The sequence below is a fragment of the Deltaproteobacteria bacterium genome (assembly GCA_028818775.1).
Taxonomy (GTDB): Bacteria; Desulfobacterota; Binatia; order UBA9968; family JAJDTQ01; genus JAJDTQ01.
This window is the reverse complement of record JAPPNE010000156.1, coordinates 1-46,402: the sequence shown is the minus strand read 5'-3', so window position 1 is coordinate 46,402 and position 46,402 is coordinate 1. Positions and strand designations below refer to the sequence as shown.

Genomic DNA, 46,402 nt, shown 5'->3' with positions numbered 1-46,402 from the left:
GGTGGTGGCCTGCATGAAGTACGGGTTGGACACTTGGCGTCCGATCCAGGTGAAGCTCCGCAGGTCGGGCTTCATCCCCCGTGCCACCTGGTTGACGGCCTGTCCGGGCAGGTTGATGGCAGCCATGGTGTGGCCGTCGGGCTTGGCCCGGTTCAGTATGGTCACGGAGTTCCTGCCCCCGGCGCCCGGCACGTTGCGGATGAGCACGGGGACCCCCAGCAGCTTGGATATGACCTCGCCCTGGAGCCGCGCGGCGGTGTCCATGGCGCCCCCCACTGAGAATCCCACCAGGATGGTGATGGGCTTGCTGGGCTTCCAGTCCGCGGCCGATGCCGGCGTGGCCGCCAGCGCCAGCGACATGGCGACGACCGCCACGAGAAAGGCTTTGAACAACGATTTCCGAATTCGCATCACGGGCTCCTTTCGGTTTGAAGAGAACCTCTTCACGACATGTTCAACGAGGCGAGGCAAATTCTTGCACTCCTTGGATTTCCGGTCAAGGCGTTGCCGGGCTGAGGCACTACCGCAGCAGCGACGGGTCGAACGCCCGCAGCAGGCCCTCCAGCCGCACCTCCCGCACCTTGTCCTGGGGCGGCCGGGCGCGCTGCGGGTACTGCACCGGCGGCGCCGGCTTGGTGGCGTCCAGGATCATGACCGCGCCCATGACCGGCTCGTGGGTTCCGTCCACCGTATAGGTCCAGTTGGACGGCAGCAGGTCGCCGGGCCCGTTCCAGTCGGGGATCGTCAGCACGTCCTTGTCCGGGCGCATGCGTGTCCCCACCGCCCAGGTCACCTCGGGTTCGTTGAACACGTTGATGTCGTCGTCCACCACCACCACGCAGCGGAGGTTTTCGGGCTCCGTCGAGATGGCGGCCATGGCCGCGCGCTTGACCTCCGAATCCTTGGTCTTGCGGATGGAGATGTAGCAGTGGGTGCGCGCGTGGGCCGGCACGTTGACGTTGACCACGCCGGGGACGGCCTCCCGGACCCGCCGGTAGATGGTGCCCATGCGCGGCAGGCTGCCCAGCACCAGGTGTTCCTGGCCCGCCGGGAAGACGTCGTAGTAGATGGGGTTCCGGCGCATGGTCATGGCCGACACATGCATCACAGGCTGCGCGCCCACGCTCACGTAGTAGCCGGTCCATTCGCCGAAGGGGCCTTCGAGACGGGTCTCGTCCGGCAGGAGCCGTCCCTCGACGACGATCTCCGCGTGCGCCGGCACCATGAGGTCCACGGTCTCCGCCTTGACCAGCTCGATGGGCTCCTGTAGCAGCGCTCCGGCCTCGGCGAATTCGCCGCCGATGCCCGGCAGCCGCGACACCGCCCCGAGCATGAACGTGGGATAGTGTCCGATGACCAGCGCGAACTCCGTGGCCTCGCCGCGCTCCGAGTTGCGCCGGTAGATGTAGCCGCCATGGTGGCTGCCCTGGATGTAGACTCCGAGGGTGCGGGGGTCGTGGACCTGGTGGCGGTAGAGCCCGGCGTTCTGGGCGCCGGTGTCCGGGTCTTTCAGGATCATGACCCCGCCGGTGATGTAGGGACCGGCGTCGAGCTCGTTGTGGAACGGGATTGGCAGGGACGACAGATCCACCGCATCCCCCTTGAGCACCACCTCCTTCACCGGCCCGTCAATGACGGTCTTTGCCTGGATCGGCCGGGCCTGCCGCTCGCCGTAGACCCGCACCATGTCGTGGACGTCGGTGCCCAGCGCGAGCGCGAGCCGTTCGTAGGTGGCCGTGAGGTTGATGACCAGCGGCATGGAGGCGCCTTCCACGTCGGTGAACACCAGCGCGGGAAACCGCCCGTCCTCCCCCAGACGCTCGGCGATGGCGGTGATGTCGAACCTGCGGTCCACCCGCCGGGTGACCATGCGGATCTGGCCCGGTGAGGCGGCGGCGAGCTGTTCGATGAATGTGCGCAGGTCCTTTGCCATGGATGCCGTCCTCCGGTCTCGGTTGGACACGATACCGTATCCCATGCATGGCCCGCCCACAACTTCACCTTGGCCGGTCACGCGGAGGGTAGGACCCGACTTTCGAATATGCCTGCGTGACCCCCGCCAGTCCTTGAAATCCCCCCGTCTATGTCATAGACCGTAGGTTTTTCGAGAGAGCGTCCCATGGGAACCTATCTGCTCCGCCGCCTGGTCGGGACCATCCCGGTCATGGTGCTCATCAGCCTGCTCGTCTTCCTGCTGATCCAGGCCGCTCCCGGCGATCCGACGCTGATGCTGCTGGGGGAGGACACCACCCAGGAGGACATCGACCAGGCCCGGGAAAGGTGGGGCCTCGACCAGCCCGTCTACGTCCAGTACTTCAAGTTCTTCATGTCGGCGGCCCAAGGGGACTTCGGCCGCTCCTTCAAGTACGACGAGCCCGTGCTGGACGTGATCCTGAGCCGCGTCCCGGCCACCCTGGAGCTGGCTACGGCCTCGGTCATCATCGCCATCATCTTCGCCATCCCGTTAGGGGTGTGGGCCGCGGCCAAGCCCAACTCCTGGGTGGACAACACCGGCACCACGTTCGGCCTGTTCGGCATCAGCATGCCCAGCTTCTGGTTCGGGATCATGCTGATCCTGCTGTTCGCCGGGATATTGAACATCCTCCCATCCGCGGGGCGGGACACCTACGGCATCGCCGGTCCGCAGATCACCGGCTTCTACATCCTCGACAGCGCCATCCAGGGCAACTGGGCCGGGGTGCGCGACGGTCTGGAGCACGTCTTCCTCCCGGCCGTGGCCCTGGGCTCCAACATGCTCGGCATCCTCATGCGCGTAACGCGGTCGTCGGTGCTGGAGGTCATGCACGAGGAGTACGTGACCACGGCCCGCGCCAAGGGGCTGGTGGAGCGCAAGGTGCTGTGGCGCCACGTGGTGCGCAACGCCCTGATCCCGGTGATCACGGTGGTGGGGCTGGAGCTCGGCACGCTGCTGAGCGGCTCGATCATCGTGGAGACGGTTTTCTCGTGGCCCGGCAGCGGCAGCCTGCTGGTCATCGCGCTCAACGCGCGCGACCACCCGCTGGTGACCGGGCTGGTGTTGGTGTACACGGTGGCGTTCGTCGCCATCAACTTCCTGATCGACGTGCTCTATGCAGTCATCGACCCAAGAATACGGTATTGACACGGGCACGCCGGATTCCGGCCGGGCGAAGCCCCGCACCCAGTGGTGGCGTCCGTGGATGCGCACCAAGGTCTACGTGGGCGGCTCCGTCGTGCTGCTCTTCATCATCTCGGGCGCCCTCGGCCCGCTGGTGGCGCCGTTCGATCCTAACCAGCAGAGCCTGGAGACAATGCTGCACGCGCCCCAGTGGTTCTGGGGCCCTCACTTTCTCGGCACCGACAACCTCGGCCGCGACATCCTGAGCCGCATCGTCTTCGGCGCCCGGGTGTCGCTGCTGATCGCCTTTGCCGTGGTGGCCATCTCCGGCCTGGTCGGCGTGGTTCTCGGGGCCACCTCGGGGTACTTCGGCGGCAACGTGGACTTCACCATCCAGAAGCTCGTGGAAGTGGTGTGGGCCTTCCCGCCGCTGCTGCTGGCCCTGACCATCATGGCGTTCCTGGGGCAGGGCCTGTTCAACCTGATCCTCGCCCTGGTGGCGCAGCGCTGGATCCAGTACTGCCGAGTGACCCGAGGCCAGAGCCTGTCCCTCAAGGCGCGCGAGTTCGTCATCTCGGCCAAGTCGCTGGGCGCCAGCGACGCCCAGATCATCGCGCGCCACATCATTCCCAACCTGATCCAGGTGTCGCTGGTCATCGGCACCTTCGCCATGGCCTCGTCCATCATCTCCGAGGCCAGCCTGAGCTTCCTGGGCCTGGGCGTGCCCCCCGAGATCCCCACCTGGGGCACCATGCTCGCGGACGGCCGCATCTACATCAGCACCGCGTGGTGGCTGGCGCTCTTCCCCGGGCTGTCCATCTTCATCACGGTGCTGGGCATCAACCTCCTGGGCGACGCCCTGCGGGACGTCCTGGACCCGAGGCTCAAGCGGGCGGGAACCTACATTTGACATCGTCGACGCCACGGCTGGGCATGGTGCTGTACCATGGCATCGACAGCGGCAATGAGCTGCGGAACTACGCCCGGGTTGCCGAAGAGGCCGGCTTCGACTCCCTGTGGGTCACCGAGCGCTACTTTCACGAGGAGACGTTCTCCCTCCTGGGCTTTCTCGCCGCCGCCACCCGGCGCATACGGCTCGGCCTCGGCGTCACCAATCCCTACACCCGCAACCCGGCGCTGTTGGCCATGTCCGCGGCGACGCTGGACCGGATTGCCGGGGGCCGCTTTCTCCTGGGGCTTGGCCGGAGCGACAAGTGGATGATCGAGGGCCGCATGGGCATGCCCTACGAGCGGCCGCTGACCCACATGAAGAAGACAGTGGCCGAGCTCCGGCAACTCCTGGCGGGTGAGCGCGTGAGCGGCGCCGGCGTTTACTGGGACCTCAAGGCCGTGCGGCTCGCGGTGACACCGGCGCAGGCAAGCCTGCCCATCTACCTGGCCGCCATCGGCCCCAAGGCGCTGCGGCTTGCCGGCGCGGTGGCCGACGGGGTGCTCCTCAACGCCTACGTCCCCACCGCGTACGTGCGCTACGCGGTCCGGGAGATCGCGTCCGCGGCCCGGGAGGCGGGACGCGACCCGGCGGCCATCGACATCGCCTGCATGCTAATCGTGCGCCTGACCGGCGATCCCGAGCGCATGATGCCGGCCCTCAAGGAACGCATGGTGCGGCTCCTGGCCGAGCCGTTCGTGGGAGAAGTCCTGCTGGAGCGCGGTGGCTTCGACCCCGGCATCCTGCCCGAGCTTCGCGCCACCGCGGAGGGCCGCGGCGAGAAGGCCGCCGTGGGGCTCATCACCGAGGAGATGGTGGAGGCGTTCTACCTGCTGGGCAACGCCGCGACGTGCCGCCGGCGCATCGCCGAATACCGCGAGGCCGGCGTGGAGCACGCGCTGCTGCTGCCGCGGCTCGAAGACTACGAGAGCGCCGTCGAGGCCCTGGGGCCGCGCGCGTAAGGCTTGTATCACGGAGAGAAGCGGCGCGCCCAATCGATGAGCACCCCACCCGACATGTCGAACCCGCGGCCCCGCAGACCGCTCAACGTCCGGTTCTTCTACGGTTGGGTGGTGGTGGCGACGACCTTCACGGCGTCGCTCCTGGCCGCGGGTATCCGCGCCGCGCCGCAGACCTTCGTGCGACCGCTGGAAGCGGACTTCGGCTGGAGCCGCGGAGCGATCAACGCCGCCGTATCCATCAACCTGGTGCTCTACGGCGCCATCGGCCCCTTCGCCGGCCGTTTCCAGGACCGCCGGGGGCCGCGGGTGGTGATGCTCGTGGCGCTGGCGCTGCTGGCGGTGGGGGCTGGGCTGACCTCGTCGATCAACCGCCTGTGGGAGTTCCTGGTGGTGTGGGGCCTGATCGTCGGCACCGGCGCGGGCGGCATCTCGTCGGTACTGGCGGCCAGCGTCGCCCACCGCTGGTTCGTGCGCCACCGCGGCGTGGTGCTGGGCCTGCTGAACAGCGCCGGCTCCACCGGACAGCTCATCTTCATCCCGGTGGTGCTGAGCATGATCGTGGCCTGGGGCTGGCGCACGGCGGCCATGACGCTTTCGGGCGTGGCGGTGGTGGCCTTCCTGCTGGTGTGGTGGCTCATGCGCAACGATCCCGCCGAGGTGGGGGAGGAGGCGCTGGGTGAGTCGGAGGCCAACGCGGCCGCGGCCGCGAGACCCGGCGGCGCACCGCCGGTGACCAGCACCACGGTGCGGGACGCGGTCCGCACACGCACCTTCTGGCTCCTGGCCGGCGCCTACGCCATTTGCGGCGGCACCTCCAACGGCCTCATCGGCGCCAACATGATCCCGCACGCCCTGGACATCGGCATCAGCCACCAGGTGGCCAGCATCACCGTGGGGATCATGGCCGGCCTGAACTTCGTCGGCACCATGGGGGCCGGGTGGCTCTGCGACCGCATGGACCCGCGCAAGGTGCTGGCGTGGATCTACGCTTTGCGGGCGGTTTCGCTGCTCATCCTGCCGGCGGTCACAGGTCCCGCCGGCATGTTCGTCTTCGCGGTGATCTACGGCCTGGACTGGTTCGCGACGGTGCCGCCGGTGGTGGCCATCGCCGGCAACACCTTCGGCAAGAACTCGGTGGGCAGCATCTATGGCCTGATCTTTCTGGCGCACCAACTGGGCGGCGCCGCCATGGCCCAGGGCAGCGGCATCGCCTACGATGTGTTCGGCGACTACGTCCCGTCCTTCCTCACCGGCGCGGTGCTGGCCGTGCTGGCCGCGGGCATGTCGCTGGCCATCGCCAAGGACCCGCCGGTCCGTCTGGCGCCGCCCCAGCCCGGACTGGCGGCCACGTAGGAAACGGTGATGGCGTCCTTCGACTTCGCGCCGCTGGTGCTCCGCTACGCTCAGGACGAACGGAATGAAAGCATTTCCGTTCGTCCTGAGCCCTTCGACAAGCTCAGGACAGGCATAGCAAAGCCAAGCCGAAGGACGCCGTGCCGGACCGGTTGTGACCTGACGGAGACACCCAATGCCTTGTGATCCCGACTACCTCAGCTTTTCCGACGCGGAGTACGAGCGCCGCCATGCGGCGGTGCGGGCGCGCATGGACCGCATGGGCCTGGAGGCCGTGGTGTTCTACGGCAGCCGTACGGCGCCGGACATCCACTACCTGAGCAACTGGCTTGCCACCTCCGAGGCATACTTCGTCTACCTGCGCCAGGGGGAGGCCACCCTGTTCGTGCAACTGTCCAACCACCTGCCCAATGCCAGGCGCATGGCCGTCGTGGATGACGTCCGTTTCGGGGGATCGAGCCCCACGGGCTCGGTGGATTCGGTGCCGCGGGTGCTGGAGAACCTGAAGGACCGGGGGCTTGAGAAGGCTACGGTGGGGCTTTGCGGCAACGTTCCCTACCGGCACTATCTGCGCCTGGTGGAGGCCCTGCCCGAAGTCGAGTGGAAGGACTTCAGCGCTGAGATGCGCGACCAGCGCCAAGTGAAGAGCGCCGAGGAGATCGAGCGGCTGCGCCAGGCCGCGGCCATGAGCGACGACTCGGTGGCGGCGCTCACCGAGCACGCGCGACCCGGCATCCCCGAGCACGAGCTGGCGCGGATCGTCGAGGACGTCTACCTGGGCAAGGGCGGCATCAACGGCATCCACTTCATGATCACCACATCCATGCACGACCCCAGGGGCGGCGTGCCCCAGCAGCATCTCTCCAACCGCATCCTGCGGAAGGGCGACGTGCTGGTCACCGAGATCAGCACCAACTACGCCGGCTACACCGGCCAGGTCCTGCGCACCTTCACCATCGGCGAGGAACCCACCCCCGAGTACAGGCGCCTCCACGACGTGGCCATGGAGGCCTTCGACCGCATCGCCGGCGTCATCAAGGCCGGTGCCGGAACCGAAGAGGTGCTAAAGGCGGCGGACGTGGTCCACGAACGCGGCTTCACGGTCTACGACGACGTGGTCCACGGCGCCAGCCAGTTGCCGCCGATCCTGCGGACGTCGACGACCAGCCGCGGGGCGCCGCCCGACTTCCGTTTCGAGACGGACATGTGCCTGGTGATCCAGCCCAACGTGGTGACCGAGGACGGCTTGCGCGGGGTGCAGTTCGGCGAGATGATGCGGGTGACCGATACCGGGCTGGAAAAGATGCACGACTGCCCGCGGGAGCTGATCGTGTGCCGCAACGGATGACCGCGGCCGGTTCGTTGACCGGCCACGGGCGAGTCTGAAGCTCGCCACCGCGGTCGTCGCGTCTTACCGACGACTGTAGTCCCGCGCATCTTGGGGGGATCTGCTCGTGAGACGCAAGACTCGGCGCGACAAGAGATACGAGGCCGTCTGGTTGGCGCTGGCGCTCTGGACGGTGGTGCACCTGTCCCCGGCGGGTGCGGCTGAGGACCCCGTGGCGCGGGGGAAATACCTCGTCCGGGCCGGTCTGTGCATCGCCTGCCACACCGACTACAAGAACAAGGGCGCGGAGCTTGCCGGCGGCTACGCCATCGAGGTCCCCTTCGGCAAGATCTACAGCACCAACATCACGCCGGACCCCGAGACCGGCATCGGCGGGTGGAGCGACGAAGAGTTCCTCCGGGCCATGCGCCAGGGCATTGGCCGCGGGGGCGAGCACCTGTTCCCGGCCTTCCCCTACACCTCCTTCACCAACATGACCGACGAGGACATCCTCGCCCTCAAGGCCTATCTGTCCACGGTCAAGCCCGTGCGCAGGGAGAACCGGGAGCCCGAGCTGACGGTGCCCTTCGGCTGGCGCTTCCTGCTGGCGGGGTGGAAGTGGCGCTACTTCGACGAGGGCCCGTGGACCCCCGATCCGGGCAAGCCGGCCCAGTGGAACCGCGGCGCCTATCTGGTCCGGGCGGTGACGCACTGCGCGGAGTGTCACACGCCCCGGGACTGGGCCGGCGGACTCGACCGGGACCTTCTGATGGCCGGGGCGGCCGACGGCCCCGAGGGTGAAACCGCACCCAACATCACGCCGCACAAGGAGACCGGGGCGGGCGACTGGTCGGTGGAGGACATGGTGGAGTTGCTCAAGAGCAGCTACAAGCCCGACGGCGACAACGTCCAGGGCCTCATGGAGCGGGTCATCATCCATGGCTACGAGCACATGACCGACGAAGACCTCAGCGCCATCGCCGTCTACCTGCGCTCGCTGCCGGCCATCGACAACCGCATCGAGTGAAAGAAACCTTCCTGGTTTTCGAGAATTTACGAATCGTCATTCCCGCTTTCGCGGGGATGACGATTCGTAGGACGTGCTCCGGATCGCTCTTCACGAACACTTTCTTTGCAACATCGGGATCAATGCTCCTTCATGTCCCCGACGGGACGCTAACCTCCTGCTTCGTTACGCAGCCCCAGTAGCCGGGCCGCGTTCCCCCCGCGAACCGCGTCGGAGTCGCCCAGCCCGGCGCGTTCCAGCAGCCCCAGCGGATCGCGCTCTCCCATGTCGTAGGGGTAGTCGGTGCCCAGCAGCAACCGTTCCTCGCCTGCAAGCTGATGCAGGAACGTGAGCATGCGCGGGTCGTGCAGGATGGTGTCGAAGTAGAAGCGGCGGAAGTACGTTTCCGGGTTGCCCGGCACCGCGCGCGCCGCGTCCACCGCGCCGTGGCCGTGGATCACGCGGCCGAGGAGGTAGGGGAGGGCGCCGCCGCCGTGCACCAGGCAGATGTTGAGGGACGGGTAACGCTCCATCACGCCGCCGAGGATAAGGGACGCCGCCGCGATGGCGGTGTCCACGGGATTGCCCACCAGGTTGTTCATGTAGTACCGGCTCAGCCGCTCCGCCGCGGCCACGCGGTGCGGATGCAGTTGCACCAGCACGCCCAGGTCGGCGGCGCACTCGAAGAACGGCCGGAACGCCTCGTCGTCGAGGTTCACCCCGTTGATGTGGGTGCCGATCTCCACCATGGGGATGCCCAGCACTTCCACCGCGTACCGGAGCTCCTCCACCGCCTCCCGTCCCGCCTGCATGGGCACCGTGGCCACCGGGATCAGCCCGGGCGTCCCGCGCGCCGCCTCGGCGTTGGTCTCGTTGAAGAGGCGTGACACCGCCTGCCCGTGAACGCCTTCCAGTTGATACGTCACGATGGTCATGGGCGGCGACAGCACCTGCCGGTCCAGCCCCCGCTCCCGCATGGCGCTCACCCGCGCCGGCAGGTCCGAAAGGAACGGCTGCAGCGATGAGGGACGGCCGTCCCCGACCCGCAGCGACAGCCGACCCGAGGCGTCCTCCTCGATGTGGCACCCGTGCCGGGCGCCGTCCCGGCGCATACCCTCGATCCACTCGAGCGGGGTGAAGTGGGCGTGGATGTCGATGACTTCTTTAGGCATTTTACTCTTCCCGAGGGCCACCTACTCCTTTTTCGCCATCACGTCGGCGGCGGCCAGATCCTCGCCGACCCGGTGGAACGGACGGCCCGAGTCGCTGATGGCCAGGACCACCACGATCTCGTCGGCGCGCGGGGCGTCGGGCACCGAGACCTGCATCGAGTCGAAGTGGCTGAACTTCCAGACGTCGTCCTTGTGGTGCAGCGGGCAATCGATGGCGGTCCCGGGACCGCCGATCTTCGTGGTCGAGGGCATGACCGAGCGCGCCGGCCCGACAATCTCGCGCACCGGCTTGCCAAGCCGCGGGTGCATCACCGCGGCGGCATGCTCGCGCTCGCCGTTCTCGCCCACGACCGCCGCCTTGCCGTAGCTGTGAACGGCGGCGCCGTCGATGCCCAGCGCGTCGATGGCGCGTTGGGCCAGCAGGCCGCCGAGCTCCGCGCCCGCTTTCTGCAACTCTTCGAGCCCCTCGTCATAGACCCCGGCATAGGGGTTGGCGATCACGGCGATGGCCGCGCACTGACGGGAGGCGGGCTCCACCGGGCGGTCCATCTCTCGCCGGGTTTCCTCGACGATGGTCACGAGCTTGCGGATCTCCATACGGCTTCCTCCTGGTCTCGATAGGCATAACTGGTTAGGGTACTACGCCACCAGCGACGTTCGTTGCAACGCCCGCGGCCGGGGTTCCCACGTCCGGCGCCGATCCCCATCCTGTCCCAGGAAGCTCGATTGACAAGCACTCCCCGATGTTGTTTCCTAGGGAACCCCGAAAAATCGGGCAGATACGGCGTTTACGCACAGGAGGACCGTCATGAGAAAGTGGGTTGTTATCGCGCTGTTGCTGACTCTGGTGGCCTTTACGCAAGCGACCACCGTTGCGGCGGCGGACTTTCCGAAGAAGAACATCACCATCATCGTCGCGGGATCTCCTGGCGGTGGGTTCGACCGGCTGGCCCGGGGCATCGGCAGGACCATGCGGAAGTACCTGCCCAAGGGCGTCCATCTCGTGGTCAAGAACATCACCGGCGGAGGACTGGTCATCGGTACGGTGGCCATGTACAAAGCCAAGCCCGACGGCTACACGCTGGGCCACCTGTTCACCGACGGCATGCTTGGCAAGCAGTTGATCAGCGGCGTCGCCAAGACCGGCTACGACGTCACCAAGTTCACCTATATCGCACGGGTCGGGGCCGAGCCCTACAGCCTTATCGTGGGCAAGAACTCCAAGTTTCATACGCTTGAGGACCTCCAGAAGGCCAAACGCGTGAAATGGGGCGTGGAGGGCATCGGCGTCTCGCGCTGGATCCCGACGTTCGTGACGGCCAAGGAGCTGGGCATCCAGATGGACGTCGTGTCGGGCTACCGCGGCACCAGCGAGGGCATACCGGCCATGATCCGGAATGACTTCGACGTCTACCTGCAGCCCATCGACCACCCCACCACCGCCACCTACATCGCGTCGGGCGACGTGAGGCCGATCCTTCACCTGCACAGCGAACGGCCGGTGAATGCTCCCAACACCCCGACGGCCGTGGAGAAGGGTGTCGATCTCCGCCTCTACGTGGGCCGCAGCATCGTGGCGCCGCCGGGTCTGCCCGACGACAGGAAGAAGATCCTGGAAGATCTGTTCATGAAGGCCATGACCGATCCGGAATACAAGGAGTTCCTGGCCAAGTCCAAGAGCCCCATCGTCGCCGGTGACTCCAAGGTGGCGCAGGCGGACCTGGACAACTACGTGAAGACCTACAGCAAGTACACCCAAGCCATGCGCGACGCGCTGCCGAAGTAGCCGCCGTCATTCAACGGGGATCGCCTTCGGAGCGATCCCCGTATTCCAATGCGACCTGGTGTGACGCACATGCCAGGCTTCCTTGGAGAAGGGAACCGGATGAACCAACCCGCGACCCCGGATGCCAAGCCGCGTCCGCCCATACCGCTGCCGTTCCACTACGGCTGGCTCATCGTGGCGGTGACCTTCTTCGCCAGCTTCAACGGCGCCGGCATCCGCGTGGTTCCCACGGTGCTGATCCATCCGCTGGAGGCCGACTTCGGCTGGGCGCGCTCGGCCATCACCTTCGGCATCTCCATCAACCTTTTGCTCTACGGTGTGGCCGCTCCGATCGTGGGCTGGGTGCTGGACAAGTACGGGCCGCGCAAGGTCATGCTGACCTCGCTGACCCTGCTCTCCGCGGGTTTGCTGTGCACCACGTTCGTCTCCCAGTTGTGGCAGTTCTGGTTGACTTGGGGGGTCATGGTGGGACTGGGGGCCGGCGGCATGTCCGGCGTGCTCTCGGCTTCGGTGGCGCACCGGTGGTTCAACGCCCGGCGCGGGCAAGCGGTGGGCATTCTCAGCAGCGGCAGCTCCACGGGTCAGATCGTCTTCATACCGTTCATGCTTTGGATTATCGCCTACACCGGCTGGCGCACGGGTTCCTACATCCTGGTTGCCTGCACCGGTGCAGCCGTGCTGCTGGTCTGGATGCTCATGCGCGACAATCCGCAGGACATCGGCCTTGAGCCCTACAACCAGGGGCCTGGCGCGCAGGCCGTGCCGCCGGTCGACAAGACGGCGGTCAAGACCGAGGAGGCCAAGACGGCTGCGCCGGTCATGGGCATCCGGGACGCCATCAAGACTCCCACATTCTGGCTCCTGTGCGGCGTGTTCTCCATCTGTGGCGGCACGGCCAACGGCCTCGTCGGCACCCACCTGCTTCCCCATGCCCTGGAGAACGGGTTCGACAAGCTCACGGTAGCCAGCGCCATCGGCCTCATGGGGACCATGAACGTCATCGGGACGCTGTTCTCCGGCTGGCTGGCGGACCGCGTCGACCCCCGGAAGCTGATCGCCGGTGTGTTCACGTTGCGGGGGTTGTCGCTATTCTACCTGACGCTCGTGGACAACACCGCCGGGCTCCTTTTCTTCACCGTCGTGTACGGCCTCGACTGGTTCGCCACGGTGCCGCCCGTGGTCATGCTCGCGGGCCAGACCTTCGGCAAACAGTCCATCGGCCGGATCTATGGCTGGATCTTCCTGGCGCACCAAGTGGGCGGATCAGCCATGGCCTGGGGCGGCGGCCTGCTCTACGACTACGTCGGCAACTACGAGATGGCGTTCTTCGCCGGCGGCTGGATGGGACTCATGGCCGCGGCCTTCGGGCTCAGCATCCGGAAGAAGCCGACGCTCCCGCCGCTGGCCCCCACGCCCGCGGGTGCTCCCGCCTGAGGTTCAGGGGCGTTGGTGTCGATTCAAGCATGGTGGAGATCGTAGAGCAGGGTCCGTTACGAGGACTTGTCCTTGCCGGCGGCGGCACCGCCGGTGTCGTAGACATACTGCCAGGGCACCGAGCAGTGGGCCCAGACGAGGGGTTCGAACTTCTCCCACCATTCCAGGTCACGTCCCTCCATGCTGAGGAACCGCACCATGCGCACCATGTCCTGGATCTGGTACTTCTCCAGGGCGGGCTCGAAGGCGGGCATGATGCCCTTGCCTTTCTTGATGACGCGACGGATGTCGAAGATGTCCAGGTTGGCGACGGTGTCGCGGAAGTCGGGAATCTCGGCGGACAGCGCCTTGGCGATGGGGCCGTCACCCCCGCCGGTGGCGCCGTGGCAGCTCGCGCAGCGCTGGGCGTAGACGAGTTGCATCTCCTCCTCCCGGATGCAGCCCGAAAGGAGCGTCAGGCCCAGCAGCACCAGACCGAGGTAGAGGCCGGAACGCCGGTAGAAGCTCGTCACCATCACCTTTCCTCCTAACATCTTCGATCCGCGAAAAAAACAATTCCCAAGGAGCGCCGGGATACTGGCAATGGTTGGCTTCTCTCCCCGAACCCGATACGCTTGTCGCCATCATCCGTGCGGGACGAGAGACCTCAAGTGGCCATCCGAATCACGCGCGTGTACACGCGAACGGGCGACGACGGCACCACCGGCCTCGTGGGCGGGAAACGCGTTCCCAAGGACTCCAGGCGGGTGGAGGCCTACGGCGCCGTCGACGAGCTGAACGCGGTGGTGGGCCTCGCGCGCGCCTGGAACGAGCAGGGAAGGGGAGAACGCGAGTTGCACCTCAAGCTCGACGGCTGGCTCCAGCAGATCCAGCAGGAGTTGTTCGACCTCGGCAGCGAGCTGGCGACCCCGGAAGACTTCACCTACGAGGGCATGCACCGGGTGGGCGCGGAGGAGGTCACCCGGCTGGAGCAGCTCATCAACGAGTGCCAGAAGGATCTCAAGCCGCTCAAGTCGTTCACCCTGCCGGGCGGCGGACCCGTCAGCGCGCAGCTTCACCAGTGCCGCACGGTGTGCCGGCGGGCCGAGCGGGAGATCCTCCGGCTGTCGCGCGTGGAGCACGTCGGCGAGTGGCCTCTGAAGTACGTCAACCGCTTGAGCGACTTCTTCTACGTCGCCGGGCGCTGGGTGGGCAAGAACCTCGGCGAGACGGAGTACCTCTGGCAGAGGGGGTTGACCAAGGGGCCGGAGTAGGGCGGGCGGCGAGCCTTCGAGGGTGCGCCGCCGCGAATGCACGGAGACTGACATGGCCGGAATTCTGGCAGGCAGGAAGGCGTTGATCTTCGGCGTGGCCAATGAGCGGAGCATCGCCTGGGCGGTGGCTCAGGAGCTGCACGCCCAGGGAGCGGAACTGGCCTTCACCTACGCCGGCGAGGTCCTGGAGAAGCGCGTCCGCCCCTTGGCCGAGGGCATCGGATCGAGCCTGATCCTGCCGTGCGACGTCACCCGCGATGAAGAGATCGAAACCGTCTTCGGGGAGGTCGGGCGCGAGTGGGGCGGTCTCGACATCCTCATCCACGCCATCGCCTTCGCCAACAAGGAGGATCTGGCGCAGCCCTACGTCGAGACCGGGCGGGCCGGGTTCCACACGGCGCTGGACATCAGCGCCTACTCCCTGGTCGTCCTCACGCGCCACGCCGCCCGGCTCATGAAGGGGCGCGACGGGGCGGTGGTGACGCTGACCTACATGGGGTCGGAGAAGGTCGTGCCCAACTACAACGTCATGGGCGTGGCCAAGGCGGCGCTGGAGGCCAGCGTGCGCTACCTGGCCTACGACCTCGGGCCGGACGGCATCCGGGTGAACGCCATTTCGGCCGGGCCGGTGAAGACGCTGGCGGCGGCCGGCATCGCCGGGTTCCGGGACATGCTGCGCCTCGCCGGCGAGCGGGCGCCCCTCAAGCGCAACGTGGACGCCGCCGAGATCGGCCGCACCGCCGTCTATCTCGTGAGCGAGCTGGGGAGCGGCGTCACCGGCGAGACGCTTCACGTCGACGCCGGCTACAACGTGATGGGGATGTAGGGGCGGCGGCCGCACCGGCGCGGAGCCGCGACTCGACAGGACACGACCAGGAGAGACCGTGAAGGAGATTTCGCCGCAGGAAGCCTACGACACGTTACGGCAGGACGCCGGCGCCGTGTACATCGACGTGCGCACGGTGGAGGAGTTCGCCGAGGGGCACCCGGAGGGAGCGGTGAACATTCCCATCGCCTTCCACGATCCGGCGCAGGGCATGGTCTACAACCATGAGTTCGTCGAGGTAGTAGAGCGCCACTACGCCAAGGACCGGAAGTTGCTGCTGGGCTGCAAGGCGGGGCCGCGGTCCAACAGCGCGGCCAACCTGCTGGAGCAGACGGGGTACCAAGACGTCGCCAGCGTCGTGGGCGGCTTCGGCGGCATGCGCGACCCTTACGGACAAGTGCTGGTGGAAGGGTGGGCCGGCCTGGGCCTTCCGGTAAGCCAGGAGAACGGCGAGGGGACCAGCTACGAGTCCCTGGCGGCCAAGCGATAACCCGCCGCGGAGCAGGCGCCGCGCATCCTTTACCCCGACCGAAAGGCTCACCAAAAGTCCGGCCTTTTGTGAGCCTTGCCGCAACCGTCCGGTGCTTGACATGCCTTGTCAATTCAGTGATAAAGGCACGTTTGATTACGTACTTTCTCCCAACACAACCCCAGCGTCTGCCATCTGCCGCAAACGGCCCTTAAACCGTTACGAACGGTGAGGGCTTGTCCTGTCGCGGATCGGGCTTCCACCGTTCAGAGACTATCGTATGGACACCTTTAATTCATTCTTCATCGGCTTGGCCAACATTCTGCCGTTCAGCGAGGCGGGGCAGGATCCGTTCCTGTTCATGCTCATCGGCATCGCCATCGGGTTCGTGGTGGGCATCCTGCCCGGTCTGGGGGGCGCCACGACGCTGGCGCTCATGCTCCCGTTCATCTACAACATGGACCCCACCACCGCGTTCGCGTTTCTGCTGGGTTCCAACGCGGTCACCGCCACCACAGGGGACATCACCTCGATCCTCTTCGGCGTGCCGGGCGAGGGCATTACCGCGGCGACCATCGTCGACGGCCACCCCATGGCCAAGAAGGGAGAAGCGGGCCGCGCCCTGGGCGCGGCGCTCATGAGCTCGCTGGTGGGCGCCGTCTTCGGCGCCTTCGCCCTGGCCCTGGCCATCCCCATCGTGCAGCCGCTGGTGCTCTCCATCGGCTCCTCGGAATTCTTCATGCTGGCCCTTCTGGGCATCACGTTCGTGGCCTCCCTTAGCGGCGGCAACATGCTCAAGGGACTGTGCACCGGCGCCTTCGGGCTGATCCTCGCCACCGTCGGCCTGGACCCCATCGAGAGCGTGCCGCGCTTCACCCTCGACCCGCTCATCGGCGAGGATGCCGCGCTGTTCCTGTGGGACGGTCTCTCGCTGGTCTCGGTCACCGTGGGACTGTTCGCCATCCCCGAGATCATCGAGCTGTCGGTGCAGGGGTCGAGCATCGCGCGCCAGTCCACCGGCAAGCTTGGCGGCGTCATGCAGGGGATCATCGACACCTTCCGGTATTGGAAGCTGGTGCTGAGTTGCAGCGCCATCGGCTCCTACATCGGCCTCATCCCCGGCTTGGGAGGCGGCCCGGCCCAGTGGGTGGCCTACGCCCACGCCGTGCAGAGTTCGGGGGGAGACAAGGACCGCTTCGGCAAGGGCGCCATCGAGGGCGTGCTGGGACCCGGCGCGGCCAACAACTCCAAGGAGGGTGGCGCGCTGGTGCCGACCATCGCCTTCGGCGTGCCCGGCAGCGTCTCCATGGCGATCCTGCTGGGCGCGTTCATCATTCAGGGGATCGTGCCCGGACCGGACCTGCTCGACCCGGCAAAGCACCTGGACCTCACGTTTTCCTTCGTCTGGATCATCGTCGTCTCGAACATCATCACCGTGGCGGTCTGCCTGCTGTTCCTGAACCAGCTCGCCAGGATCACGTTCGTCAAGGGCACCTACCTGATTCCGTTCCTCCTCCTGCTCATCTATCTTGGCGGCTTCGCCGTCAACAATGCCTTCGGCGACATGTTCCTGGTGCTTCTGTTCGGCGCCGTGGGATGGCTCATGGTGCGGTTCGACTGGCAGCGCCCGCCGCTGCTGCTGGGGCTCGTCCTGGGCGGCATCGCGGAGAACAACCTGTTCATCGCCACCAAGGTCTACGGCGCCGGTTTCCTCCTGCGGCCGGGTGTGATCCTGATCGCGCTCCTGATCCTGGCCGGAGCGCTGTATCCCCTCTATCAGTCCTGGCGGGAGCGCAAGCGGGCCGAGCGCCACGAGGACAAGTTCGAGGTGCCCGGCATCACCAAGATGATGGAGCCTGTGTCGCGCAATGACCGCATCGCCCAGGGCGTCTTCGCGTTCTGCTTCGTCGCGTTGTTCGCCTACGTGATGCGCGAGGTCTTCTTCGGCTTCGGCGCTTTCGAGGAACGGGCCGCGCTGTTCCCGCTCATCATCGGCCTTCCCGCCCTGGTCATCAGCGCGGTGGTCTTCGTCAAGGAAGTCACCATCACCTCCAGAGTGGTCGTGCACGGAGAGGAGGGCGTCGAGGACGTCGAAGAGATTTCACCCGAAGAGACGCGCCGCCGCACCTTGGCCATCAGCGCCTGGGTCGTGGGCTTCTTCGTCTCCATCTGGCTCATCGGATTCGTGTGGTCATCGATGGTGGCGACCTTCCTCTATCTCAAGGTCGGGGCGCGGGAGAGCTGGCTCATGTCCATCATCCTGACGGCGGTGGCGTACGCGTTCTTCGCCGGCATCTTCGACCTGACCCTGCATCTGCCGTTCCCGCCCGGCGAACTGTTCGTCTGGCTCGGACTCGATTGATCCAGCCGGGAACTTGGTATCCTGCGTCACACGGCGTCACGATGCGACGCGGGACACGACGCTGGTTTGACCCGCCGGGGGGCGTCCGATAGATTTTCCGCATGCGGAGAGCCCTCCACGTCTGGGCCGTGGTGCTGTTGGTTGTGTGCCACGCGACGGCGCCGCTCCGCATGCCGCCCGCCCACGCCCTGTCCCAGGACGAGGAAATCCGCATCAGCCGGCAGTTCCGGCGCGAGGCCCGGCGTCAGCTCAAGTTCATCGAAGACCCCGAGGTCGAACTCTACGCCGACCGCATCGGCCGCCGTGTCCTCGAAGCCGTCGGCAACATCCGGTACCCGTACCGCTTCTTTGTGATCGAGGATTCGTCGCTGAACGCGTTCGCGGTTCCCGGCGGCAGCATCTTCCTTCACTCCGGCCTCATTCAGCGGGTGGAGAGCACGGACGAGCTGGCTTCGGTCATCGCCCATGAGATCGTTCACGTGAACGCGCGGCACTTCCACGTTCTCGCTTCCTCCACGGACGTCGCCATGCTCGTCGGCATGCTGGGGGTGTTCCTGGCGCCGGTCATCGGCCCCGCCGCCCTGGCCGGGCCCGCGGTAGCCATGTCGCGGCAACTGGAGTTCAGCCGGCAGATGGAGGAGCAGGCGGACAACCTCGGCGTCGGCTACCTTGCCCGCGCCGGTTACGATCCTCAGGCGGCGGTCACCTTCATGCAGAGGATGTACCGCGACCGGCTGCTCAATCCCGTCGGGAGGCCGGCTTACCTGCTGACGCATCCGTTGACGGACAAACGGATCGCCAATCTGTCGGCATCGATACGCGCGCAGGGGCTTTCGGCGCCCCGTTTCAGGGACGCCGACGACATCCAGCGCGTCAAGTTGTTGATCGCGCTGCGGGACAAGCCCGATGCGGTGGTGGAACGGCTGCGGAAAGACCACGAAGACCGTCCCGCCGCGGCCATGCCCGCGTACGCGCTCGGGCTCGCCTATGCCGCCACCGGCCGGTGGGTGCAGGCGCGGGACATGCTGGAGCGGGTGGCGCGGTTGAACCTGGCCGTCCCCAACCTGCACCGTGACCTCGGACGCGTGTACCTGCACACGGAGGAAATCTCCAAGGCTCATGCCGCCCTTGAGCGCATGCTGGAACGCCGGCCCGAAGATCCCATCAGCCACCTGTACCAGGGCCGGCTCTTCGAGAAGGAATCGCGTTTTCGGGAAGCCGCGCGTGCCTACCTGAAGGCGCGTCAGTCGGCGCCGTTCTGGCCCGAGGCCGCGCGCCGTCTCGGATACGCCTACCGGAAGCTGAACCAGCCCGGCAAGGCCCACTACTACCTGGCCCAGTCGTACCTGCTGCGGGACGAGACCGGCAAGGCCATCGATGCGTTGGAGCGCGCGGCCCAGCAGTACGAGCCGGACTCGCCCAGGCAGCAGGTGATCCGGGACGAAATCGCCGCCATCCGGGCCGGAGGCTGAGGCCCCACGAATCTCTCCGGGCGCATCCGAGACTAGTCCATGAGCGCCTTGTAAAGGCGCTTGCGCGCCTGCACGTAGATCTGACAGACTCTCGCTTCCGTCACGCCCAGCCCCTCCCCGATCTCGCGGAACTTGAGATCATGGTAGTGGCGTAGCGTGACCACCACGCGTTCTCGCTCCGGAAGCCCGGCCACCGCCTGCTTCAGCTTGTCCACCAAGTCGACGCGTTCGACGTCGTGACACGGGTCTCGATAGAGATCCGGGCCGTCGGCGCTTCGGTCCATGATCAGATCCAGCTCGCTGCACGCAGGGTCGTCGAGGCTCAGGCACCCGTGCTCCCCCACCTGGTAGTTGAGCTTGTGGTACCGTTCCAGAGGCAGTTCCAGCTCCCGAGCCATTTCTTCGGATGTGGCCTCGCGGCAGAGTTGCCCGGTGAGGCGCGCGCGTGCCGTGGCAAAGCGGCGCCCCCAGGCCCGGATCGAACGGCTGACCCAGTCCAGAGATCGCAGGCACTGGATCATTTCGCCGTAGATGCGGTGCCTGGCGAAGACGGGGAAAGTGACGCCGCGTTCAGGATCGTAGCGGTCCAGCGCCTCCAGCAGACCCACCACGCCGGAGTTGATCAATGCGTCGACGTCCACGTTGGGCGGCAGCCGGCGGTGAAGCTGACGGGCGATGGCTTCCACCAGGGGCAGGTGCGCCGCGACGCATTCGTCCCGGCAATCCTCTTCCGCGGCCGCCACCAGGGTTCCCGGCTCCGGCCCGCACGGGGGCTCCTTCATGCCGCAACATGAGAGCAACCGCCGTGCCAGCGGGGTGAGAAAGCCCCAAAGCCAACGGCCACGGGCACTTGGCAGGGGCCGGCGGGAGGGCTGCGCGGGCTTGAGGTGTCAACGGAAGGAGACCGGCGTCACGTCCTTGCCGGCTCAGCGATAGAGTTCCACCAACTCCACCAGTCCCAGGGCGCGCATTTCGCCGAAGAGGTGTCGCTTGATCTGGTCGACCGTGTCCATCCGGAGCGCGGTCTCGGCGATGGCTTGCGCGCGTTCGTAGCTCACCGTGCGTACCAGCTTGCGGACCACGGATATGGACAGGGACTCCATGCTGAACTCTTCGAGGCCCATCCCCATCAACAACACGGTGGAGAGCGGGTCGCCGGCCATCTCGCCGCACATCGCCGCTCCCTTCCCGCGGTCCTTGGCCGCGCGAATGACCTGGCTCAGCGCCGACAGGACCGCGGGATGAAACGGTTCGTACAGGGGCGCCACCTTGCGGTTGCCGCGGTCCACGGCCAGCAGGTACTGGATGAGATCGTTGGTGCCGATGCTCACGAAATCCACTTCCTCCACCAGGCGGTGGACCATCTGCACCGCCGACGGCACCTCGATCATGATTCCCAGTTCCATGCCGGCGTCAAAGGGGACGCCGCGGCGGGTGAGTTCGTTCTTGATCTCGCGCACCATGGCCTTGACCCGGAGGATCTCCTCCAGGCTGGAGACCATGGGGATCAACATGCGCACCGGTCCCAGCGCACTCGCGCGGAGGATGGCGCGGAGCTGCATCCGGAACGTGTCGGACACTTCCAGGGACACCCGGATGGAACGCCATCCGAGAAAGGGATTCGGCTCGGAACGGGCGAGGCCGACATAGGGCGGGTACTTGTCGGCGCCGATGTCGAGGGTGCGGATGGTGACGGGCTTGCCCGCCATCCCCTCCACGACCTTCTGATAGAGGGCGAACTGCTGCGCCTCGGTGGGAAAGTCATGGTAGGCGAGAAACGGAATCTCCGTCCGGTAAAGGCCGATGCCCTCGGCGCCGTGGGCATGCGCGAACCGGATGTCCGTGAGCAGGCCCATGTTGGCCAGCAGACGCACCCGGTGGCCGTCGGTGGTCTCGGCCGGCAAATCGCGCATCTCGTCCAGTTCGCGATTGACCGCGAGATAGTGGCGCTCCAGCCGGTCGTACTCGCCGATGATCTCCCTGTTGGGATTGACGAACACCACTCCCGAGTTGCCGTCGACGATCAACGAGTCCTCCGCTTGCACGCTCTCGAGCAGGCCCTCCGCCGCCACCACGGTAGGGATCTCGAACGACTTGGCAAGCAGGGATGCGTGGGACGTGACGCCGCCCGTGGAAAGAACGATGCCCTGGAAACGATCTCCCTCGATGACCGCGAGGTCCGCCGGCGAAAGGTCTTCGGCCACCAGGATGGCGCCGCTGTCCGGGATCGTCTGCCGGCGGTCTCCGGTCCCGGACAGGTTGTCCAGCAGGCGCTCGGCGACGTCGCGGATGTCGGCCGTGCGTTCCTTGAGGTAGCTGTCGCCCACCTCGCTCACGGTCTGCATGTGCTTCCGGAAGGTGCTGGCCACGGCGTAGTAGGCGGTCAGTCCCCTCTCGCGGATGCGTTTTTCTATCTCGTCCTGAAGGACGGGATCGTTGAGCACCAGCCGGTGCACGTCGAAGATCGCTCCGGCCTCGTCGGAGATGAGGGCGGTCATGCGGGTCTTGATCTCCGCTACTTGTGCCACGGCGCGCCGCACCGCCGAACGAAAGCGTTCGACCTCCCCCCGGGGATCGCCCGTGTGGGACCTCGTGACCGCGCCCAGGTCAAGGCGCCGCTGCATGATGTGCGCCTTGCCGATGGCGAAGCCCGGGCAGGCGGTCAGCCCGGTGAGACGGCTGCGGAACTTGCGCGGCGCTTCGCCGCTGCGCTGCTTGCCCCGTCCCTCGGAAGACCGGAGCCGGCGCATTGCGCCGACCATGCGCCGGCGCGACTGCCTGCGCTCACGCTCCTTGTCCTTGAGCGAGTCCATCAGCCGGGCGTGCACGATGATGGTGGAAACCTGCGCGGAGATGGCCTTGAGCAGACGGACCTCGTCCTGCGTGAACTCGCGCGGGCGGGAGGTCTGCACCACCAGAACGCCGATGGGTTTCTTGCGCGCGTTGACCGGGACGCCGAAAAAGGAGTGGTACCGTTCTTCGCCGGTCTCCGGGAAATAGAGGAACCGGGGATGCGACGGAGCGTCCATCACCATCACGGGCTCGCCGGTCTCCACCACCAGTCCCGCCAGCCCCTCTCCGACGTTCATGGAGACGCGCCCCACGGCCACCGGGTCCAGCCCCTTGGTGGCGCCGAGGGTGAGCCTGCCCAGGTCCGTGTCGAGAAGGTAGACAGAGCACACCTCGGTCTGCATGCGCTTGGCCACGATGCCGGCAATGCTGTTGAGGCATCCTTGCAAGTCCGCGGCTTCGTCCACGAACCGGCCGATTTCCTCCAGGGTCACCAGGTGGGAAGCATCTTCCTCGGGCGCGCTTTCGGTCACGTTGATCATGGGCCCTTTATAGCGCAATTCACCGGACAGGGCACGACGTATGGCCGCCGCCTGGACGGCCGCGCGACGCGAGCCGGCTCGATTTGACCCGGTTTTGGGCAGATGTTACGTTGCCTCGATGTCCGTTCAAAGACTCTCTCACAGCCACGAACAACAGACGGATTCCCTCGCCGGGCATGTCCGCGCCATCCTCGCCGCGCTCGGGGAAGACCCCGACCGGGAGGGCCTCCAGAGGACCCCGGAAAGAGTCGCCGCGGCTCTGTCGTTTTTCACGAGCGGGTACGAACAGGACCCGGAAGCCATCATCAACGGCGCCCTTTTCACCGAAGACTACCAGGAGATGATCCTGGAGAAGGACATCGATTTCTTCTCCCTCTGCGAGCATCATCTGCTGCCGTTTCACGGCAAGGCCCACGTGGCCTACATTCCACGCCGTCAAATCGTCGGGGTGTCCAAGCTGGCGCGGCTGGTGGATGCCTACGCCCGGCGCCTGCAGGTGCAGGAGCGGCTGACCAACCAGATCGCCCAGACCGTCATGGAGCGCATCAAGCCGCTGGGGGTCGCGGTGGTGATGGAAGCCGAGCACATGTGCATGCGCATGCGCGGGGTGCAGAAGCAGAACTCCACCATCGTGACCAGCGCGCTCCTGGGCGCTTTCCGCACACAGGAGAAGACGCGCGCGGAGTTCATGAACCTGATTCGTGGCCGTCCATTCTGATTCATGCCATGGAAATCAAGCTGAGGGAGATCACCCCGGCGCGAGTCCGGAGCGCGCTGCTGGCGGTTCCGGTGACCGACAAGGGGCTCGAGGACAGCTTGGTGCGGACCCTCGACCGCGGACTCCATGGCCGTCTCGGCGCGCTCGTCAAGAAGAGCGGTTTCAAGGCCAAGAGCGGCGGCTCGCTCCTGGTGGCGACGCACGGCGCCATGCCCGCCGGGCACCTGCTGCTGGTGGGCGTCGGAAAGCACGAAGACGAGCGGCTCCATGACTGGCGCGTGGCCGGGGCGGTGACCGCCAGAGAGGCCGCGCGGCTCTGGGCCGACGAGGCGACCTTCATGCTGCCTCGGGACCAGCAGGTGGACGCGGTGGTGAGCGCCGTCGCCGAGGGCGCTCTCCTCAACGGCTACCGCTTCACCAAGTACCGTTCCAACGGCAACTCCGGGGCAGCGCTCCGCACCCTCGTCCTGGGACGCACCGCGGGTACCCGGAGCGCGGCCCTGGCCCGCGCCGTCAAGCGCGCGCGACTGGCGGCGTCGGCCGTGGCGCTGGCGCGGGATCTCGTGAACGAGCCGCCGTCCACGGCAACCGCGGCCTACCTGGCGGAGCAGGCGCTGGCCTCGTGCCAGGGCCAAGGGCTCGAGGTGGAGGTGTGGGGCAAGCGGAAGATCCAGCAGATGAAGCTTGCCGGACTCCTCGCGGTCAACCAGGGAAGCCGCGAGGAGCCGCGCTTCATACACATGCGCTACCGGCCCAAGGGGCCGGCGCGGAAAAAGCTGGCCCTCATCGGCAAGGGCATCACGTTCGATTCCGGAGGACTGTCCCTCAAGCCGGCGCGCTCCATGGAGACCATGAAGCTCGACATGGCCGGGGGCGCGGCGGTCATCGGGGTCATGAGCGTGCTGCCGGAGTTGGCGCCCGAGGCGGAGGTGCTGGGCCTGGTGCCGGCCACGGACAACCTGCCGGACGGCGGCGCTCAGAAGCCGGGAGACATCATCCGCTACCGCAGCGGCAAGACCGTGGAGGTCATGAATACCGACGCCGAGGGCCGGCTCATTCTCGCGGACGCCCTGACCCTGGCGGCGGCGGAGAAGCCCGACTGCATGATCAATCTCGCCACGCTGACCGGGGCCTGCATCGTGGCGCTGGGCAACGAGTTGGCCGGGCTGTTCAGCAACGACGATGAGCTTGCGGACCGTCTGATGGCGTGCGGCCGGGATGCCGGCGAAGGACTCTGGCGGCTGCCCCTGGCCGCCGAGTACCGCGAGGACATCAAGAGCAGCGTCGCCGACATCAAGAACGTGGGCGGCGGCTCCGCCGGCGCCATCACCGCGGCGCTGTTCCTTCAGGAGTTCGTCGGAGAGGTGCCTTGGGCGCATCTGGACATCGCCGGGCCCGCGTTCGCGAGCAAGGAGCACCTTACGCATCCGAAAGGGGGGACGGGGTTCGGGGTCCGCACTCTGTTGAACCTTCTTTCGGAGATATGAGACGCCGTTGAGGACACCACAGCAGGAGGGAGACACGTTTCCATGGAGATATCCCACGTCGCGGACAGCGAGTTCGAAGCGCAGGTGATCGGCGCGTCCTTGCCGGTGCTGGTGGATTTTTGGGCTCCATGGTGCGGTCCGTGCAAGGCCATCGCGCCCGTGCTGGAAGAGCTGGCGCGCGAGTACGACGGGCGTCTCAAGGTGGTCAAGATCAACGTCGACGAGAATCCCGAGACCCCCAGCCGCTACGGCGTCCGGGGAATCCCCAACCTGATGATCTTCCGGGAAGGAGCCCTTTCGGGCCAGATCGTCGGCGCCGCCCCGAAGGCCAGGCTGGTAAGCGAGATCGACAAGGCCCTGGGCTGAAAACCCGTTCCGCCGCGGCCCGGACTGGCCGCTAGCGTGTGTTGCGCCTCATGCTCACGTTGATCAGGAGCCCGAGAGCCAGCATGGTGGTGACCAGCGAGGACCCGCCGTAGCTGATGAGGGGCAAGGGGATGCCTACCACCGGCAGCAGTCCGGTGACCATGCCGATGTTGATGGTGAACTGCCAGAACAGCATCGCCGTGATCCCCGCCGCCAGCAGCACGCCGAAACGGTCCTGAGCCCGCCGCACCACCCGTAGCGCCAGCAGGATCAGCAGCGTATACGCCGCCAACAGCACCACGCACCCGGAAAATCCCCACTCTTCCGCGAACACCGCGAAGATGAAGTCCGTATGCTGCTCGGGCAGGAACTCCAGGCGGTTCTGGCTGCCCTGGAGATACCCCGTGCCCCAGAGGCGTCCGGAGCCGATGGCGATCTTGGACTGCACGACGTGGTAGCCGGCTCCGAGCGGGTCCGACTCGGGGTTCATGAAGGTCCAGATGCGGGTCTTCTGATACGGTTTGAGGAACTGCCATCCGACGGGCAAAGCGGCGATGGCGGCCGCGGTGAAGTACGCCAGCGAGCGCACCCGCAGCCCGGACATCACCGCCACCGCCATGGCGATGAGAAATATCAGCACGGCCGTGCCCAGGTCCGGTTGCAGGAGCACGAGCAACAGGACCGGCGCGCACAGCATGAGCGGTACGCCCAGAGCGGTCAACGAGTAGCCGGGCTCGTAGTAGCAAAGCGTCTTGGCGAGCACGAGCACAAGCACGATCTTGGCCAGCTCGGAGGGTTGAAGGGCGAAGAAGCGCAGGTCCAGCCAACGCTGGGAGCCGCCGCTGGTGATGCCGATGAGCAGCACCAGGCCGAGGAGGATGACGAGGGCGCCGTAGATCGGGTACGCCCAGCGGTTCAGGCGCTGGTAGTCCACCGAGAAGGCCAGCACCATGCAGAACAGGCCGATGACGAGCCAGTAGGATTGCTTGGTGGCGAGGTAGCGTGAGCACTCTTCGTTGACGCTGCAGGTGGCGCTGTAGATGGTGACGATCCCCAGCAGCGCCAGCCCGACGGAGAGGACGAACAACGGCCAGTCGAAGCCGGCCACGAGGCGGCGGTCAATTTGCATGTCGCGGCCGCTCGGCGAACAACGCGTTCAACTGCGCGTCGGTCATTTCCACATCTTCGGACTCGTCGTCACCCGAGAGGAACCAGGCCTCGACCACCTTGCGGGTGATGGGGGCGGCCGTGGCTCCTCCGCCACCGCCGTGCTCCACGAGGGTGGCGACGGCGATCTCGGGTTTGTCCGCCGGGGCGTAGGCCACGAACCACGCGTGGTCCCGGATCTCGTAAGGCAGGTCCTTGCTCTTGACCGCCTCTCCGCGCATCTCCGCCACCTGGGCGGTGCCGGTCTTGCCGGCGATGTCCACCAGGTCCGAACGCGCGCGCCGGGCCGTGCCGTGTCGCCCGTGGACCACGTCGAACAGCGCCCGGCGCACGATTTCCAGACTGCCCTTCTTGAGGTTCACGGTGGCGGTGCGCACCGGGCCGTATTCTTCCATCACTTCGCCGTCCGGGGAAAAAACCCGCTGAACGAACCACGGGCGATAGACGGTTCCGCCGTTGGCGACGGCGGCGACCATGCTGGCCATTTGAAGCGGCGTCGCCCCGACGAACCCCTGACCGATGCCCACCAGCGGGGTCTCGCCCGTGTACCAGGGGGCGCCGAAACGCCGCTTCTTCCATGCGCGGTCGGGGACCAGACCAGCGCTTTCGCCCTCCAGGACGATGCCCGTGCGCGAGCCCAGCCCGAAACGGCGCGCCCACTTGGCCATCCTGTCGACCCCCAGCCGCAGCGCCACTTGGTAGAAGTAGACGTCGCACGACTGCACCAGGGCCTTGTGCATGTCGACATGGCCGTGTCCCTGCTTCTTCCAGTCCCTCAGGACCCGATTGCCCACCTTGTAGGTGCCGCCGCAGAACAGTCGCTGGTTCGGGGAGATGACCCCTTCCTGCAGCGCGGCCAGGGCCGTCACGATCTTGAAGGTAGAACCCGGCGGGAAGTGACCTTGCAACGTCCTGTTGTGCAGCGGGGTTTCGCTGTCGTCGGTCAGCCGGCGCCACTCGCGGGCCGTCAATCCTCGCGCGAACGCGTTGGGATCGAACGCGGGGGTGCTGACCAGGGCCAGCACGGCGCCGCTGTTCACGTCGAGGACGACCACGGCGCCCTCCCGGCCCCTCAACGCGTCATAGGCCGCCTGTTGCACGTCCATGTCCAGCGTCAACACGACGTTGTGGCCGGGCGTCGCCTTGAGCCGGTCGATGACCCGGACCTTCTGGCCGGTGGCGTCCACCTCTACGCGTTCGCCGCCGCTGCGGCCGGCGAGGTGGGGCTCCCAGAGCTTCTCGAGGCCGGCCTGTCCGATCTCGTCTCCGCCGCGGTAGCCTTTTCGGCGCAGTCCCTGCAACTGACCGGTGCTGATTTCCCCAAGGTAGCCGAGGAGGTGGGCGGTCATGTCGTCGGTCAGGTAGCTGCGCCGCGCCTTCACGCTCACGTGGACGCCCGGGAGGTCCAGTCGGTGCGTCTCCACCGCCACCACCGCGGGCCAATCCACGTCGCGGAGGAGGGTCACTCCCTTCGAACCGTTGGTGTGGCGCGCGGCCTCCAGGAGCTCTGCGGCGTCGGTGTCCAGCAGGTGTGCGAGATGTCGCAGCGAAGCGACCCGGTTTTCCGCTTCGCCCGGCGTGTAGCGCAGATCGAAGGACGGGCGGCTGTTGATCAGCAGGCGCTGGTGGCGGTCGAACACCAGGCCGCGCACCGCGGGAATACGCTCCAGCCGGATACGGTTGCTCTCGGACAGCACCGCATACCTGTGGCCTTGCAGGACCTGGAGCATCCAGAGGCGGTAAGTCAGCAACGCGAATGCCAGCAGGACCAGGAGCGCGAAGAAGCGGACGCGTCCGCGGAACTCCGGCAGCGTTCGGGAGCTTGGCCTAAGAGGAAGCATTGGCGAGAGAAGGGGGCTTTTTCACGGTTTCCATGCGGTTGTGGATGGAGCGAAGCATCAGGAAGAGCGGCGGCGCGATGCATGCGGAAAAGAGGGCCTCCCGCAGGACGGCGTCCCCGACTACCATCCAGTTGCCCGCAGACAACTCGAAAAGCGGTGAGATGGCGATCAGTGCGCCCACCTTGAGCCATACGGCGACGAATACGGTGATGGCGCTGATCAGCGGACCCTTGGCCCATACGTATCGAAACGCCAGGTAGACCACGAGAAACACCGCGGAAAAGGCCACGGCGTTGACGCCGGGTTGCGGACTCGACAGCATGTCGATGGCGTATCCCAGGAGGAAGGTCGTCCACACGGCATCCACCCGAGGCCGGTTCAGCGCCAGGTATACACACAGGATCAGGGTCAGGTCGGGAATGATGGGCGTCCAACTCGCCAGATGCAGGACCGTGGCCTGAAGGACGACGAAGGTCAAACCCATGCCGAAGTAGACCAGCGACAGGTTCATGGTGTGGCGGACGGTGCTGCCTGCGAATCCGGCTGCGGCGCGGAGGAGTAGGACGGTCGTGGCTTGTCGGAAATGAAGAGCACCTCTTCCATCACCAACGGGTCCACCGCCAGCGAGACCCGGACACGCCGGAAAAGCCCGGGCCCGTCGTCGGCGATCTCCATGATGGTGCCTACCAGAAGCCCCTTGGGGAAGGTTCCGTCCAACCCCGAGGTGATGAGGCGGTCGCCCGGCCGGATGTCGTCGTTGCGCCCCATGTACTTGACGATGGGCTCTCCATCCACCGAGCCCGAGACGATGCCGCGCACCCGAGTCCGCTGCGTGATGATGTCGATGCCGCTCTTGTGGTCCGTAAGCAGCAGGACCTTGGCGGTATCATCGGCCACCGAGACGACCCGGCCCACGACGCCTCTGGGCGTGATCACCGCCATGCCCCGATGGACTCCTGAGCCGGCGCCCTTGTCCACCGTGATGGTGCGGAACCAACTGCTGGCGCTGTTGCTGATGACCGTGGCGGCCACCGACTCCCGCAGGATCCGCGTGCGAATCTCCAGCAGTTCGGTCAGGCGGTCATTGGCCAGCTTGGCCTCGAAGAGCCTGTTGCGCTCGGCTTCCAGAGCCGCGACCTGTTCCTTCAGGGCTTGGTTCTCGTTCCACAGATCCTTGAAGGCCACGAAGTTGATCTGGATGTTGCGGATCGTCGAACCCAGCGCATGGAGCGACTTCTGAATCGGCTTGACCGATTGCGCCAGGACGCGCGTGACCGGGTCGCCCTTCTCCGGCGCGGCGGATGAGACCGTGACGACGTAGAATGCCAGGGCCAGGGCGCACGTGGCGTGGATCGGCATCCGGTACCGGCGCAGCACGGTCAGGGCCAGAAACCAAGCTTGCCTGACACGGGACGGGCGGGATTGGCCGGGTTGCGGCGATGAGCGGGGCGAGTCCGCAGTTTTCCCTGTCCTGGCTGCGGCCACGTGTGTCCTCGATCCTCTCAGTTAATGGTCACGTCCTTGAGCAGCTCGATCTCGTCCAGCGCTTTGCCCGCGCCCAGGACCACCGATGTCAGGGGATCCTGGGCCAGGCTCACCGGAAGCCCCGTTTCTTCGCTGATCAGCGAGTCCAGATTCCTCAGCAGCGAGCCGCCGCCGGCCAGCACGATGCCCCGGTCGACGATGTCCGACGCCAGTTCCGGCGGCGTGCGTTCCAGCGACACGCGCACGGCGTCCAGGATCTGGTTGATGGGCTCCAGCAGGCAGTCGCGGATCTCTTCGTCCGAGATCAGCACCGTCTTGGGCACGCCCGCCACCAGGTCGCGGCCCTTGATCTCCATGGTGCGGATCTCGTCGCCGGGGTAGGCCGAACCGATGGTGATCTTGATGAGCTCCGCGGTCCGCTCCCCGATCATCAGGTTATGGCGCCGCTTGATGAACTGGACGATGGCCTCGTCCTGCTTGTCGCCCCCCACACGGATCGACTTCGAGTAGACGATGCCGGCCAGGGAGATCACCGCCACCTCGGTGGTGCCGCCGCCGATGTCCACGATCATGTTGCCGGTGGGCTCGGTGATGGGCAGCCCGGAACCGATGGCCGCGGCCATGGGTTGTTCGATCAGGTAGACTTCCCGAGCCCCGGCGGATTCCGCCGATTCCCGGACCGCGCGCTTCTCCACCTCGGTGATGCCGAAGGGGACCCCGATGATGACCCGGGGACGGACCAGCGAACGCCGGTGGTGCACCTGCTTGATGAAGTACTCCAGCATCGCTTCGGTGGTCTCGAAATCGGCGATCACGCCGTCCCGCAAGGGCCGGATCGCCACGATGCTCCCGGGAGTGCGTCCCAGCATCTTCTTTGCCGCGGCTCCCACGGAAAGGATACGCTTCTCGCCGCGGCCGTTCTTCTGGACCGCTACCACGGAGGGTTCGTTGCAGACGACGCCCTCGCTCTTGATGTAGATCAGCGTGTTCGCCGTACCGAGATCGATGGCCAAGTCGTTGGAAACCAAGCCATAGATCTTGTCGAGAAACCTCATGCGACCCCTCAATGCTTCCGTGACAAGTGTAAACCGAGTCAAAGATATCAGAAGTCCATCTACGGTACAACATAACGGGAGTGTCGCCGGCGGACGAAAGACCCCGGCGGCCCCAGCTCTTCATCCGCTTCACATCGCAACGGCGGCTACCTATAATGACACGGTTTCGCCCGCGCCGGAGGCCCGGAGAAGCGGGTTTCGGGCGACCGGGAATGACCAGATCGAAGTGTCGCGAGGAGCTTTTCGGAAATGCTTGACGTGTTGCGAAAACGGAAGCGGTCGTGGCTGGTGCTGCTCTTGCTCGGGGTTGGCGTGCTGGCGTTCGTCATGGTCGGCGTGGGCCCCCAGGGAGGGCAGCAGCAGGTGGTGACCATCGCCCAGGTGAACGGAGACGAGATCACCTACACCGAACTCGAGATCCACTACTATCGAATGCTTCAAACCTACCGGCAACTGGCCGGCGGCCGGCTGTCGCCCGCGGACATCGAGGCGCTCAATCTCCGCGGCCAGTTGCTGGAGGAGCTGATCCAGCAGCGTTTGCTGTTGCAGGCCGCCGACGACCTGGGCCTCAAGGTCACGGACGGCGAGCTTGCCGACGGCATCGCGCGCCATCCGGCGTTTCAGGCGGGAGGGCGGTTCGACCGGAACGCCTACCGCCTGGCCCTGCGTGGACAAGGTATGACCCCGGCGGAGTTCGAGGCGCAGCAGCGCGAGGCCTTGGCGATCCAGAAGCTCCGGAGTCTCATCGCGGACTCCATACCGGTGACCGCGGTGGAGGTGGAGGACCGCTACCGCGTGGAGAACGAGGAGATCGCGCTGGATTTCGTGCGTTTCGACACGGATGATTTCGCGGAGGGAGTCGCGGTGGCGGACGAGGACATCCAGGCCTACTACGACGGCAACGGATCGCTCCTGCGGGAGCCCCTCAAGGTCGGGACGCGCTACCTGGAGTACCGCGTGGACCGTTTCGCGGAGGACATCGAGGTGTCGGATGGGGACGTCCAGGCCTACTACGACGTTTACCGCGAACGTCGGTTCCGCCAGCCGGAGGCGGTGAAGTTCAGTCAGATCTTCGTTCCCATCGCCGAGGGTGCCTCTCCCGAAGACAAGGCGGCGGCGCGGGAGCAACTGGGGGGCATCCTCAAGCGGGCCCGCGAAGGAGCCGATTTCGCGGAGTTGGCGAAGCAGCACTCCCAGGACGATAGCGCCGCCGATGGGGGGGACATGGGCTTCGTCGTCCGCGGCCAGCTCGTGGCACCGCTGGACGCGGCGCTCTTTGCGTTGGAGCAGGGCGCCATCAGCGACGTGGTGGAAAGCGCCATCGGGCTGCACCTGCTCAAGGCCGTCGAGCGGCGGGAAGACAAGATACGTGAGCTGGAGGAGGTGCGCGACGAGATCGTCGCCGCGCTCAAGCGGGAGCGCGGCGGAGCGCGTGCGGCCCGCGCCGTGGAGGAGGATCGGGAAAGGGCACTGGACGGCGTGCCGCTGGCGCAGGTGGCCCGGGAGCGCGGCATCGAACCGGACGAGACGCCCCTGTTCAGCGCGGGCGAGACGCTCGACGCCATCGGCGACGTGGAGGAGTTCTATCACGCCGCCCTATCGCTCCGGCCGGACCAGACCGGTCCCATCGTCGCCTCCCCGGACGCGCTGTATCTCCTCCAGGGTGCCCGGCGCGTCGAGCCGGCCGTGCCGCCGCTCGACGACGTGAAGGAACGGATCCAGGAGACGCTCACGCGCAGGAAGGCGCGCGAGCAGGCCCAGAAGAAGGCGGAGGCGTTCCTGGCCGAGGTCAAGGGCGGGGCGGATCTGCGCGAGGCCGCCGCGGCCGGGGGCCTTGCGGTGGAGGACACCGGCCTCTTTCCGCGCAAGCAGGCGAACATTCCCGAGGTCGGGATCCTGCCGCTGCCCCTGGGGCGGCTTACGGCATCCAAGGCGAATCCGGTGGTGGATACGGCCTACGCCCAGGGCGACTCGTTCTACGTGATGGTGCTCAGAACCACCGTCGAAGCCGACCTCGCGGACCTGGGGAAGGAAAAGGAAGAACTTACGCGGCAGATACGCGAGGAGAAAGGGCAGCGTGCCTTCAGCCGCCTGATCGAGAACCTCAAGGCCAACGCCAGGATCGAGATCCATCCGGAATTCATCTGAGGCACGCACCTTCCCATGCAGATCTTACTGCTACGCCACGGCGAGACCCGCTGGAACCATGAAGGGCGGTGCCAGGGGAGCTCGGACATCGAGTTGAACGAGACCGGCCAGCGTCAGGCAAGCGAGGTGGCCGCCCATCTGAGCCGCAGACGCATCGACGCGGTGTACTCCAGCGATCTGCGGCGCGCCCGCGAGACCGCGGAAATCGTCGGCGGCCCGCACGAGGTCGCGGTCAGGGTCGAGCCGGACCTGCGCGAGCTCGACCACGGCGAGATGGAGGGTCTCACGTTCGTGGAGGTGCGGGAGCGGTTCGGGGGGTTGATCGAGCAATGGCGCACGCGGCCCGTGGGGGTGGAACTGCCAGGGGGGGAGCGTCTCCTCGACGTGGACCGGCGGGTCTGGTCCGCGCTCAACCGCATCGTCGAGGGCCACCACGACGGCGATACGATCGTCGTGGTGAGCCACAGCTTTCCGATCCTTTCGGCCCTGTGCCGCATCAGCGGGACGCCGCTGGACCAGTATCGCACGTTCCACCTCAAGCCCTGTGAACTGAGCCATGTGAGCTTCACACGATCGGATGGCTGGGCTATCCGGGAGGTGGTGGCGGATCCGGTGCGGGTCTGCGAGTGAACCCAAAGGCGCGCGGGCGGCAGGGTCCGCGGCCGCCAACGCAGGAAAGGAGAACGCCATGAGAATCGTTCACACCATGATCCGGGTCAAGCACCTGGACGAGAGCCTCAAGTTCTACTGTGACGGATTGGGAATGAAGGTCCTGAAGCAGAAGGACTACGAGTCGGGCCGCTTCACCAACACCTTCGTGGGTTACGGCTCCGAGGAGGACAGCGCCGTCATCGAGCTGACCTACAACTGGGACACCCACGAGTACAACGTCGGCGACGGCTTCGGCCACATCGCCATCGGCGTGCCCGACGTGTACGCCACCTGCGACGACCTGCGCGAGAAGGGGGTCAAGATCACCCGCGACGCCGGTCCCATGAAGCACGGCGGCGGGGTCATCGCTTTCGTCGAGGATCCCAACGGCTACAAGATCGAGCTCACCACGCGCAAGGAGTAGGGGGCTCTCACGGCGCTCTGATCAAGCCCTACAGACGCAGCATCGCGCGCGAGGTCCGCTCCGTGCGTGCGCGGATCTCCGAGGCGTTCTCCTGCTCGTCCACGACGTTCAACGCCTTCTTGAGCGGCCCCAGCCCGCCACAGTAGTCCGAGCCGAAGACGACGCCTTCGGACCCCATCACGTCGGCGAGGAAGGGCAGCGCATTGGGCCGGACGCTCGCCGTATCGATGCAGAAGTGCTTCAGGAAGATGTCGGAGTAGCGCGTCTCGCCCTCCGGCCCCTTGTGTTTCCAGAACATCCTCTGGACCAGCAGCGGGATGCCGCCGCCGCCGCTGCGTATCACGACCCGGAGCTTCGGGTAGCGGTCGAAGAGGCCGCCGGCGATCATGCGCATGACGCACTCGTTCACGCTCGCGTCCGACAGCACGCTGTAGGCCACCCCGGCACCGCCGTCCTCCAGCCGCTGGAGCGTCGGGTCCTTGGCGCCGCCGCTGCCGTGAAGGAAGAGCGGCAGGCCGAGTTCCGACACCTTGGCGAACACCGGGTCGAGATCCGGCAGGTCCACCTTCATCTCGCCGTCCACCCGCGGGTAGATGAGCACCGCCTTGAAGCCGCGCGCGGCCATGCGCTCGATCTCCTCCACGGATTCCGCGACGTTCTTGAGCGACAGCGCCGTGATGCCGCCGAAGCGGTCCGTATGGCCGCCGATGCGCTCCGCCAGCACGTCGTTGGACAGGCGCGCCATCGCCATGGCGTCCGCGCCGTCAAGCTGGTCGGCGTCCTCGCTCGCCCCCTGGCAGACGAGCTGGAAGTCGATGCCCGCCTCGTCCAGCTCGGCGAGCCGCTTGTCGAAGTCCGTCGAGTCGTAGGCGTCCACCTTGGGCGACTTCCCGGCCTTCTCCTTGAACGCGTCCACGACCTCCGGGGCCGTGTGGTGTGAATGCCAGTCGATCAACATTTCTTGGGTTCCTCCAATCACCGGATCATGAACCGCGAAGTATAGGACCTGAAACGGAGTCGGGTCAACGCCGGCCGGGGCAGGGCTGATTTGACTGACCCGGATGCTTGGGCTAATCGTGGGGAAACATCATCCAAGCCCCGTCAATGCGTGGTGCGCGCGCGTGTGCGGGCCTTTCGGGAGGAACTGCATGTCGACTGCTGTGATCGACGGTATCGAAGTCTATTACGAAATCTACGGCTCCGGACCGCCCCTGCTGATGCTGGCGCCGGGGGGGTTCGACTCCACCATCGAGAAGTGGCGCGTCTCCACGGCCTGGAAGGGCCTCGATGCCCTGGCGGAGCTCGCCACCGAGCACCAGGTCATCGCCTACGACCGGCGCGAGTCCGGACAGTCGGGCGGGCGCGTGGAGCGCATCACCTGGACCACCTACGCCACCCAGGGCAAGCGGCTCCTGGACCACCTCGGCGTCGACTCCGCCTTCGTCATGGGCGGCTGCATGGGCTGCTCGGTGGCGCTTTCGTTCGGCGTCAACTTTCCCGAGCGCACCCGGGGGCTGATCCTCCACTGGCCGGTGGGGGGCTACCGTTGGAAGGCTTCCTGCCAGGCGCGCTGGGCCAATCACCTGAGTTTCATCAAGGAGAACGGCCTCGACGGTGTCGTCGAACGGGCATCGAAGGGCACGACCTTCTGGGCCGATCCCGAGTCCGGCCCCTGGGCCTCGGTCATCGCCCGGGACAGCGCCTTCGCCGCGAGCTTCGCGGCCGAGGACCCGGACCGCTACCTGGGGATCGTCGCCACCACCGGTCCGGACCTGTTCGATCGCGATACCGCCACCGGCGCCACCGCCGAGGAGGTCATGGGCATCAAGGCGCCGGCCGTGATCATGCCCGGCGACGACCCGTCCCATGCCACCTCCGGGGCACATTATCTGCGCGAATGTCTTCCCAACGGCGAGTTCTGGAACGTGATGCCGCCGGACCAGACCACCGAGAAGGTGTGCGAGCGCACGCTGGAGTTCACCCGGGCGCACCGCTGACGCCTGCCGTCCGGTGGCCTGGAGGACGGGGAGGGCGCGGGCATGGCGCTGTTCATCAAGGCGGAGGAGCTCAAGGGGCTCATCTCCATCACCGAGGCGGTTGACGCGGTGGAGCGGGGATTCGCGTCGCAGGAGGACCACCCCCTCTTCAGCCTGCCGCGCCAGCGCATGCTGGCGGACGACCGCCGCATCAGCGTGCACTCGGGCGGATGCGTGTCCCTGAGCGTGGCCGGGACCTTCGTCCACTACGAGCGTCACAACTACACGGCCGACGACCAGAGCTACGCGGCGGTGGGGACGCGGGTCTACGTCTGCTACGACAGCGAGACCGGCGCGCTCCTGGCCGTCATCGCCGGCTGTCCGCCGTTCTACCGCCGGGAGGCGCCGGGGGACGAGTTCGCCACCGAGACCGCCATCACCAGCGCCGTCGGCACCCGCAGGCTGGCGCGGGCGGACGCCCGGGTGTTGGGGCTCATCGGCACCGGCCGTCAAGCCCGGCGCCACCTGGAGGCCATGTGCGCCATCCGGCCCATCGCCGAGGTGCGGGTCTACAGCCGCGGCGCGGACCACCGCCGCGCGTTCTGCGACACCATGCAACCCTGCGTGGACGCGGAGCTCAGGCCGGTGGAACGGCCCGAAGAGGCCGCCCGGAACGTGGACATCATCGTTTGCGCCACCGGCAGCAACGTGCCGGTGGTGTTCGGACGCTGGCTGGAGGAAGGCGTCCACGTCACCTTCATCGTGGGCAGCAACAAGGAGCTGTTGCTGGAGGGGCTGGTGAGCCGGCCGCGCCGGGAGCTGGACGACGAGGTGCTGGCGCGCGCGGACGTCATCGTGGCGACGCTCGTGCAACAGGGTATCCAGGACGAGCAGGGCGATCTGCTGGAGCCGGTGCGGAATGGAGTCATCGCCTGGGACGACGTCAAGGACCTGAGCGCCCTGGTCACCGGCAAGACGCGCGGCCGCCGCAACGACCGCGATATCACCTTGTTCAAGCAGAACAGCGACCAGGGCGTCGGGTACATGGCGCTGGCGCGGCTGGCCCATGACAAGGCCCGGGCCGCCGGCATCGGCACCGAGTTCTGACAAAGGTCGCCTACCTCGTTTTTCCTGCCCGTCACGCGTGGTATCCTGAAAGTGAACGGTCAAGTCGTGTTCGGACCGTGGGCCGCAGGCGACTCACTGCGCATTACAGGCCACTAGAGGAAGAGAGGCATTCAGTGAAGAGAACTCTGGTAGCGCTTGCCGTCTTGTTCCTCTTCGCCATGTCGTCCGCCGTGGTGTTCGGCCAGGAGACGACGGCGAAGGACCTGGGTGTCCGAGTGAACAAGGCCCGTGTGACGTTCGAGGAGTTCCGGCAGGATTCCCGGATGACGTGGTTCCAGAAAAACGTCCGGTACGCCAAGGGGCTCCTCATCATGCCTCAGTTCGTCAAGGGCGGGTTTTTCGTCGGTGGCGCCGTCGGCAAGGGCGTGCTCGTGGCGCAGGACAAGGAGGGCCGGTGGAGCCATCCCGCCTTCTACGACGTATTGTCGGGTTCTTTCGGCTTGCAGTTCGGTGTCAAGGCCGGGGAAGTCATCCTCATGATCATGACGGATACAGGCCTGAGACGCTTTCTGCGTGACAAGTTCCAGCTTGGCGCCGACGCGAGCATCGGCTTGGGCCCGGAAGGTGTCGGCGCCAAGGTCGAGATTTTCGACATCTTCTCGTTCGCCCGCGTCAAGGGGCTGTTCGCCGGCGTGTCGGTGGAGGGCGGAGGCGTGGTTGTCAACCGGGACGACAACCGCACCTATTATGGGCGCGTGGACATCACGCCCCGGGACATCCTGCTCCAAAGAAACGTCAGCAACGAGCAGGCCAAACCACTCATCGAGGTGCTCAACAAGGCAACGCGCTAGCGCGCGCACCCCTCCGGCGGCTTAGCCCGCGGGCCTGAACTTGTAGAGCGTCACGTCCTCCGTGACGTCCTCGAACACCACTTCCACGGGCTGGTCGCACTCGAGCTTCTCGGGCGGCTCGTCCACCACGTTGCTTACCAGCCGCGGCCCTTCGTCGAGTTGAATGACCGCGAACACGTAGGGGATCTCGCCCTCGAAGCCCGGGTGGTACACCCGGTGGTAGACGCCGAAGGAGTGGATCCTGCCGCGGCCCGACGCCTTGGTCCAGTCCCACTCCGTGCTCCAGCAATGCGGGCAGGTGGAACCCGGCGGGAACCAGTATCCGGAACACGCGCGGCACCGCGGCAGCAGCAACTCGTGGCGCTTGCAGCCCTCCCAGAAGGGCTCCGACTCCACCGTGGGATACGGCAGCGGCTTGGCGTACTCGCTCATGATGCTTCCCTCGCCAGGATCATGGCCGACTGGCAGGCCGTGTTGCCGCCGTGCCCGCTCACCAGCGCCACCTGGGCGTCCTTCACCTGGCGGTCCGCTCCGTGCTCGTGCCGGACCTGCCGCACCCCTTCCACGATCTGCAGCATGCCCTCGGTATGCCCCTCCGAGAGCTGCCCGCCCGAGGTGTTGGTGGGCAGGCGGCCGCCCAGCCTGAGGGCGCCGGAGGCGGCGAACGGGCCACCCTCGCCCTTCTCGCAGAAGCCGTAGTCCTCGAGCTGCAACAGCACCATCTGCGTGAAGCAGTCGTAGAGCTGGGCCGTGTCCACGGCCTCGGGACCGATGCCGGCCATGCGGTAGGCTCCCTCGCCCGCCTCCTTGGCCCCGGTGGTGAGCATGTTGCTCTCCTCGAACCAGCCGCTCAGGCGGTTGCCGAAACCGAAGCCCATGACATAGGCCGGCGGTTGCCTGAGGTCCCGGGCGCGTTCCGCCGAGGTCACCACCACCGCGGCGGCGCCGTCGATGTAGACGCTGCAGTCGTAGAGGCACAGCGGGTCGACGATCATGCGCGCGTTCAGGTACTCCTCGATGGTGACTGGTTTCTGGAAAAACGCGTTGGGGTTGCGGCTCGCGTGCTCCCGGAACGCCACCGCGATGTGGCCCAACTGCTCCTTGGTGGTGCCGTAGAGCTTCATGTGGCGCCGCGCCGACACCGCGTAGTTGGACGGAGCGCCGAACCAGCCGAACTCCGGCCCGAACTCGCCCTGGTTCTGGATGCCGATGTTGACCCGCTTGCGCGCGGTCTCGGTGCGGTGCGTCCGGGACCACGTATCCCGCCCGAACCCCACCACGGCCGTGCTGCAAAGCCCCGCGTCGATGGCCATGCACGCCATGGCCACCCCAAGCACTTGGCTGGCGCCGCCGTTGTCCGTGGACGTGCTGTAGGTCACGTCGAGCCCCAGCGCCGCCCCCACCCGCTGGTGGTGGCAATATACGTCGTCCGGCCCCCGCGTGATCAGCCCGTCCACGTCCGCCTTGGTCAACCCCGCGTCCGCGATGGCGTTCCGCGCCGCCACCGCGAACATCCCGATGGGCCCCATCTCCGGCACCTTGCCGAGCCTGCTGTGCCCGACGCCCACGATGGCGTACTTGCCTCGAAGGTTGTTCATGGGATTCCTCCTGGTGGTTCTTTCGACCGGTCCCTCAATCCGTCAGCCACGATACACGAAACAGGGGTGTTCGGCGAGGGATGTCCAGGGCCACGGATCGTGGCAAGTACGGTGCGGGCAATGGTATGGAAGAAGAGTTGTCATGAGCGTCTTGACCATCGGCCATTCCACCCATGCCATCGAAACCTTCGTCGGATTGTTGGAGCGGTACGAGGTCGTCGAGGTGGTCGATGTTCGTTCGACGCCCTACAGCCGGTTCAATCCGCAGTATAACCGCGAGCCGCTGGCGCGCAGCCTCACCGCCCGTGGCATCGAGTACGTTTATCTCGGGTGGGAGTTGGGGGGACGCCCGGACGATCCGGCTTGCTACGAGAACGGACGTGTGCGCTATGACCGCGTCGAGGCGACGCCGATGTTCCAACGGGGACTGGATAGGGTCCTTCAAGCCGCCGCCGGCCACCGGGTCGCGATGATGTGCGCGGAGAAGGAGCCCCTGGAATGCCATCGGACCCTGCTGGTGGCACAGGCGCTCGAGTCTCGCGGCGTCTCGGTGGACCACATCCTGGCCGACGGCGGGCTGGAGGCCCATGCCGCGGCCATGGACCGGCTCCTTGTCATGCACGGCGATCCGCCGCAAGGCGAACTGTTCGGCCAACACGGTGACAGGATCAAGCGGGCCATCGCCCGGCAGGTGGAACGCATGGCGGCCAGGAAGAGACGGTGAGCCGGGTCGGAAAGGGACGGCGGAACAAAAAAAGCCGTCTTCCGACGGCTCTTTGAGTTGGGGTTGGTGGAGCCGATGGGGATCGAACCCACGACCTCTAGATTGCGAACCTAGCGCTCTCCCAGCTGAGCTACGGCCCCACGCGCTTGCAGGATTTCCAGAATAGCACCCCTCAAACCGCATGTAAATGCACCGCGATCCACAGGTCCTTGACACGCCACCGGCGAGTTTCGTACGCCTGCCTTCACCATGAGGACCGCGTACTTCGACTTGGTCTCCGGTATCAGTGGGGACATGACCGTGGCCGCGTTGCTGGACCTGGGGTTGCCGCGCAGGCGGCTTCAGGAGGAACTCGGCAAGCTCGCGAACCTCGATTTTCGCATCCGCGTGGGCAGGAGGACCGTCCACGGTATCCGGGCGGTGCGGTTTCAGGTCCTGGCGGGCGAGGAGCAGCCGAGGCGAAGCTGGTCGGACATCCGCGGACTGATCGAGGGGAGCGGGCTGCCGGTCGAGGTGAAGAACCGCGGCCTGGCCATCTTCTCCAAGCTCGCCGAGGCGGAGGGGAAGGTCCACGGGGTGGCGCCGGAGGCGGTTCACTTCCACGAGGTTGGGGCGGTGGACTCCATCGTGGACATCCTGGCGGCGGCCATCGGCACCTGTTTCCTGGGAATCGACGAGTTCGCCTGTTCGGCCGTGCCCCTGGGCCGGGGGCTGACCCGTTCGCTGCACGGGGTGCTGCCGGTGCCGGCGCCGGCGACGTTGGAGCTGTTGAAGGGGTTCCCGGTCGAGGGCGCGGACATCGCCGCGGAGAACGTCACCCCCACCGGCGCCGCCGTCCTTTCGGCCCTTGTGACGCGGAAGGGCGAGGCTCCGGCCATGCGCGTCGAGGGGACGGGCTACGGCGCGGGGACGTTGGAGTTCGCGGACCGGCCCAACGTCTTGCGGATCGTCCTGGGTGAGGGATCGTCGTTGCTCGCCCACGAACGCATGTTGGTGATGGAGACCCACATCGACGACATGAACCCGGAGCTCTACGACTATGTGCTGGAGCGCCTCTTCGCGGCGGGCGCCCGTGACGTGACGCTTTCGCCCGTCCAGATGAAGAAGAACCGGCCGGGCACGCTGTTGCGGGTCGTCGCGGAGCCCGAACTGCGGGACGCGCTGGCGGGGATCGTGTTGGGGGAGACATCGACTCTCGGAGTCCGCTGCTACCGGGTGGACCGGCTGGTGCTCCCGCGGACGACGCTGAAGCTCAAGACCCGTTTCGGCACGCTCACGGTCAAGGTCGCCGAGGAACCGGGAGGGGCGAAGCGGGCGACGCCCGAGTACGACGAGGCGCGCAAGATCGCGGCGGCGAGGAAGGTGCCGTTGAAGGCGGTCTACGACGAGGTGACGCGCTGTTTCATGGGCGGTCGGTAAGGCCTCCGCCCCTGGATTCCCGCTTTCGCGGGAATGACGTATTCGTAGCGGCTCCGTCTGGCCAGTCCAGGCGCCGTGTATGACGGTCAATGGGTGAGGCCCGGCTACTATCCTCACGTGATCTTGGCAAGATAGTCGAACTCGGTGTGGCGCCGGAACAGGGCACCCAGGTCGGGGCGCGTTTCCTGCGGCGCACCCGGCCCCGATCCCGACGTTCGCAGGAACGGGACTTTCCCTACGCTCGGCACCCGCGTCATCTCCCGGAGGGTCTCGGCGTTGGTTTCCGTGGCCGGCGTCCGTTCACCTTCCATGTCGTTCAGGATGTAGCCGGACACCTTCAGGTTGAGGCACGCGGCGTGGTCCAGGGTGAGCAGCGCGTGGTTGATGGCGCCGAGGCGGTTGCCCACCACCACCAGGATCGGGAGGCCGATCTCGCGGGCCAGGTCCGCGTAGGTGTAGCTGGGGCGCAGGGGGACGAGCAGGCCGCCGGCGCCTTCCACCAGCATGAGGTCGTGTACGGCGCTCATGTCGCGGTACAGGCGCACCAGGAAGTCCGGCCGGATCTGCACGCCGGCGTGGGCGGCGGCCACGCTCGGAGCCACGGGGACTCCCAGGCGGTAGGGGCAGATGCGTTCGATGGGCTGGTTGCTGCCGGCCGCGGCCTTGAGGAAGGTGGCGTCCTGGGGCACCAGGCGGCCCTTCTCGTTCCGGCAGCCGGATTCCGCGGGCTTCATCACGCCGACCTTGAACCCGGCGTCCCTGAACGCGGCGGCCAGTCCGCACGCCACCAAAGTCTTGCCCACGCCCGTGTCCGTGCCGGTGATGAAGAAGCCGCGGCTCACGAGGCTTCCGTGACGTGGCGGATGGAATCTCGCACCACGCCCGCCAGGGTCGCCAGCTCGGCGTCGCTGATGGTGAGCGGCGGGAGCATGATGAGGGTGTCCCCTAGCGGGCGGACGATGACGCCGCGCCGCCGGGCTTCCAGCACCACCTGGTTGGCGATCCGGAGGCCGGGGTCGTAGCGCTCGCCGCGCGCCTTGTCCTTCACCAGCTCCATGCCCGTCATGAAGCCGCGCTGGCGTATCTCGCGCACGTGAGGGAGGGTGAGGATGTCCGCCTGGAGGGTTCGCTCGAGCCACGCCATCTTGGCCGGCACCGTCTCCATCAGCGCGTCCCGCTCGAAGATGTCCAGGCCGGCCAGCGCCACCGCGCAGCCCAGGGGGTTGCCGGTATAGGTGTGGCCGTGGAAGAAGCTCTTGAACTCGCCGTACTCACCCAGGAACGCGGAGAATATCTCCTCTGTGGCAAAGGTCGCCGCCAGCGGCAGGTAGCCGCCGGTAATGCCCTTGCCGACGCACATGAGGTCCGGGGTCACGCCGTCGTGCTCGCACGCCCACATGCGTCCGGTGTGGCCGAAGCCCGTGGCCACCTCGTCGGCGATGAACAGGATGCCGTTGTCGGCGCAGATGTCCCGGATGCCCCGGACGTAGCCGGCGGGCTGGGGCCACATGCCCGCGGCCCCCTGCATGACCGGTTCCATGATGAACGCCGCCAGCCGGTCCTTCTCCCGTTCGACGGTGGCACGGGCCTCGGCCAAGGACCGTTCCATCGACTCGGCCTCGCTCAGGCCATGTTCCCGCTGATAGGCGTAGGGCGGCTTTACCGACAGCGTAGGGAACAGCATGGTGCGGTGGTAGTGGTGGAACAGCTCGCTGTAGCCGACGCTCATGGCCCCGACGGTGTCTCCGTGGTACGACTCCTCCAGCCGCGCGAACCGGGTCCGCTCGGTCTGCCCCAGGAGTTGCCAGTACTGCACCGCCAGCTTGAGCGCCACCTCTACGGCGGTGGCGCCGCTGTCCGAGTAGAACACGCGGGTGAGGCCGGGCGGGACGATGGCGTTGAGCCGGGCGGCCAGCTCGATGCCCGGCACGTGGCTGAGGCCCAGGAAGGTGGAGTGTGCGATGCGGTCGGTCTGCGCCTTGAGGGCCTCGTCCAGCTCAGGGCGGCGGTGCCCGAAGAGGTTGCACCACAGGGACGACACCCCGTCCAGGTAACGGTTGCCGTCGACGTCGATGAGGTAGCTGCCTTCCCCCTCTGCGATGATACAGGGGTCCTCGCCCATCCACTCCTGCATCTGCGTGAACGGGTGCCACAGGTGGGTGTGGTCCAGGCGTTTGAGGGTGTCGTACTTGTCGCTGTGATTCATGCTCTCTTCCGCTCGTGGGGCGAGTTCCGCGCGAAGGCATCGAGGGCGCGGTCGAGCTGTTCGTTGGTATGGGTCGCCATGGTGGTGACCCGCAGCCGCGACGTGCCCGGCGGCACCGTGGGCGGGCGGATGCCCTGTACGTAGAAGCCGGAGTCCAGGAGCCGCGCCGCAAGCTCCATGCACGGCTGCTCCTCCCCCACCATCACCGGAATGATCTGGGTGCTGCCGCCCACCGTGTAGCCCAGCCGCTCCAGGCCGCTTCGCAGCCGCTCGGTGTTGCGCCGCAGCGTGCACTGCCGCTCGGGCTCCTTTTCCGCCAGGTCCACGGCCGCGCCCGCCATGGCCAGCACCACCGGCGGCAGCGAGGTGGTGAAGATGAAGCTGCGCGCGCGGTTGATGAGCAGTTCCTTAAGCCTGGCGCTGCCCGCGACGTAGGCGCCGAAAGCGCCCAAGGCCTTTCCCAGGGTACCCATCTGCACGAGGACACGGTCGCCGAGCCCCATCTCCGCCACCACGCCGGCGCCGTTGGGCCCGCGAACGCCGGTGCCGTGGGCCTCGTCCACCATCACCATGGCTCCGTGACGCTCCGCCAGCTCCACCAGCTCCCGAAGAGGCGCGATGTCCCCGTCCATGCTGAACACGGACTCGGTGGCAATGAGCTTGCGCGCCTTGGCCGGTGCCTTCTTCAACAGGTCTTCCAGGTGTTCCATGTTACAGTGACGGTACACGGACACCGTCGCCCGCGAGAGGCGGCAGCCGTCGATGATGCTGGCGTGGTTCAACTGGTCGCTCAGCACCACGTCGCCCTTTTCCACCAGCGTGGCGATGATGCCCACGTTGGCCTGGTAGCCGCTGTTGAACACCAGCGCCGCTTCGGTTCCCTTGAAGCGCGCGAGGCGCTGTTCCAGTTCCTCGTGGGCGGTCATGTTGCCCGAGATCAGCCGCGAGGCGCCCGAGCCGCAGCCGTAGCGGTCCAGCGCTTCCCGGGCGGCTTCCTTCAGCGCGGGATGGTTGGCCAACCCCAGGTAGTTGTTGGAGGACAGGTTCAGCACCTCTCGGCCGTTTAGCACGACGGTGGCGTCCTGTTCGCCGTCCACCACCTTCAACTCGCGGTAGAGGTTCCGGCTCCGGATCTCCTCCAGCCTCTCTTCGATGAAATCGGCCATGGCTCCGGTTGGGTTGATATCAGAAATACGGCAACCGAACCATTCCCGCGGGGCAGGCTGTGTCAAAACTCCGCTCGGTTACAGCCACGGCACCAACGCCCCGAATCGTCATTCCCGCGGAAGCGGGAATCAAGGGGGTGGGGGAAACCACTGCTACGTTGACTTTAACGAATCCGTACCTAGATTTTCTTAGGATAACCGGGGAAACCGGAGGAAGTATGGACATCAATCGCTTGACCGAGAAATCACAGGAGGCGTTGCGCCAGGCCCAGACGCTGGCCTCGCGGCGCAATCATCAGGGAGTGGACGTCGAGCATCTGCTGGCGGCCTTGCTGGAGCCCACGGACGGCGTGGTCACGGCGTTGCTCACCCAGACCGGCGTTTCCGTGCCGGCGGTGAAGAAGGGGCTTGAGACGGAGCTCGACCGCATGCCGCGGGTGACCGGCGCGGGCGCCGCGGCCGGTCCGGAGCAGGTCTACGTCACCCAGCGGCTGTCGCGCCTGTTCGCCCGCGCAGAGGACGAAGCCGGGAAGCTCAAGGACGACTACGTCAGCGTCGAGCACCTGCTGCTGGCGATTCTCGAGGACGGGGGCAAGGCGAGCCAGGTGCTGCGCGCCCAAGGCGTCAACCGCGATACCCTGCTGGAGGCGCTCCAGAAGGTGCGCGGCCATCAGCGGGTGACGAGCCAGAACCCGGAAGGCACCTACCAGGCGCTGGAGCGCTACGGCCGCGACCTCACCCAGTTGGCCTCCCAGGGCAAGCTCGACCCCGTCATCGGCCGGGACGAGGAGATCCGCCGGGTGGTGCAGGTGCTCTCGCGCCGCACCAAGAACAACCCCGTGCTCATCGGCGACCCGGGCGTGGGCAAGACCGCCATCGTGGAAGGGCTGGCACTGCGCATCGTGGCCGGCGACGTGCCCGAGGGGCTCAAGCAAAAGCGCATCGTGGTGCTGGACATGGGCCTGCTCATCGCCGGCGCCAAGTACCGGGGCGAGTTCGAGGAACGGCTCAAGGCCGTGCTCAAGGAAGTGCAGGAGTCCTCGGGCGAGGTGATCCTGTTCATCGACGAGCTGCACACCGTGGTGGGCGCCGGCTCCGCCGAAGGCGCCATGGACGCCAGCAACCTGCTGAAGCCCATGCTCGCCCGGGGCGAACTGCACTGCATCGGCGCCACCACCCTGGACGAGTACCGCAAGCACGTGGAGAAGGACCGGGCGCTGGAGCGGCGCTTCCAGCCGGTGACCGTGGACCA

The 46,402-nt window shown here is 66.7% G+C and carries 43 protein-coding genes and 1 tRNA gene; 25 read left to right on the top strand and 19 right to left on the bottom strand.

Annotation, left to right across the window (positions count from 1 at the left end; translation table 11 throughout):
- On the bottom strand, positions 1–411 hold a 411-nt coding region (locus tag OXU42_17305; protein ID MDE0031146.1), incomplete at its 3' end, for a tripartite tricarboxylate transporter substrate-binding protein.
- Positions 412–520: 109 nt separating this feature from the next.
- Positions 521–1,933: a UbiD family decarboxylase gene (locus OXU42_17300; GenBank protein MDE0031145.1), complete on the bottom strand. Its 1,413-nt coding sequence runs from the start codon at positions 1,931–1,933 to the stop codon at positions 521–523.
- Between the two features lie 186 nt (positions 1,934–2,119).
- On the opposite strand from OXU42_17300, the gene OXU42_17295 reads away from it, so the two are divergent.
- The 6 genes from OXU42_17295 to OXU42_17270 all read left to right on the top strand — a co-directional run bounded on the left by OXU42_17295 (position 2,120) and on the right by OXU42_17270 (position 8,715).
- Positions 2,120–3,121 (top strand): ABC transporter permease, encoded by a 1,002-nt coding sequence (locus tag OXU42_17295; GenBank protein ID MDE0031144.1) that lies wholly within the window; start codon positions 2,120–2,122, stop codon positions 3,119–3,121.
- A gap of 58 nt (positions 3,122–3,179) precedes the next feature.
- Positions 3,180–4,007, top strand: coding sequence for an ABC transporter permease (locus OXU42_17290; GenBank protein MDE0031143.1), 828 nt, complete (start codon positions 3,180–3,182; stop codon positions 4,005–4,007).
- Positions 4,004–5,008: an LLM class flavin-dependent oxidoreductase gene (locus OXU42_17285; protein MDE0031142.1), complete on the top strand. Its 1,005-nt coding sequence runs from the start codon at positions 4,004–4,006 to the stop codon at positions 5,006–5,008. The genes OXU42_17290 and OXU42_17285 overlap by 4 nt, the downstream gene beginning before the upstream one ends.
- A gap of 36 nt (positions 5,009–5,044) precedes the next feature.
- The gene (locus OXU42_17280; GenBank protein MDE0031141.1) at positions 5,045–6,361 is read left to right on the top strand and encodes an MFS transporter; all 1,317 of its coding nucleotides are present in this window, start codon (positions 5,045–5,047) and stop codon (positions 6,359–6,361) included.
- A gap of 175 nt (positions 6,362–6,536) precedes the next feature.
- Positions 6,537–7,709, top strand: a complete 1,173-nt coding sequence (locus OXU42_17275; GenBank protein ID MDE0031140.1) for a Xaa-Pro peptidase family protein — start codon at positions 6,537–6,539, stop codon at positions 7,707–7,709.
- A 106-nt stretch (positions 7,710–7,815) separates the two neighbouring features.
- Positions 7,816–8,715, top strand: coding sequence for a cytochrome c (locus OXU42_17270; GenBank protein ID MDE0031139.1), 900 nt, complete (start codon positions 7,816–7,818; stop codon positions 8,713–8,715).
- Positions 8,716–8,864: 149 nt separating this feature from the next.
- On the opposite strand, the gene OXU42_17265 is transcribed toward OXU42_17270, so the two are convergent.
- Both OXU42_17265 and OXU42_17260 read right to left on the bottom strand, forming a co-directional pair.
- On the bottom strand, positions 8,865–9,866 hold the full coding sequence (locus OXU42_17265; GenBank protein MDE0031138.1) for an amidohydrolase family protein: 1,002 nt from the start codon (positions 9,864–9,866) through the stop codon (positions 8,865–8,867).
- A 21-nt stretch (positions 9,867–9,887) separates the two neighbouring features.
- Complete coding sequence (locus tag OXU42_17260; GenBank protein ID MDE0031137.1) at positions 9,888–10,463, bottom strand: amino acid synthesis family protein; 576 nt, start codon at positions 10,461–10,463, stop codon at positions 9,888–9,890.
- Between the two features lie 211 nt (positions 10,464–10,674).
- On the opposite strand from OXU42_17260, the gene OXU42_17255 reads away from it, so the two are divergent.
- Together OXU42_17255 and OXU42_17250 are read left to right on the top strand one after the other, a co-directional pair.
- Positions 10,675–11,652 (top strand): tripartite tricarboxylate transporter substrate binding protein, encoded by a 978-nt coding sequence (locus OXU42_17255; GenBank protein MDE0031136.1) that lies wholly within the window; start codon positions 10,675–10,677, stop codon positions 11,650–11,652.
- Positions 11,653–11,751: 99 nt separating this feature from the next.
- Positions 11,752–13,086, top strand: coding sequence for an MFS transporter (locus tag OXU42_17250; GenBank protein ID MDE0031135.1), 1,335 nt, complete (start codon positions 11,752–11,754; stop codon positions 13,084–13,086).
- Between the two features lie 56 nt (positions 13,087–13,142).
- On the opposite strand, the gene OXU42_17245 is transcribed toward OXU42_17250, so the two are convergent.
- Entirely contained in the window at positions 13,143–13,601 is a 459-nt protein-coding gene (locus OXU42_17245; protein ID MDE0031134.1) for a cytochrome c, read from the bottom strand.
- 141 nt (positions 13,602–13,742) lie between these two features.
- Here OXU42_17245 and OXU42_17240 point away from each other — a divergent pair, with 141 nt between their 5' ends.
- From OXU42_17240 to OXU42_17220, 5 genes are all read left to right on the top strand, one after another.
- The gene (locus tag OXU42_17240) at positions 13,743–14,339 is read left to right on the top strand and encodes a cob(I)yrinic acid a,c-diamide adenosyltransferase (protein MDE0031133.1); all 597 of its coding nucleotides are present in this window, start codon (positions 13,743–13,745) and stop codon (positions 14,337–14,339) included.
- A 52-nt stretch (positions 14,340–14,391) separates the two neighbouring features.
- Entirely contained in the window at positions 14,392–15,165 is a 774-nt protein-coding gene (locus OXU42_17235; GenBank protein MDE0031132.1) for an enoyl-ACP reductase, read from the top strand.
- A 58-nt stretch (positions 15,166–15,223) separates the two neighbouring features.
- Complete coding sequence (locus tag OXU42_17230) at positions 15,224–15,655, top strand: rhodanese-like domain-containing protein (GenBank protein MDE0031131.1); 432 nt, start codon at positions 15,224–15,226, stop codon at positions 15,653–15,655.
- Between the two features lie 259 nt (positions 15,656–15,914).
- Positions 15,915–17,996, top strand: a complete 2,082-nt coding sequence (locus OXU42_17225; GenBank protein MDE0031130.1) for a tripartite tricarboxylate transporter permease — start codon at positions 15,915–15,917, stop codon at positions 17,994–17,996.
- A gap of 101 nt (positions 17,997–18,097) precedes the next feature.
- Entirely contained in the window at positions 18,098–19,468 is a 1,371-nt protein-coding gene (locus OXU42_17220) for a M48 family metalloprotease (protein ID MDE0031129.1), read from the top strand.
- 32 nt (positions 19,469–19,500) lie between these two features.
- Here the strand turns inward: OXU42_17220 and OXU42_17215 are convergent, their stop codons facing one another.
- Together OXU42_17215 and ptsP are read right to left on the bottom strand one after the other, a co-directional pair.
- Positions 19,501–20,250: a FliA/WhiG family RNA polymerase sigma factor gene (locus OXU42_17215; protein ID MDE0031128.1), complete on the bottom strand. Its 750-nt coding sequence runs from the start codon at positions 20,248–20,250 to the stop codon at positions 19,501–19,503.
- 144 nt (positions 20,251–20,394) lie between these two features.
- Entirely contained in the window at positions 20,395–22,800 is a 2,406-nt protein-coding gene (ptsP, locus tag OXU42_17210; GenBank protein ID MDE0031127.1) for a phosphoenolpyruvate--protein phosphotransferase, read from the bottom strand.
- Positions 22,801–22,918: 118 nt separating this feature from the next.
- On the opposite strand from ptsP, the gene folE reads away from it, so the two are divergent.
- From folE to trxA, 3 genes are read left to right on the top strand one after another with little or no spacing between them, the layout of a single operon-like run.
- Positions 22,919–23,518 carry a GTP cyclohydrolase I FolE gene (gene folE, locus OXU42_17205; protein MDE0031126.1) on the top strand — a complete coding sequence of 200 codons (600 nt, stop codon included), beginning with the start codon at positions 22,919–22,921 and terminating at the stop codon, positions 23,516–23,518.
- Positions 23,519–23,526: 8 nt separating this feature from the next.
- A complete protein-coding gene (locus OXU42_17200) occupies positions 23,527–25,005 on the top strand; it encodes a leucyl aminopeptidase (protein MDE0031125.1) in 1,479 nt (492 codons plus the stop codon).
- 42 nt (positions 25,006–25,047) lie between these two features.
- Positions 25,048–25,371 carry a thioredoxin gene (gene trxA, locus OXU42_17195; GenBank protein MDE0031124.1) on the top strand — a complete coding sequence of 108 codons (324 nt, stop codon included), beginning with the start codon at positions 25,048–25,050 and terminating at the stop codon, positions 25,369–25,371.
- Positions 25,372–25,402: 31 nt separating this feature from the next.
- Here trxA and rodA read toward each other — a convergent pair whose 3' ends face one another.
- The 5 genes from rodA to OXU42_17170 form a co-directional block, all read right to left on the bottom strand.
- Entirely contained in the window at positions 25,403–26,500 is a 1,098-nt protein-coding gene (rodA, locus tag OXU42_17190) for a rod shape-determining protein RodA (GenBank protein MDE0031123.1), read from the bottom strand.
- A complete protein-coding gene (gene mrdA, locus OXU42_17185) occupies positions 26,490–28,379 on the bottom strand; it encodes a penicillin-binding protein 2 (protein MDE0031122.1) in 1,890 nt (629 codons plus the stop codon). Before mrdA ends, rodA begins: the two co-directional genes overlap by 11 nt.
- Positions 28,366–28,890, bottom strand: a complete 525-nt coding sequence (gene mreD / locus OXU42_17180; protein ID MDE0031121.1) for a rod shape-determining protein MreD — start codon at positions 28,888–28,890, stop codon at positions 28,366–28,368. The genes mrdA and mreD overlap by 14 nt, the downstream gene beginning before the upstream one ends.
- The gene (gene mreC, locus OXU42_17175) at positions 28,887–29,738 is read right to left on the bottom strand and encodes a rod shape-determining protein MreC (GenBank protein MDE0031120.1); all 852 of its coding nucleotides are present in this window, start codon (positions 29,736–29,738) and stop codon (positions 28,887–28,889) included. The genes mreD and mreC overlap by 4 nt, the downstream gene beginning before the upstream one ends.
- Positions 29,739–29,881: 143 nt before the next feature.
- Positions 29,882–30,919, bottom strand: coding sequence for a rod shape-determining protein (locus tag OXU42_17170; protein ID MDE0031119.1), 1,038 nt, complete (start codon positions 30,917–30,919; stop codon positions 29,882–29,884).
- Positions 30,920–31,168: 249 nt separating this feature from the next.
- On the opposite strand from OXU42_17170, the gene OXU42_17165 reads away from it, so the two are divergent.
- Genes OXU42_17165 through gloA form a run of 3 tightly spaced genes read left to right on the top strand, consistent with a single transcriptional unit; the run spans position 31,169 to position 34,142 of the window.
- Complete coding sequence (locus OXU42_17165) at positions 31,169–33,067, top strand: SurA N-terminal domain-containing protein (protein ID MDE0031118.1); 1,899 nt, start codon at positions 31,169–31,171, stop codon at positions 33,065–33,067.
- A 15-nt stretch (positions 33,068–33,082) separates the two neighbouring features.
- A complete protein-coding gene (locus OXU42_17160) occupies positions 33,083–33,697 on the top strand; it encodes a histidine phosphatase family protein (protein ID MDE0031117.1) in 615 nt (204 codons plus the stop codon).
- A 58-nt stretch (positions 33,698–33,755) separates the two neighbouring features.
- Positions 33,756–34,142 carry a lactoylglutathione lyase gene (gene gloA, locus OXU42_17155; GenBank protein ID MDE0031116.1) on the top strand — a complete coding sequence of 129 codons (387 nt, stop codon included), beginning with the start codon at positions 33,756–33,758 and terminating at the stop codon, positions 34,140–34,142.
- A gap of 28 nt (positions 34,143–34,170) precedes the next feature.
- On the opposite strand, the gene OXU42_17150 is transcribed toward gloA, so the two are convergent.
- On the bottom strand, positions 34,171–35,100 hold the full coding sequence (locus OXU42_17150; protein ID MDE0031115.1) for an amidohydrolase family protein: 930 nt from the start codon (positions 35,098–35,100) through the stop codon (positions 34,171–34,173).
- A gap of 190 nt (positions 35,101–35,290) precedes the next feature.
- On the opposite strand from OXU42_17150, the gene OXU42_17145 reads away from it, so the two are divergent.
- The 3 genes from OXU42_17145 to OXU42_17135 all read left to right on the top strand — a co-directional run bounded on the left by OXU42_17145 (position 35,291) and on the right by OXU42_17135 (position 38,037).
- Positions 35,291–36,139 (top strand): alpha/beta hydrolase, encoded by an 849-nt coding sequence (locus OXU42_17145; GenBank protein MDE0031114.1) that lies wholly within the window; start codon positions 35,291–35,293, stop codon positions 36,137–36,139.
- Positions 36,140–36,181: 42 nt separating this feature from the next.
- A complete protein-coding gene (locus OXU42_17140; protein ID MDE0031113.1) occupies positions 36,182–37,225 on the top strand; it encodes an ornithine cyclodeaminase family protein in 1,044 nt (347 codons plus the stop codon).
- 134 nt (positions 37,226–37,359) lie between these two features.
- Positions 37,360–38,037 carry a lipid-binding SYLF domain-containing protein gene (locus OXU42_17135; GenBank protein MDE0031112.1) on the top strand — a complete coding sequence of 226 codons (678 nt, stop codon included), beginning with the start codon at positions 37,360–37,362 and terminating at the stop codon, positions 38,035–38,037.
- Positions 38,038–38,058: 21 nt separating this feature from the next.
- Here the strand turns inward: OXU42_17135 and OXU42_17130 are convergent, their stop codons facing one another.
- Positions 38,059–38,469, bottom strand: a complete 411-nt coding sequence (locus OXU42_17130) for an OB-fold domain-containing protein (GenBank protein ID MDE0031111.1) — start codon at positions 38,467–38,469, stop codon at positions 38,059–38,061.
- On the bottom strand, positions 38,466–39,635 hold the full coding sequence (locus OXU42_17125) for a thiolase family protein (GenBank protein MDE0031110.1): 1,170 nt from the start codon (positions 39,633–39,635) through the stop codon (positions 38,466–38,468). Before OXU42_17125 ends, OXU42_17130 begins: the two co-directional genes overlap by 4 nt.
- Positions 39,636–39,777: 142 nt before the next feature.
- On the opposite strand from OXU42_17125, the gene OXU42_17120 reads away from it, so the two are divergent.
- Entirely contained in the window at positions 39,778–40,359 is a 582-nt protein-coding gene (locus tag OXU42_17120) for a DUF488 domain-containing protein (GenBank protein ID MDE0031109.1), read from the top strand.
- A 64-nt stretch (positions 40,360–40,423) separates the two neighbouring features.
- On the opposite strand, the gene OXU42_17115 is transcribed toward OXU42_17120, so the two are convergent.
- Positions 40,424–40,499, bottom strand: a tRNA-Ala gene (locus OXU42_17115).
- Between the two features lie 109 nt (positions 40,500–40,608).
- Here OXU42_17115 and larC point away from each other — a divergent pair.
- Positions 40,609–41,778 carry a nickel pincer cofactor biosynthesis protein LarC gene (gene larC / locus OXU42_17110; GenBank protein ID MDE0031108.1) on the top strand — a complete coding sequence of 390 codons (1,170 nt, stop codon included), beginning with the start codon at positions 40,609–40,611 and terminating at the stop codon, positions 41,776–41,778.
- 113 nt (positions 41,779–41,891) lie between these two features.
- On the opposite strand, the gene bioD is transcribed toward larC, so the two are convergent.
- From bioD to bioF, 3 genes are read right to left on the bottom strand one after another with little or no spacing between them, the layout of a single operon-like run.
- Positions 41,892–42,620 (bottom strand): dethiobiotin synthase, encoded by a 729-nt coding sequence (gene bioD, locus OXU42_17105; protein ID MDE0031107.1) that lies wholly within the window; start codon positions 42,618–42,620, stop codon positions 41,892–41,894.
- Entirely contained in the window at positions 42,617–43,984 is a 1,368-nt protein-coding gene (bioA, locus tag OXU42_17100; GenBank protein MDE0031106.1) for an adenosylmethionine--8-amino-7-oxononanoate transaminase, read from the bottom strand. The genes bioD and bioA overlap by 4 nt, the downstream gene beginning before the upstream one ends.
- Entirely contained in the window at positions 43,981–45,150 is a 1,170-nt protein-coding gene (bioF, locus tag OXU42_17095; protein ID MDE0031105.1) for an 8-amino-7-oxononanoate synthase, read from the bottom strand. Before bioF ends, bioA begins: the two co-directional genes overlap by 4 nt.
- A gap of 218 nt (positions 45,151–45,368) precedes the next feature.
- On the opposite strand from bioF, the gene OXU42_17090 reads away from it, so the two are divergent.
- Positions 45,369–46,402 (top strand): AAA family ATPase (locus tag OXU42_17090; GenBank protein ID MDE0031104.1); only part of this gene is annotated, 1,034 nt, incomplete at its 3' end.

What these genes read in the sequence shown, in the direction of transcription:
- OXU42_17300 (MDE0031145.1), bottom strand. Translation starts at nt 1,933, where the DNA reads ATGGCAAAGGACCTGCGCACATTCATCGAACAGCTCGCCGCCGCCTCA.
- OXU42_17295 (MDE0031144.1), top strand. Translation starts at nt 2,120, where the DNA reads ATGGGAACCTATCTGCTCCGCCGCCTGGTCGGGACCATCCCGGTCATG.
- OXU42_17290 (MDE0031143.1), top strand. Translation starts at nt 3,180, where the DNA reads ATGCGCACCAAGGTCTACGTGGGCGGCTCCGTCGTGCTGCTCTTCATC.
- OXU42_17280 (MDE0031141.1), top strand. Translation starts at nt 5,045, where the DNA reads ATGAGCACCCCACCCGACATGTCGAACCCGCGGCCCCGCAGACCGCTC.
- OXU42_17275 (MDE0031140.1), top strand. Translation starts at nt 6,537, where the DNA reads ATGCCTTGTGATCCCGACTACCTCAGCTTTTCCGACGCGGAGTACGAG.
- OXU42_17265 (MDE0031138.1), bottom strand. Translation starts at nt 9,866, where the DNA reads ATGCCTAAAGAAGTCATCGACATCCACGCCCACTTCACCCCGCTCGAG.
- OXU42_17260 (MDE0031137.1), bottom strand. Translation starts at nt 10,463, where the DNA reads ATGGAGATCCGCAAGCTCGTGACCATCGTCGAGGAAACCCGGCGAGAG.
- OXU42_17255 (MDE0031136.1), top strand. Translation starts at nt 10,675, where the DNA reads ATGAGAAAGTGGGTTGTTATCGCGCTGTTGCTGACTCTGGTGGCCTTT.
- OXU42_17250 (MDE0031135.1), top strand. Translation starts at nt 11,752, where the DNA reads ATGAACCAACCCGCGACCCCGGATGCCAAGCCGCGTCCGCCCATACCG.
- OXU42_17245 (MDE0031134.1), bottom strand. Translation starts at nt 13,601, where the DNA reads ATGGTGACGAGCTTCTACCGGCGTTCCGGCCTCTACCTCGGTCTGGTG.
- OXU42_17235 (MDE0031132.1), top strand. Translation starts at nt 14,392, where the DNA reads ATGGCCGGAATTCTGGCAGGCAGGAAGGCGTTGATCTTCGGCGTGGCC.
- OXU42_17225 (MDE0031130.1), top strand. Translation starts at nt 15,915, where the DNA reads ATGGACACCTTTAATTCATTCTTCATCGGCTTGGCCAACATTCTGCCG.
- OXU42_17220 (MDE0031129.1), top strand. Translation starts at nt 18,098, where the DNA reads ATGCGGAGAGCCCTCCACGTCTGGGCCGTGGTGCTGTTGGTTGTGTGC.
- OXU42_17215 (MDE0031128.1), bottom strand. Translation starts at nt 20,250, where the DNA reads ATGAAGGAGCCCCCGTGCGGGCCGGAGCCGGGAACCCTGGTGGCGGCC.
- ptsP (MDE0031127.1), bottom strand. Translation starts at nt 22,800, where the DNA reads ATGATCAACGTGACCGAAAGCGCGCCCGAGGAAGATGCTTCCCACCTG.
- folE (MDE0031126.1), top strand. Translation starts at nt 22,919, where the DNA reads ATGTCCGTTCAAAGACTCTCTCACAGCCACGAACAACAGACGGATTCC.
- OXU42_17200 (MDE0031125.1), top strand. Translation starts at nt 23,527, where the DNA reads ATGGAAATCAAGCTGAGGGAGATCACCCCGGCGCGAGTCCGGAGCGCG.
- trxA (MDE0031124.1), top strand. Translation starts at nt 25,048, where the DNA reads ATGGAGATATCCCACGTCGCGGACAGCGAGTTCGAAGCGCAGGTGATC.
- rodA (MDE0031123.1), bottom strand. Translation starts at nt 26,500, where the DNA reads ATGCAAATTGACCGCCGCCTCGTGGCCGGCTTCGACTGGCCGTTGTTC.
- mrdA (MDE0031122.1), bottom strand. Translation starts at nt 28,379, where the DNA reads ATGCTTCCTCTTAGGCCAAGCTCCCGAACGCTGCCGGAGTTCCGCGGA.
- mreD (MDE0031121.1), bottom strand. Translation starts at nt 28,890, where the DNA reads ATGAACCTGTCGCTGGTCTACTTCGGCATGGGTTTGACCTTCGTCGTC.
- mreC (MDE0031120.1), bottom strand. Translation starts at nt 29,738, where the DNA reads ATGCCGATCCACGCCACGTGCGCCCTGGCCCTGGCATTCTACGTCGTC.
- OXU42_17170 (MDE0031119.1), bottom strand. Translation starts at nt 30,919, where the DNA reads ATGAGGTTTCTCGACAAGATCTATGGCTTGGTTTCCAACGACTTGGCC.
- OXU42_17165 (MDE0031118.1), top strand. Translation starts at nt 31,169, where the DNA reads ATGCTTGACGTGTTGCGAAAACGGAAGCGGTCGTGGCTGGTGCTGCTC.
- OXU42_17160 (MDE0031117.1), top strand. Translation starts at nt 33,083, where the DNA reads ATGCAGATCTTACTGCTACGCCACGGCGAGACCCGCTGGAACCATGAA.
- gloA (MDE0031116.1), top strand. Translation starts at nt 33,756, where the DNA reads ATGAGAATCGTTCACACCATGATCCGGGTCAAGCACCTGGACGAGAGC.
- OXU42_17150 (MDE0031115.1), bottom strand. Translation starts at nt 35,100, where the DNA reads ATGTTGATCGACTGGCATTCACACCACACGGCCCCGGAGGTCGTGGAC.
- OXU42_17145 (MDE0031114.1), top strand. Translation starts at nt 35,291, where the DNA reads ATGTCGACTGCTGTGATCGACGGTATCGAAGTCTATTACGAAATCTAC.
- OXU42_17140 (MDE0031113.1), top strand. Translation starts at nt 36,182, where the DNA reads ATGGCGCTGTTCATCAAGGCGGAGGAGCTCAAGGGGCTCATCTCCATC.
- OXU42_17130 (MDE0031111.1), bottom strand. Translation starts at nt 38,469, where the DNA reads ATGAGCGAGTACGCCAAGCCGCTGCCGTATCCCACGGTGGAGTCGGAG.
- OXU42_17125 (MDE0031110.1), bottom strand. Translation starts at nt 39,635, where the DNA reads ATGAACAACCTTCGAGGCAAGTACGCCATCGTGGGCGTCGGGCACAGC.
- OXU42_17120 (MDE0031109.1), top strand. Translation starts at nt 39,778, where the DNA reads ATGAGCGTCTTGACCATCGGCCATTCCACCCATGCCATCGAAACCTTC.
- larC (MDE0031108.1), top strand. Translation starts at nt 40,609, where the DNA reads ATGAGGACCGCGTACTTCGACTTGGTCTCCGGTATCAGTGGGGACATG.
- bioA (MDE0031106.1), bottom strand. Translation starts at nt 43,984, where the DNA reads ATGAATCACAGCGACAAGTACGACACCCTCAAACGCCTGGACCACACC.
- bioF (MDE0031105.1), bottom strand. Translation starts at nt 45,150, where the DNA reads ATGGCCGATTTCATCGAAGAGAGGCTGGAGGAGATCCGGAGCCGGAAC.